Annotated in this window: 50 protein-coding genes and 1 pseudogene (1 of these 51 only partly in view); 24 read left to right on the top strand and 27 right to left on the bottom strand. The window is 60.3% G+C overall.

The window, feature by feature from the left end; translation table 11 throughout:
- The 4 genes and pseudogenes from H9642_RS14090 to ycaC form a co-directional block, all read left to right on the top strand.
- Nucleotides 1-466, top strand: the end of a protein-coding gene (locus tag H9642_RS14090; protein ID WP_251837089.1) for an AraC family transcriptional regulator. It extends 530 nt beyond the left edge of the window; the window shows 466 of its 996 coding nt (coding positions 531-996); its start codon lies off the left edge, out of view; it ends in the stop codon at nt 464-466.
- Nucleotides 467-844: 378 nt separating this feature from the next.
- On the top strand, nt 845-3,136 hold the full coding sequence (betT, locus tag H9642_RS14085; RefSeq protein WP_251837088.1) for a choline BCCT transporter BetT: 2,292 nt from the start codon (nt 845-847) through the stop codon (nt 3,134-3,136).
- 114 nt (nt 3,137-3,250) lie between these two features.
- Nucleotides 3,251-3,430 (top strand): annotated as a pseudogene (locus tag H9642_RS14080) (ankyrin repeat domain-containing protein); the annotation flags it as partial.
- Between the two features lie 198 nt (nt 3,431-3,628).
- The gene (ycaC, locus tag H9642_RS14075) at nt 3,629-4,261 is read left to right on the top strand and encodes an isochorismate family cysteine hydrolase YcaC (protein WP_251837087.1); all 633 of its coding nucleotides are present in this window, start codon (nt 3,629-3,631) and stop codon (nt 4,259-4,261) included.
- A 161-nt stretch (nt 4,262-4,422) separates the two neighbouring features.
- On the opposite strand, the gene H9642_RS14070 is transcribed toward ycaC, so the two are convergent.
- Nucleotides 4,423-5,748: an amidohydrolase gene (locus tag H9642_RS14070; RefSeq protein WP_251837086.1), complete on the bottom strand. Its 1,326-nt coding sequence runs from the start codon at nt 5,746-5,748 to the stop codon at nt 4,423-4,425.
- A 371-nt stretch (nt 5,749-6,119) separates the two neighbouring features.
- Between H9642_RS14070 and H9642_RS14065 the strand changes: the two genes are divergently transcribed.
- Together H9642_RS14065 and H9642_RS14060 are read left to right on the top strand one after the other, a co-directional pair.
- Nucleotides 6,120-6,863 (top strand): class I SAM-dependent DNA methyltransferase, encoded by a 744-nt coding sequence (locus H9642_RS14065; RefSeq protein ID WP_251837085.1) that lies wholly within the window; start codon nt 6,120-6,122, stop codon nt 6,861-6,863.
- Nucleotides 6,864-7,034: 171 nt separating this feature from the next.
- Complete coding sequence (locus H9642_RS14060; RefSeq protein ID WP_251837084.1) at nt 7,035-8,288, top strand: MFS transporter; 1,254 nt, start codon at nt 7,035-7,037, stop codon at nt 8,286-8,288.
- 265 nt (nt 8,289-8,553) lie between these two features.
- Here the strand turns inward: H9642_RS14060 and H9642_RS14055 are convergent, their stop codons facing one another.
- Nucleotides 8,554-9,462 (bottom strand): LysR family transcriptional regulator, encoded by a 909-nt coding sequence (locus tag H9642_RS14055; RefSeq protein WP_251837083.1) that lies wholly within the window; start codon nt 9,460-9,462, stop codon nt 8,554-8,556.
- 129 nt (nt 9,463-9,591) lie between these two features.
- Here H9642_RS14055 and H9642_RS14050 point away from each other — a divergent pair, with 129 nt between their 5' ends.
- The 3 genes from H9642_RS14050 to H9642_RS14040 are packed head-to-tail and all read left to right on the top strand — an operon-like array spanning nt 9,592 to nt 12,193.
- A complete protein-coding gene (locus H9642_RS14050; RefSeq protein WP_251837082.1) occupies nt 9,592-10,290 on the top strand; it encodes a CoA transferase subunit A in 699 nt (232 codons plus the stop codon).
- 50 nt (nt 10,291-10,340) lie between these two features.
- Nucleotides 10,341-11,000, top strand: coding sequence for a CoA transferase subunit B (locus tag H9642_RS14045; RefSeq protein WP_251837081.1), 660 nt, complete (start codon nt 10,341-10,343; stop codon nt 10,998-11,000).
- 14 nt (nt 11,001-11,014) lie between these two features.
- Nucleotides 11,015-12,193, top strand: coding sequence for an acetyl-CoA C-acetyltransferase (locus tag H9642_RS14040; protein WP_251837080.1), 1,179 nt, complete (start codon nt 11,015-11,017; stop codon nt 12,191-12,193).
- Nucleotides 12,194-12,406: 213 nt separating this feature from the next.
- On the opposite strand, the gene H9642_RS14035 is transcribed toward H9642_RS14040, so the two are convergent.
- From H9642_RS14035 to H9642_RS14000, 8 genes are all read right to left on the bottom strand, one after another.
- Nucleotides 12,407-12,880, bottom strand: coding sequence for a MaoC family dehydratase (locus H9642_RS14035; RefSeq protein ID WP_251837079.1), 474 nt, complete (start codon nt 12,878-12,880; stop codon nt 12,407-12,409).
- A gap of 359 nt (nt 12,881-13,239) precedes the next feature.
- Nucleotides 13,240-14,334, bottom strand: a complete 1,095-nt coding sequence (locus H9642_RS14030) for a DUF1513 domain-containing protein (RefSeq protein WP_251837078.1) — start codon at nt 14,332-14,334, stop codon at nt 13,240-13,242.
- A gap of 68 nt (nt 14,335-14,402) precedes the next feature.
- Entirely contained in the window at nt 14,403-15,458 is a 1,056-nt protein-coding gene (locus H9642_RS14025; RefSeq protein WP_251837077.1) for an imelysin family protein, read from the bottom strand.
- Nucleotides 15,459-15,467: 9 nt separating this feature from the next.
- On the bottom strand, nt 15,468-16,886 hold the full coding sequence (locus H9642_RS14020) for a di-heme oxidoreductase family protein (RefSeq protein WP_251837076.1): 1,419 nt from the start codon (nt 16,884-16,886) through the stop codon (nt 15,468-15,470).
- 127 nt (nt 16,887-17,013) lie between these two features.
- On the bottom strand, nt 17,014-18,348 hold the full coding sequence (locus H9642_RS14015) for an imelysin family protein (RefSeq protein ID WP_251837075.1): 1,335 nt from the start codon (nt 18,346-18,348) through the stop codon (nt 17,014-17,016).
- A 575-nt stretch (nt 18,349-18,923) separates the two neighbouring features.
- Complete coding sequence (locus H9642_RS14010; protein WP_251837074.1) at nt 18,924-20,972, bottom strand: putative bifunctional diguanylate cyclase/phosphodiesterase; 2,049 nt, start codon at nt 20,970-20,972, stop codon at nt 18,924-18,926.
- A gap of 341 nt (nt 20,973-21,313) precedes the next feature.
- Nucleotides 21,314-21,895, bottom strand: a complete 582-nt coding sequence (gene sodB, locus H9642_RS14005; protein WP_251837073.1) for a superoxide dismutase [Fe] — start codon at nt 21,893-21,895, stop codon at nt 21,314-21,316.
- 237 nt (nt 21,896-22,132) lie between these two features.
- Complete coding sequence (locus tag H9642_RS14000) at nt 22,133-22,735, bottom strand: LysE/ArgO family amino acid transporter (protein ID WP_251837186.1); 603 nt, start codon at nt 22,733-22,735, stop codon at nt 22,133-22,135.
- Between the two features lie 129 nt (nt 22,736-22,864).
- Here H9642_RS14000 and H9642_RS13995 point away from each other — a divergent pair, with 129 nt between their 5' ends.
- The 4 genes from H9642_RS13995 (at nt 22,865) to H9642_RS13980 (ending at nt 26,388) form a co-directional block, all read left to right on the top strand.
- On the top strand, nt 22,865-23,779 hold the full coding sequence (locus H9642_RS13995) for a LysR family transcriptional regulator ArgP (protein ID WP_251837072.1): 915 nt from the start codon (nt 22,865-22,867) through the stop codon (nt 23,777-23,779).
- A gap of 131 nt (nt 23,780-23,910) precedes the next feature.
- Nucleotides 23,911-24,789 (top strand): ATPase, encoded by an 879-nt coding sequence (locus H9642_RS13990; RefSeq protein WP_251837071.1) that lies wholly within the window; start codon nt 23,911-23,913, stop codon nt 24,787-24,789.
- A 67-nt stretch (nt 24,790-24,856) separates the two neighbouring features.
- Nucleotides 24,857-25,498, top strand: coding sequence for an MBL fold metallo-hydrolase (locus tag H9642_RS13985; protein ID WP_251837070.1), 642 nt, complete (start codon nt 24,857-24,859; stop codon nt 25,496-25,498).
- A 227-nt stretch (nt 25,499-25,725) separates the two neighbouring features.
- Nucleotides 25,726-26,388 (top strand): YiaD family glycine zipper/OmpA-like lipoprotein, encoded by a 663-nt coding sequence (locus H9642_RS13980; protein ID WP_251837069.1) that lies wholly within the window; start codon nt 25,726-25,728, stop codon nt 26,386-26,388.
- Between the two features lie 68 nt (nt 26,389-26,456).
- On the opposite strand, the gene yihG is transcribed toward H9642_RS13980, so the two are convergent.
- The 3 genes from yihG to H9642_RS13965 all read right to left on the bottom strand — a co-directional run bounded on the left by yihG (nt 26,457) and on the right by H9642_RS13965 (nt 28,991).
- Complete coding sequence (gene yihG / locus H9642_RS13975) at nt 26,457-27,371, bottom strand: 1-acylglycerol-3-phosphate O-acyltransferase, YihG family (RefSeq protein ID WP_251837068.1); 915 nt, start codon at nt 27,369-27,371, stop codon at nt 26,457-26,459.
- Nucleotides 27,372-27,516: 145 nt separating this feature from the next.
- Complete coding sequence (locus H9642_RS13970; protein WP_251837067.1) at nt 27,517-28,707, bottom strand: acetate kinase; 1,191 nt, start codon at nt 28,705-28,707, stop codon at nt 27,517-27,519.
- Nucleotides 28,707-28,991 carry a DUF3565 domain-containing protein gene (locus H9642_RS13965; RefSeq protein WP_251837066.1) on the bottom strand — a complete coding sequence of 95 codons (285 nt, stop codon included), beginning with the start codon at nt 28,989-28,991 and terminating at the stop codon, nt 28,707-28,709. Before H9642_RS13965 ends, H9642_RS13970 begins: the two co-directional genes overlap by 1 nt.
- A gap of 13 nt (nt 28,992-29,004) precedes the next feature.
- On the opposite strand from H9642_RS13965, the gene H9642_RS13960 reads away from it, so the two are divergent.
- A complete protein-coding gene (locus H9642_RS13960; protein WP_251837065.1) occupies nt 29,005-29,490 on the top strand; it encodes an FKBP-type peptidyl-prolyl cis-trans isomerase in 486 nt (161 codons plus the stop codon).
- An 89-nt stretch (nt 29,491-29,579) separates the two neighbouring features.
- On the top strand, nt 29,580-30,062 hold the full coding sequence (locus tag H9642_RS13955; protein ID WP_251837064.1) for a glutathione peroxidase: 483 nt from the start codon (nt 29,580-29,582) through the stop codon (nt 30,060-30,062).
- A gap of 73 nt (nt 30,063-30,135) precedes the next feature.
- On the opposite strand, the gene cysZ is transcribed toward H9642_RS13955, so the two are convergent.
- From cysZ to H9642_RS13935, 4 genes are all read right to left on the bottom strand, one after another.
- Nucleotides 30,136-30,888: a sulfate transporter CysZ gene (gene cysZ / locus H9642_RS13950; protein WP_251837063.1), complete on the bottom strand. Its 753-nt coding sequence runs from the start codon at nt 30,886-30,888 to the stop codon at nt 30,136-30,138.
- Nucleotides 30,889-31,167: 279 nt separating this feature from the next.
- Complete coding sequence (locus tag H9642_RS13945; RefSeq protein ID WP_251837062.1) at nt 31,168-31,782, bottom strand: SOS response-associated peptidase; 615 nt, start codon at nt 31,780-31,782, stop codon at nt 31,168-31,170.
- Nucleotides 31,783-31,807: 25 nt separating this feature from the next.
- On the bottom strand, nt 31,808-32,068 hold the full coding sequence (locus H9642_RS13940; RefSeq protein WP_251837061.1) for a putative signal transducing protein: 261 nt from the start codon (nt 32,066-32,068) through the stop codon (nt 31,808-31,810).
- Nucleotides 32,068-32,253, bottom strand: coding sequence for a CPXCG motif-containing cysteine-rich protein (locus H9642_RS13935; RefSeq protein ID WP_433962707.1), 186 nt, complete (start codon nt 32,251-32,253; stop codon nt 32,068-32,070). Before H9642_RS13935 ends, H9642_RS13940 begins: the two co-directional genes overlap by 1 nt.
- Nucleotides 32,254-32,339: 86 nt before the next feature.
- Between H9642_RS13935 and H9642_RS13930 the strand changes: the two genes are divergently transcribed.
- A complete protein-coding gene (locus H9642_RS13930) occupies nt 32,340-33,506 on the top strand; it encodes a 1-acyl-sn-glycerol-3-phosphate acyltransferase (protein ID WP_251837060.1) in 1,167 nt (388 codons plus the stop codon).
- Between the two features lie 59 nt (nt 33,507-33,565).
- On the opposite strand, the gene H9642_RS13925 is transcribed toward H9642_RS13930, so the two are convergent.
- On the bottom strand, nt 33,566-34,150 hold the full coding sequence (locus tag H9642_RS13925) for a YajG family lipoprotein (protein ID WP_251837059.1): 585 nt from the start codon (nt 34,148-34,150) through the stop codon (nt 33,566-33,568).
- 723 nt (nt 34,151-34,873) lie between these two features.
- Between H9642_RS13925 and mqo the strand changes: the two genes are divergently transcribed.
- Nucleotides 34,874-36,376, top strand: coding sequence for a malate dehydrogenase (quinone) (gene mqo / locus H9642_RS13920; protein ID WP_251837058.1), 1,503 nt, complete (start codon nt 34,874-34,876; stop codon nt 36,374-36,376).
- Between the two features lie 77 nt (nt 36,377-36,453).
- Here the strand turns inward: mqo and trmA are convergent, their stop codons facing one another.
- The 3 genes from trmA to H9642_RS13905 form a co-directional block, all read right to left on the bottom strand.
- Entirely contained in the window at nt 36,454-37,539 is a 1,086-nt protein-coding gene (trmA, locus tag H9642_RS13915; RefSeq protein WP_251837057.1) for a tRNA (uridine(54)-C5)-methyltransferase TrmA, read from the bottom strand.
- 90 nt (nt 37,540-37,629) lie between these two features.
- Nucleotides 37,630-38,919 (bottom strand): NCS2 family permease, encoded by a 1,290-nt coding sequence (locus H9642_RS13910; RefSeq protein ID WP_251837056.1) that lies wholly within the window; start codon nt 38,917-38,919, stop codon nt 37,630-37,632.
- 171 nt (nt 38,920-39,090) lie between these two features.
- Nucleotides 39,091-40,218 carry a methyltransferase gene (locus H9642_RS13905; protein ID WP_251837055.1) on the bottom strand — a complete coding sequence of 376 codons (1,128 nt, stop codon included), beginning with the start codon at nt 40,216-40,218 and terminating at the stop codon, nt 39,091-39,093.
- Nucleotides 40,219-40,290: 72 nt separating this feature from the next.
- On the opposite strand from H9642_RS13905, the gene H9642_RS13900 reads away from it, so the two are divergent.
- Nucleotides 40,291-41,067, top strand: coding sequence for a ferredoxin--NADP reductase (locus tag H9642_RS13900; RefSeq protein WP_251837054.1), 777 nt, complete (start codon nt 40,291-40,293; stop codon nt 41,065-41,067).
- A 159-nt stretch (nt 41,068-41,226) separates the two neighbouring features.
- Here H9642_RS13900 and mscL read toward each other — a convergent pair whose 3' ends face one another.
- Nucleotides 41,227-41,634, bottom strand: a complete 408-nt coding sequence (gene mscL, locus H9642_RS13895; RefSeq protein ID WP_251837053.1) for a large-conductance mechanosensitive channel protein MscL — start codon at nt 41,632-41,634, stop codon at nt 41,227-41,229.
- A 373-nt stretch (nt 41,635-42,007) separates the two neighbouring features.
- On the bottom strand, nt 42,008-42,262 hold the full coding sequence (locus H9642_RS13890) for an HP1242/YdcH family protein (RefSeq protein WP_251837052.1): 255 nt from the start codon (nt 42,260-42,262) through the stop codon (nt 42,008-42,010).
- A gap of 137 nt (nt 42,263-42,399) precedes the next feature.
- Between H9642_RS13890 and radA the strand changes: the two genes are divergently transcribed.
- On the top strand, nt 42,400-43,764 hold the full coding sequence (gene radA, locus H9642_RS13885) for a DNA repair protein RadA (protein WP_251837051.1): 1,365 nt from the start codon (nt 42,400-42,402) through the stop codon (nt 43,762-43,764).
- Nucleotides 43,765-44,213: 449 nt separating this feature from the next.
- Here the strand turns inward: radA and H9642_RS13880 are convergent, their stop codons facing one another.
- Nucleotides 44,214-44,576 (bottom strand): PilZ domain-containing protein, encoded by a 363-nt coding sequence (locus H9642_RS13880; RefSeq protein ID WP_251837050.1) that lies wholly within the window; start codon nt 44,574-44,576, stop codon nt 44,214-44,216.
- A gap of 25 nt (nt 44,577-44,601) precedes the next feature.
- Between H9642_RS13880 and H9642_RS13875 the strand changes: the two genes are divergently transcribed.
- From H9642_RS13875 to yjiA, 3 genes are all read left to right on the top strand, one after another.
- Nucleotides 44,602-46,674, top strand: a complete 2,073-nt coding sequence (locus H9642_RS13875; protein WP_251837049.1) for a carbon starvation CstA family protein — start codon at nt 44,602-44,604, stop codon at nt 46,672-46,674.
- A gap of 59 nt (nt 46,675-46,733) precedes the next feature.
- Nucleotides 46,734-46,937, top strand: a complete 204-nt coding sequence (locus tag H9642_RS13870; protein WP_251837048.1) for a YbdD/YjiX family protein — start codon at nt 46,734-46,736, stop codon at nt 46,935-46,937.
- 179 nt (nt 46,938-47,116) lie between these two features.
- Nucleotides 47,117-48,091, top strand: a complete 975-nt coding sequence (yjiA, locus tag H9642_RS13865) for a GTPase (protein ID WP_251837047.1) — start codon at nt 47,117-47,119, stop codon at nt 48,089-48,091.
- Nucleotides 48,092-48,321: 230 nt separating this feature from the next.
- Here the strand turns inward: yjiA and H9642_RS13860 are convergent, their stop codons facing one another.
- From H9642_RS13860 to glyA, 3 genes are all read right to left on the bottom strand, one after another.
- Complete coding sequence (locus H9642_RS13860) at nt 48,322-48,792, bottom strand: RDD family protein (protein ID WP_251837046.1); 471 nt, start codon at nt 48,790-48,792, stop codon at nt 48,322-48,324.
- Nucleotides 48,793-49,251: 459 nt separating this feature from the next.
- Nucleotides 49,252-51,807 (bottom strand): AAA family ATPase, encoded by a 2,556-nt coding sequence (locus H9642_RS13855; RefSeq protein WP_251837045.1) that lies wholly within the window; start codon nt 51,805-51,807, stop codon nt 49,252-49,254.
- 351 nt (nt 51,808-52,158) lie between these two features.
- Entirely contained in the window at nt 52,159-53,412 is a 1,254-nt protein-coding gene (gene glyA / locus H9642_RS13850; protein ID WP_251837044.1) for a serine hydroxymethyltransferase, read from the bottom strand.
- 502 nt (nt 53,413-53,914) lie between these two features.
- Here glyA and ettA point away from each other — a divergent pair.
- Nucleotides 53,915-55,582, top strand: a complete 1,668-nt coding sequence (ettA, locus tag H9642_RS13845) for an energy-dependent translational throttle protein EttA (protein ID WP_251837043.1) — start codon at nt 53,915-53,917, stop codon at nt 55,580-55,582.
- 264 nt (nt 55,583-55,846) lie between these two features.
- Complete coding sequence (gene gdhA, locus H9642_RS13840) at nt 55,847-57,190, top strand: NADP-specific glutamate dehydrogenase (protein ID WP_251837042.1); 1,344 nt, start codon at nt 55,847-55,849, stop codon at nt 57,188-57,190.
- The last annotated feature ends 68 nt before the right edge of the window (nt 57,191-57,258 follow it).

The following is a 57,258-nucleotide window of genomic DNA, read 5'->3' as shown; positions in this document are numbered from 1 at the left end:
TCCCGTGCATTTCTCCGCCGATGGCTGCCGGCTTAGTTTTTCCGCGGATCAACTGACGCTGTCGCAGATTCAGGCCAACAGCGCGTTGCGCGACCATCTGCGCCAACTGGCTGATCAGGTGCTTGCCGAGGTGGGGCGTTTGAGTCTCGTTGGGGAAGTGGAGCGGCTGGTTAGAGCGTATCCGCGAAGGGGGAAGGAGAATATCGCTGCCCAGCTGCAGATCAGCGGCCGACACATGCACCGTCGCTTGGCAGAAGAGGGGCTGTCCTTCAAGAGCTTGCGCGACAGCGTGCTGCAATCAATGGCCTGCCACATGCTGAACAGCGATCAACGTCTCGCGCAGATCGCTGAGCAATTGGGCTTCTCCGATGAGAATGCTTTCACCCGCGCTTTCCGCCGCTGGCAGGGCGTGACTCCGGCACGCTATCGTGATCGGCAAAGGGCTCATCTGCTGCGCGGTGAGTAAGCGCAGCCAGATTAAGCGTTCCTCACGAACTCCGCTTCGATTTACCGCCACCAAGTGCGGATCATCCGGCATCACCGCCGGGCAAATCGCGCGACCCGCTCGTCGCTGCGGTTGATCAAAGCGCTCCTCGCTCAGGCACCGGTCGTCTGCTGCCCGCGAGTACAGCCCTGATTAGCGCAACAACGCCCACCGTCCCCGGCGATGGCTGCGGCCTTCGTGCGCGCCCCGCGATCTCGACAGACCGGCATGGCAATACAGTCGAGAAACAGACTCCCGCATCGCAAAACCCTGCTATTCCTGCACAGGTGGTTGCCGAGTTTCTTCATCGCGTTATCAGCCTCTTGATGAGGCAGTGCGCACCGAGGCAGGAGTTGACCCATGCCGATCGATCCTCCCGACGACGAACGCCCCGAACCCACTCCGCCGAGCCAGCAGGCTCCGAGCGCGCAAGCCGCAAAGCCGCATCCGCCGCTTGAGCGCAGCAAATTCGGCGGTACGCCACGTCGGCACGAGCGACCGGACGAGGACGACACACCGGTCTCACGCAGTGACCTCAGCAAGGGCCCCCAGGAACTGCTTGAGCACCGCACCTCGCGCACCAATTGGCAGGTTCTGCTGATCTCGTCGGTGGTGATTCTGGCCTTCTCGATCTGGGCCATCCTCATGCCTGATGACGCGCGCACGACGATGAAGGCGACCGTCGACTGGATCGCGACGACCCTGGGTTGGTACTACGTGGTGACGATGACACTGGTTATCGGTTTCGTGCTGTGGGTCGCGCTTTCCAAGGAAGGCAACGTGCGGCTCGGTCCGGACCACTCGCGCCCGCAATACCAGCTCACCACCTGGGTCGCGATGCTGTTTGCCGCGGGTGTGGGAATCGACATGCTGTTCTACTCGGTCACCGGCCCTGTCGTGCAGTACCTTTACCCACCCGCCGGCGAGGGCAGCACAGCCGCTGCGATGCAGGATGCGGTGGTTTGGACGATGTTTCACTACGGCATCGCGGGGTGGTCGATGTATGCTCTGCTCGGCATGGCGATGGGCTACTTCGCTTACCGCTGGGGCATGCCGCTGTCGATCCGCGCGGCGCTCTACCCGCTGCTCGGCAAGCGCGTGCGCGGCCCCTTGGGCGATGGCATCAACATTATCGCGCTGGTGGGTACCGTGTTCGGCGTCGCCACCTCGATGGGTATTGGTGTTGTCTTGCTGAGCGTGGGCTTTTCCGTGCTCTTCGGCCTGCAACATGGCCTTGCGTTGCAGATTGCACTGGTCATTGGTGCGGTGGTTTTGACCATTGCGGCCACCACGTCGGGTGTCGACCGTGGCATTCGCTGGATCTCCGAGCTGAACCTGTGGAGCGCCGTGGCGATGATGGTCTACATCCTCTTCACCGGGCAGACGGCGTTCCTGCTGAATGCGCTCACCGAGAACATTGGTCGCTTTCTGCTGACGTTCCCCGCCCGCACGTTGCAGACCTTCGCCTACGAGCCAGGCGGCGCCCAGTGGATGGGCGGCTGGACGCTGTTCTTCTGGGCCTTCTGGCTTGCGTGGGGGCCGTTCGTGGGGGTTTTCCTGGCGCGTATTTCACGCGGGCGCACGCTGCGCGAGTTTGTGATTGCGGCAATCACCGCCCCGGTGCTGTGCGACTTCATTATCGTTTCACTGTTCGGCAATTCGGCCTTGTTCCAAGTGCTGCAGGGCAACATGACGTTCGCCGAGCTGGCGGTCGAGAGCCCGGAGCGCGGCTGGTACGCGCTACTGGGGATGTTCCCGGGGGCGATGTTCCTGATCGGACTGGCGACGCTCTCGGGGCTGCTGTTCTACCTCACTAGCGCCAATTCGGGGGCCATGGTGATGTCGAACTTCTCGGCCTCGATCCCGGATCCGTCCCACGACGGGCCGAAGTGGCTGCGCATCTTCTGGGCCGTGCTCACCGCGGTGCTTACCGTAGCGATGCTGCTCGCCGGTGGTGTGACGACGATGGAGTACGCGACGCTGATCTTCGCGTTGCCGGTGACCATCATTGCCTACCTGGTGATGGCCTCTTTCTACAAGGTGCTGCGCATGGAACGGGCCGAGCGCGAGGGGCAAGTGCTGCGCCGGCCGACCATGGCCCCGATTGGCGGCCATGTTCCAGAACGGTCGTGGAAGCAGCGACTCGAACAACTGCGAGCGTTCCCGTCGCTGCGGCAGGTTACCCAATTCCTAAACCGCACGGTGCGACCGGCGCTGGACGACGTTGCCGCCGAGTTCCGCAACCAGGGTTACGATGTGGTGCGAGACACCATGACCAACGCGAACGGCATTGAAGAGCCGCTGCTGCGGGTGTCCATGGATACCTTTCGCGACTTCCACTACCAGGTCGCCATTGTCGAGGCGCCGGTGCCGATGTTCAGCGGCCGGATGTCCCGTGAGACCGATGTCTACTACCGGCTCGAGGTGTTCACCCAGACCGGCTCGGGCGGCTATGACCTGATGGGCCTCACCAAGCAACAGGTGATTGATGACGTGCTCGAGCGGTACGAGGCGCATCTCGCGTTTCTCACGTTCTCCTCGGAGACCGCGACCCCCTCGGTACTTACACCATCGATTCTGCCCAAGGACCAGCAGTCCGCGGTGCCAAAGGATGCCGGGGACATTCATGACCTTGGCGACAAGAAGGAGTGACGGGCTTTGCAGCAGAGCCCGACTGAATTCACGAAGAACTGAGAAAGAGGCGCGCAATCCGCAATACACCGTCTGGCAAAGGCTGCGGTCCGCCTGCTGGTGAGCGAGTGCAGCCCGAACCAGCGCAACAATGCCGACCAGACGCCAGCCATGTACGCGGCGCTGTTTTAGCGCACGGAAATTCTCGACGCGCTGCGTGAAAAGGGCGCTGACCTCACTGCACAGGATGGCATGGGCAACACCGTCGAAAACCTGTTGCAGGGTGAATTCAAGCAAGGCCCGATTAGCCTCTGAGGCATGAGGGTTCGGCTCTCATGGCCGGTTTTTCGCGTAGAAGCCTCAAGTCTTTGTGTTTTGTCATGCCTTCGGTCCTTCAGTCTGAAGGACGCTGAACTCTGTGCCTGGATATGGGCTTCAATCAATCTGCCATGGCAGGCCGAAGCCCACCGCGGCTTTTAATGGCTAGCCTCCACCCATGCCCAGGAGATGATCATGACGATTCCCTACAAACGCCTCGACAAAAATCAGGCCGCCGTGCTGCTGGTCGACCATCAGGCCGGTCTTCTGTCGCTGGTGCGCGATATCGAGCCAGACAGGTTCAAGAACAACGTGCTGGCCCTGGGCGATCTGGCCAAATACTTCAACCTGCCCACCATTCTCACCACCAGTTTCGAGAACGGCCCCAACGGCCCGTTGGTACCCGAGCTCAAGGCGCAGTTCCCCGAGGCGCCCTATATTGCCCGCCCTGGCCAGATCAACGCCTGGGACAACGAGGAATTCGTTGCGGCGGTGAAGGCGACCGGCAAAAGGCAGCTGATCATTGCCGGCGTGGTCACCGAGGTGTGCGTGGCGTTCCCGGCCCTGTCGGCCATTGAGGAAGGTTTTGAGGTGTTCGTCGTCACCGATGCCTCCGGCACCTTCAACGAACTTACTCGCCATTCGGCGTGGAACCGCATGTCCGTTGCTGGCGCGCAGCTGATGACCTGGTTCGGATTGGCCTGTGAGCTGCATCGCGACTGGCGCAACGATGTTGAGGGCCTGGCCACGTTGTTTTCCAATCACATTCCGGATTATCGGAACTTGATGACGAGTTATGGAGCCTTGACTGCGGGCAGTGCTACCTAAAGGAAGTAGGCTGATTAAGCCGCTGGTGGGCATGCTCGCTCAGTCCAGTAGGGTGGACAACGCTTCACCTGTCCACCGCAGCGGCGTTGTGGTGGATGTAAAAAGCGACATCCCCCTACAGGCGTATCGAGCGATGCGGCACCGTCGCGTAGAAGCTGCTATCAGTCTTCGTTCGAAAGGTAATCCACCACCAGCGTGGCCATGGCTCGGGTCCCCACCACCAGTGCCTTTTCATCCACGAAAAATTCGGGGTTGTGGTTGGGCGCGGCAGTGGCCGGGTCCTGGCCATCCGGGGTAATACCGAGAAACATGTACAGGCCGGGCACCTCCTGGGCGAAGAAGGAGAAGTCTTCGGCAGCGCCCGGTAGGTCGGCGGTGGCCACTTTGCCATCGGCGACGCGTTCCAGCACCGGGGCCATCCGTTCGGTCAGCGTGGCATCATTGATGGTGGTGCTGTACATGGGCTCCACCGAAACGTCTGCCGTTGCGCCGGCGCTTTCGGCGATTTTCTCTGTGCTGAGTTTTATATCCTGGCCGACCTGAGCGCGGACACCCTCGTCATAGGTGCGGATGGTGCCGGTCATTTCCACCGTTTCCGGAACGATATTCGGCCCGCTGCCGCCGTGGATCGTGCCGATGGTGATGACCACGGCGGATCGAGTCAGGTTGGCCCTGCGGCTGACGACGGTTTGTATTCCGTTGATGATCTGCGCCGAGGTGACGATGGGGTCAATGGTATTCCAAGGCATGCCGCCATGGCCCTGGCTGCCGGTAACGCCGATGTTGAGCATGTCACTGGCAGCGGTGGTTGCCCCGCTGCGCCAACTGATCTGTCCCGACGGTCCTGGCATCACGTGCACAGCGAAAATCGCATCGGGCTTGAGCGACTTGAACAGGCCCTCTTCCAGCATCTTTTTGGCCCCCCAGCTGGCATCCGGCCCCGGCAGAACCAGGCTGGAGCCTTCCTCGGCGGGCTGGAAGATGAACATGACCGTGCCTTCGAGTTGATCCTTCATGCCGCTGAGCACTTCGGCAGTCGCCATCAGCATGGCTGTGTGCGCATCGTGACCGCAGGCATGCATCACATCCACCTCGGTGCCGTGGTAGTCGCCTCGAGCCTTGGAGGCGAAGGGCAAGCCTGATGGCTCCTTAACGGGCAGGGCATCCATGTCGGCGCGCAGCGCTACCGTGCGCCCGGGTTTGCCTCCTTTGAGAATGCCGACGACCCCGGTGCGGGCAATGTTGCTTCTAACTTCCATGCCCAGGCGGGTGAGATGGTCGGCGACCAGTTTGGCAGTGCGGGTTTCCTGTTCGCCCAGTTCCGGGTGCTGGTGAATGTCCCGGCGCCACTCAATCAGTTGCGACTCAATCGCGGCGGCATCCTTACGCACTTGCTGCTCCAGTGCGGAGTCGGCATTCGCGCCGAGGCTGAGCAGCAGACCGGCCGCCAGCAGGGCCGAATGAAAGGGGTTGGGCTGTAAAGTCATGGGGGTGCCTATGCAGGTCATGGGTGAAAGGGTATTGCTTCACTCCCCGCAGCAGATGACTGCTCACTGCCACGCATCAATCCCGACTCACTGTCACGTCCAACTCCATGCGGCTCTTCACCCGGATGCTTCAGGACAGAGGCAAACAGGTCCGAACCCTTCACACTGGACATTGGTCGCGATTTGAAGTTTCTGCCCTTCGTTTGCCGGATGCCCAGCGGTTCCAGTAGATTGGCGCGCTTTTGGCTCGGCACGCTTCGTACCTGGCCCGAGGCGCCTTTGCCCGTGTCATTCCGGAGGTTGTGGGGCGGTAGCCTGAGAAGGCTTGTCTGACCCCGGCTACGAATATGCTCGTTAATTATTAGGTGGCTATGTCATTCAACGCTTTATATACCGATCTATCGGGCTATTACGATTTGATGTGTGAGGGCATCAATTACCACGCGCAAAGTAACAGTGCACACAGGCTGCATCAGATATTCGGTAATGCAGGGACGCGCCATCTCGACCTGGCATGCGGTACCGGGCCTCATATTCGGCACTTTATCGACAGTGGCTACAGCAGCAGTGGGCTGGATATCAATCAGCCCATGCTGGATCTTGCCAAGCTTCGCTGTCCGGAAGCACATTTCACGCTGCAGGATATGTGCGACTTCGGCGTTGATGAGCCCTTCGATCTGATCACCTGCTTTTTGTATTCCATTCATTACAACAGTGGAATTCCCAAGCTCAAGGAATGCATTGCCAGTGTTCATGGCGCGCTCAGCGAAAGCGGGGTCTTCTGCTTCAACTCGGTTGACAAGACCAAGATCGATAACGGCACCAGGGCAAGGCATGCCGTCGAGCACCAGGGGAGTCGCTTTGTTTTCAGCTCTGGCTGGAATTACCGCGGCTCTGGTGAAAAACAGTCATTGCAGCTCAGTATTGAAAAGACCACCGGCGAGGTGACGCAGGCATGGCAGGACGAACATCCCATGGTGGCGTTGAGTTTTGCTGAACTCCACGAGCTGTTGCGGCCTTATTTTGATGTTCATGTGTTCGAGCATGACTATGAAAAGATAACGCCTTGGGGGCAGGCTTCGGGAAATGCATTATTTGTCTGTGTAAAAAAGTAATCCGGGGCAGGTTGGCGGGCAGGGCCACAGCTACACTGCCGGGCAAGCCGGCGCTGTAAAGTTCTGCAGCCTCCGTTGCCTGTTGCCAGGCCACTCCAGTAAATTGGCCCGCTTTCGGCCCGGCACGGTTCGCACCTGAATGCCGAGGCGCATTGTTCTTGGATGTTTGCCGTGTCTACTCCCGACGTTTCTGCTTTACCTGCTTCCGTCTACCGCCAACCCGGTTTCCTGCCCTTTCTGATCAGTCGTGTGCTGGCCATGTTCGCCGTGCAGATTCTTGCCGTGGTGGTGGCTTGGCAGGTGTACGACATGACCCGCGATCCGCTGTCGCTGGCCTATGTCGGTCTGGCGCAGTTCATTCCCATGTTGCTGCTGCTGATGCCGGCGGGCGATTTGATCGACCGCTACGACCGCAAGCGCATCCTGAGCCTCAGCTGGGGGCTGGAAGCTGTGTGTGCGGCGGCATTGTTGTGGCTGTCGCTGAGTGGCGGGGCGGTTACCGGCATTTATATCGTGCTGGTGTTCTACGGCTGCGCCCGCGCGTTTACCGGGCCGGCGCTGTCCAGTTTGCTGCCGCAGATCGTACCGCGGGATAAATTGGCCGCAGCGATTGCCGCCAACAGCATGATCGTGCGCGGCTCGACCATTGCCGGGCCGGTGTTCGGTGGTGGCCTTTATGCGCTGGGCGGAGGCGGGCTGACCTATGCGGCCTGTCTGTTGTTCTTCCTGGCCGGCATCCTGCTGCTGCGCTGGGTGCCGGTGCTGTATGCGGAGAAAATGCAGGCGCTGGAGGCGACGGCCTGGCAGCGGTTCACCGCCGGGATTCGTTTTATCCGCTCGCGGCCGATCATCCTCGGCACCATTTCGCTGGATCTGTTCGCTGTGCTGCTCGGCGGGGTGGTGGCGTTGCTACCGATCTACGCACAGGAAGTGCTGAACGTCGGCCCGGCTGGCCTCGGCGCGCTGCGTAGCGCCATGGCTCTTGGTGAGGTGATGGTGGGTTTTTACCTGAGCACCCGGCCATTCAATCGCCATGTCGGCATGACCATGTTCATCGCCGTGGCGATCTTTGGCGTGGCGAACCTGGTGTTTGCGCTGTCCAGCCTGTTCTGGCTGTCCTTTGCGGCGCTGTTCGTGGCCGGTGGAGCGGACATGGTGAGCATGTACATCCGCTCGTCGCTGATCCAGTTCTCCACTCCGGACGCCATGCGCGGGCGGGTCAACGCGGTGAACATGCTGTTCATCGGCTCGTCCAACGAACTGGGCGAATTCCGCGCCGGTTCCAGCGCCGCCTGGTTCGGCACGGTGCCGGCGGCCGTGATCGGTGGGTTGTGCACGCTGGGCGTCACGGGCGGCTGGATGTTGGCGTTCAAAAGCTTGCGCCGGGTGGATCGTTTTGAAGATGCGGCGCCGGCGAAGCTCTGATCGAGCAGGTGGGCGAAAGCTTTTTCTGCATAAACAAAGAGTTTGCATGCTGGGCACCATGCGCACCCTGCTGTGACCTCAGCGCTAGGATGGGTTGAGGACGGGGCAGGGGAACTCAGGATTACCGGTGGCATCGCGCCCGATACCCATCACTGCCAGGGTGCCGCGAAGGGTATCGTTGCGCTCTACGCCATCCTACTCAGCCGCTTGGCGGACAACGCACAACGGTTGTTCGCCCTACAGCTGGGCGCCGTTCAGCCCGTGTCTAGTCCCCAAGCAACTGCAAACTCGGCCAATCGGTCATGTTCACCAATACATCGCACAGCCCCTGGGCGGCGCTGGAGAGGCTGTGATCGGCCAGGCGCAGCAAGCCGATGCGGCGTTCAACCTGCGGCTTGTGCAAGGGCACGCAGCGGGCGCCGAGTTCCTGCATCTGGCGGATGCAGAGTGACGGCACGGCGCTGACGCCCAGACCGTTGGCCACCAGGCGCCCGACCGTAGCCAACTGATGGCTTTCAAACCCCACCACCAGCTTGCGCCGCCGTGCCTCCAGGCTGTCCTCCAGCAGCACACGTACCGCAGAGGGACGTTGCAGGGTAATGAAGGTTTCTTCGAGCAACTCGTTCCAGTCGAGCCGATCGCGCTGGGCCAAGGGCGAGTCGGCAGGTACCACGGCGACGAAACGGTCGGTGTAAAACGAGGTGAACTCCAGCCCGTCCAGGGCCTCCGGCTCGAAGGCAATGCCCAGTTCCACCTGCTGGCTGCGCACCATCTCCACGACGCGCTCGTTGATCAGGTCGTGCACCGCCACGTTGATTTTCGGGTAGCGGCTGCGAAACACCTTGAGCGCTTCAGGCAGCAGATTGCCGGCGAATGAGGGCATGGCGGCAATCGCCACGGTGCCGCGCTGCAGCGTGAAGTGCTGGCGCAGCAGGTCTTCGGCATTGTCCCAATCGGTCAGCAGGCGCCGGGCAATGGGCAGCAGGACTTCGCCTTCAGGCGTCAGGCGCACGCTGCGGGTGCTGCGGATCAGCAAGCGCCCTCCCATTGAATCTTCGAGGCTCTTGATCGCCAGGCTCAACGCCGGCTGCGACAGGTGCAGGCGTTCGCAGGCTTGGGCAAAACTCAGGGTGTGGGCCACGGCGAGAAAGGCGCGCAGTTGCTTGACGGTCATTCATTTGCCTTTCAAATCAATGGATCAGAAAAACAAACTTAACAAATGAATGCTTGCGGGTGAAGCTGGCTGCATCTTCCGGCGGCAACTGCCGGTTACCCAAATAAAACAATAAAGAGGTACAACACCATGGCGGGACTTGATAAACGCGTCAGCACCTACGAAGAGGCTCTGGCAGGGCTCACGGACGGCATGACGGTACTGGCCGGTGGCTTTGGCCTGTGTGGCATTCCTGAAAACCTGATTGCTGAAATCCGCCGTCGCGGCGTCAAGGGCCTGACTATGGTTTCCAACAACTGCGGGGTCGACGGTTTCGGTCTCGGCGTGCTGTTGGAAGACCGCCAGATCCGCAAGATGATCGCCTCTTATGTGGGCGAAAACGCGTTGTTCGAGAAGCAGCTGCTCAGCGGTGAGTTGGAAGTCGAACTCACTCCCCAAGGCACTCTGGCGGAAAAGTTGCGCGCCGGCGGTGCGGGTATTCCGGCGTTCTACACCGCCACCGGTTACGGCACGCCGGTCGCCGAAGGCAAGGAAGTCCGTGAAATCGACGGTCGTCATTACATCCTTGAACACGCCATTCGCGGCGATTTCGCCATCGTCAAAGGCTGGAAGGCCGACCATTTTGGCAACGTGATGTATCGCCATACCGCACAGAACTTCAACCCGTTGGCCGCTACCGCCGGCAAGATCACCGTGGTCGAGGTTGAGGAAATCGTCGAGCCCGGCGAGCTGGAGCCCAGCCAGATCCACACCCCGGGCATCTATGTCGATCGCGTCATTCTCGGCACCTTCGAGAAACGCATCGAACAGCGCACGCTGCGCAGCTAAGCGCAGTTTCCCGATCTGGCTGGCAACTACCTAACAAGAGAAATAATCCCATGGCACTGACTCGCGAACAGATGGCGCAGCGCGTGGCGCGCGAATTGAAAGACGGTTACTACGTGAACCTAGGCATTGGTATTCCCACCCTGGTGGCCAACTATGTGCCGGCCGGCATCGAGGTGATGCTTCAGTCTGAAAACGGCCTGCTGGGCATGGGCGCCTTTCCGACAGAAGCCGAACTGGACGCCGACATGATCAACGCTGGCAAGCAGACCGTCACGGCGCTGCCCGGCGCCGCCATTTTCAACTCGGCCGAATCCTTCGCCATGATCCGCGGCGGCCACGTCGACCTGACTGTGCTGGGCGCCTTCGAAGTGGACGTGGAGGGCAACATCGCCTCCTGGATGATCCCCGGCAAGCTGGTCAAGGGCATGGGCGGCGCGATGGACCTGGTGGCCGGCGCCGACAACATCATCGTCACCATGACCCACGCCTCCAAGAACGGCGAATCCAAGTTGCTGCAGCGCTGCTCGCTGCCGCTGACCGGTGCCGGCTGCATCCGCAAGGTGCTCACCGATCTGGCGTATCTGGAAATCGAAAACGGTACCTTCATCCTGCGCGAGCGTGCACCGGGCGTGAGCGTCGCGGAAATCGCCGAGAAAACCGCCGGGCGTCTGATCGTGCCCGAGTTTGTTCCGGAAATGACCTTCGACTGAACGGAGTAATTGCCATGCAAGACGTCGTCATCGTTGCCGCCACCCGCACCGCGATTGGCAATTTTCAGGGCGCGCTGGCCAGCGTGCCGGCCGTTGACCTCGGCGCCGCCGTGATCCAGCGCCTGCTGGAGCAGACCGGCGTGCCGGGCGCGCAGGTCAATGACGTGATCCTTGGTCATGTGCTCACCGCCGGCGCCGGGCAGAACACCGCACGCCAGGCGGCGATCAAGGCCGGTTTGCCCCACAGCGTGCCGGCCCTGACCCTCAACAAGGTCTGCGGCTCGGGCCTCAAGGCCGTGCAACTGGCCGCCCAGGCGATTCGCTGCGGCGACGCCGAGGTGGTGATCGCCGGCGGCATGGAGAACATGAGCCAGGCGGCCTATGTCATGCCCGGTGCGCGCACCGGCCTGCGCATGGGACATGGCAAGGTTATCGACACCATGATCCAGGACGGGTTGTGGGACGCCTTCAACGACTACCACATGGGCATCACCGCCGAGAACCTGGTGGAGAAATACGGCCTGTCCCGCGCGGAGCAGGACGCCTTCGCCGCCGCCTCGCAGCACAAAGCCGCCGCCGCCATTGAGGCCGGGCGCTTCGCCGACGAGATCACGCCGATTCTGGTGCCCCAGCGCAAGGGCGAACCGCTGGCTTTTGTCCTCGACGAGCAGCCGCGCGCCGGTACCACCGCCGAGTCGCTGGGCACACTCAAACCGGCGTTCAAGCAGGACGGCAGCGTCACCGCCGGCAACGCGTCCAGCCTCAACGACGGCGCCGCCGCCGTGCTGCTGATGAGCGCGGCCAAAGCCAAGGCGCTACGCCTGCCGGTGCTGGCGCGCATTGCCGGCTACGCCAGTGCGGGGGTTGACCCGGCGATCATGGGCATCGGCCCGGTGGACGCCACCCGTCGCGCGCTGTTCAAGGCCGGTTGGGACCTCGAGCAACTCGACCTGATCGAGGCCAACGAAGCCTTCGCCGCGCAGGCGCTGGCGGTGGGCCGGGAGCTGCGCTGGGACGCCGCCAAGGTCAACGTCAACGGCGGGGCGATTGCCCTCGGCCACCCGATCGGCGCCTCCGGCTGTCGGATTCTGGTCACCCTGCTGCATGAACTGATTCGCCGCGACGCCAGCAAGGGGCTGGCCACGCTGTGCATCGGCGGCGGTCAGGGCGTGGCGCTGGCTGTAGAGCACTGAACTACTGTTGAGGGTGCCGTTCGGATGGCTTGGGAGGGTGTGTAGGCGCCAGCTCGCTGGCGATTGGCGACGTTATTGCAACGCATCGCCCAAGCTGGCTCCTACAGAGTGCTCAGTCGACGGCTGCTCAGAAACCAAAACGCCACGTCCTGCGACGTGGCGTTTTTTATTTCTTTTCTGCTGCCCAGTCGGTGCAGCAAGAAAGGCGGAGGGTTAGCGCCCAGTCGGCAGGAAGATATAGCGGCTCAAGGTATCGACCACGCAACCGGGGCGCTCGGAGCCTTCGATCTCGACGGTGACGCGCACGGCGAGTTGCACGCCGTTACCCTCCACCGGCTCGGCCTTTTGGATCACACCATGGCCGCGAACGCGGGCGCCGACCTTGACGGGGGCCGGGAAACGCACCTTGTCGCATCCGTAATTGACGCCCATGAGCAGGTTGTCGACGCGCAGCAACTGCATGATGAATTGGCTGGCCAGTGACTGGGTCAGGTAGCCATGGGCGATGCAGCCGCCAAACGGGGTCTGTGCGGCGCGCACCGGGTCGGTGTGGATCCACTGATGGTCACCGGTCGCCTCGGCGAACAGGTTGACGCGCTCCTGGGTCATTTCCAGCCAGTCGGTATGGCCCAGATCCAGGCCCGCAGCGGCGATCAACTCTTCGGCAGTGGTGAAAATAGCAGTCATGAAAAGGTTTCCTTACGCTTTGACAAAACTGTTAAGAGTCACAGGCTAGACGCTGTTGGCAAAGGTGCAATCCAGGCGCGGTAATTCTTCAGCGGCACACAGCGTAGGAGCGCGTAAGACGGCGTTGAGCGTATCGCGGTGGATAGTGATGGGTATCGGCGCGATGCCAGCGAGCTGCCGCGCCCAAGGCTACCTACGCATCAGGCATGCAAACGGTAGGGGCGAATTCATTCGCCTGGCGCACAACCTACAAGCCACGCAATGGCTGCGACGAACGCCGAAGCTTCAAGCCGCTTGGTTCCTCGCCCCCTCGCAGTATCGGATGGCTCGGTGTTCGGCGAATGAATTCGCCCCTACATTCAGGCCAGACGCAAATGGTTGTCCCAGAGCCCGGCCGGCAGCTGAAGGGGTTCGGTGAGGATTTTCGGTCCCCGGCAATCATAGTGGCGGCAGCGGCCAATGCCGGCGCTGACCACGAAACCATCGCGGCTGGCGGCTACGCCGGCGCAATCGGGCAGGACGGTGTCCAGCAGCAGTTCGCTGCTGTCCAGGTTCCACACATAGAAGCGGTTGCCGCGCGGCGCGGTGATGGCCAGCAGGCGCAGTTCGTCGTGGATCGCGACGCTGGCGGTGTACTGGTTCATCACCTGTCGCTGGAGGTCGCCGAGGGGAAAGGGCTGGAACGGCTGGCCGGGGCGTTTGATGGCCACCAGCGGCACGGCGTGTTCGGGGTCGCCTTCGTACTGCTGGCCGGTGACGAGGGTGCCGTCACCGGCCACGGCCATGTGACGCACGCTGTTCATCTGATGCTCAAGGTGCTCCTTGCTGATCAGTTCGCCGGTGCGCGCCATCAACACCAGGCTGGCTTCCATACTGTCGAGATTGAGCATCTGGCGACTGTCGGCCTCGGTGCGGATGCCGCCGTTGGCCACCGCCAGGGTTTCGCCGTCGGGCATCCACAGCAACTGGTGTGGACCGATACCGTGGGTGGGGTGTTCGGCAACGCGCGTTAACTGGTTGTTCTGCAGGCGATAGACACCCAGCAGGCCACGGCCAGGGTCTGAGGTGTCGTTCTCGGTGCTGTAGAAGAATTCGCCGTCTTTATGGAACACGCCATGACCATAGAAATGGCGCTGCGCCGGGCTGGCCAGGGTCTGCAGCAGACGGCCGTCGCGCAGATCAATCAGGTAGCTTTCACGGCTGGGTCGACGACCGACGAACACCGCCAGAGGCAGGCTGGGATGCACTTCCACGTCGTGGCAGCGCTCGTTGACGCGGGTGGCGAAGGCCTGTGTGCCATCCAGGTAATAGCCGACGGCGTAGTGATTGCCGTCGGCATCGTTGCGGGCGGAGAGCATCAGCGGCTGTGTGCCCTGCTTGACCAGGGTCCAGCCACCGAACGCGCCGGCGGCCAGCAGGGCGCTGCCCAGGCCAAGAAAAGTGCGGCGTTGCATTACATGAGTCCTTGGTGAAACAAACCGGTTAACAGGCGTTGAAGCAGCCTGCGTGGTCACTGCTGTGTTCAGTCACCGTCATGGGCGTTGAAACCCATCTGGATGCCGAGGGCCTTGGCCAGGTCGCCTTCCTGCAGGCGATGCAGACGGTTGAGGCTGTCGTACAAGGCGTTCAGCTCTTCTCGACCGCTTTCGCTGACAAGCAACACACTCAAGGGCTGCTGCAGAGCGGCGAGACGCTGGCGGGTGTCGGTGTAGGCGAAGCTCACACGTTCGGCCAGGTCGTGCTGATGACTGCCCAGCAGGCTGCGCAGGCCGTCCTTGTCGGTGCCGAGCCAGAGCTGTTCGGCGCTGGCCAGGGCGGCGCCGAGGTTGGCCAGGCTGGTATTGCTGCGCCAGCCTTCGGCCTGGAACGGCTGCGGTATGCCCTTGCTCAAGCGGCCCATGGGCGTGCCGAGCTTCTTCTTGAGGCCGTCGATGGCCGAAACCTGGGTGCGCAGCAGGTCGGCGATGGCTTCCTGGGGCTCGGCGTAGCGCTCGTTGGGGAACGTCTTGAACTGCTCGATCAGGCCGGTTTGCCACTGCTCCAGCACGTGGGCACTGAGCGCCTGTTGATGATTGCCGATGGCAACCAGTAGCGGGCAATAACGGGTTTTCTGCGTGGCATCGCTGAGGTCGATGTTCGGGTCGAAGAGCAGGTATTCGTAGGCGGTGAGGCCTTGCACCACCACGCTGCCCTTGTCCAGATCGGTCTGGGTCAGCTGGGGCTTGCTGTTGAGCAGGTTTTCCACCTGACGCGCGACCAGGTTCTTCTTGTCCGGCCAGAACTGCACTTGCCAGGCCAGGTTGCCTTCGGCCAGCGGGCCAAGCTGCAGGGGGTGCAGGGCGGACCAGCTGCTTTGTGCGCTGAGGTAGGCCTGGCGCGCTTGCGCCAGGTCCTGCGTGCCGGCGCAAAAGGCGCTGGCGCTGTCGGCCAGTTGCTGGTCAGCCGTGGCCCAGGCGCTGTAGGCCGGCAACAAGACCTTGTCAGCCAGGGCCTGGCTGGCCTGGGTGTGCGGGTCTTTGCTGCAGGCGCTGAGGGTCAGGCTCAGGCAGATCACGGCAAGCGGGAGAGGACGGAACATGGTGACTCCTTACAGGGAATTCAGGAACGCCAGCAGGGCGGTGCGCTGCTCGGCATCGAAGGTCAGCACGCGCTGGCGGGCTGCCTCGGCTTCGCCGCCATGCCACAGGATGGCTTCGAGCAGGTTGCGCGCGCGGCCGTCATGGAGAAACTGGGTGTGGCCGTTGACCGTTTCGGTGAGGCCAATGCCCCACAGTGGCGCGGTGCGCCATTCGCGGCCGCTGGCCTGGAATTCCGGACGATGGTCGGCCAAGCCCTCGCCCATGTCGTGCAGCAACAAGTCGGTATAGGGACGAATGGTTTGGTTGGCCAATTCCGGCTCGGCGGCGTCAGCGCCCGTCACGAAGCTGGGGACATGGCAACTCTGGCAGCCGGCCTGATGGAACAGTCGTTTGCCGGCCAATACCTGGGGCGCATCGACCGTACGGCGAGCCGGCACGGCGAGGTTGCGGGTGTAGAACAGCACCTGCTTGAAGATGCTGTCGCTGACTTCCGGCTCGCCGCCCTCCGGCGCCGCCAGGCAGTCCTGCTGGGTGGCCGTGCAGGAGGTGCCGGTGAAAATGGAGTTGCTCAGGCCCATGTCGTTGAAAAAGGCATCGGCGTTCTGCTGGGCCAGGCTGGGCTGGCCGGCCTTCCAGCCGAAACGGCCCAGTACGGTCCGGTGGGTGAGCTGGTCGCGCACGCGGTTGGGGCGTCCGGAGATGCCGTCGCCGTTTTTATCTTCCGGATCGGCATGGGCCAGGATCGCCGCTTCGGGAATGGCTTCGAGCAGGCCGAGGCCAATCATCGGTGGCGCAATGCGTGCAGAGAACAGCGTCTGCGGGTGCAGGGGGCCGTAGCCGAGCTGGTCGATATCCAGGCGCGGTTGGCGCAGCTCCACTTCGAAGCCATCGGCGAACTGCACGGGGAAATAGTCGTAGCTGACCCGCACCCGCCCTTCGGGCGTCACGCCGGGAATGGCCATGTCCTGTAATTGCCCACCATAAACAGGCTCAGGCACGACACCGTTTTTTTCCACCACCGCCAGGTGCTCGGCGCCGGCGGGGATCGATAAACGCACCAGCATGGACACCGCATGGCTGGCACCGACAGCTGGCGGGTGACCGCGGCCATCCTTGATGTGGCAGTTCTGACAGGCGTTGGTGTTGAACAGCGGTCCCAGGCCATCGCGGGCGGTGGTGGAGGCTGGGGCGATCACCCAGGGGTTGCGAAAGAAGCTATTGCCGACGCTGAAGTCCAGGCGGCGGCTGGGCGCCAGGTTGGCCGAAGGCAGGGAAAACGCATTCACATCGCTGCGCTGGACGGTGGTCGAGCCTGCGGACAGCGCTTCGCCAGGCTCGGCGCGGGTGAAATCCAGATCTGAGGCGTCCCGGCAGGCGGTCAGGAACAGCGTAAAGAGGAGCAAGAAACCGTGGGGCAGGGCGGACATTTACAGCTCCGGTACAGACTCGGGCAAGAATCAGGCAAAGACGAGCATTTGGATGAGTGCTGAGGGTGTGTTGCGGCCAAAAACCCTGCAGGCCGGAAAGCCCGGCCTGCAGATGAACACGCGACGATCAGAATTGGTGATCAGCGGTGTCCGGGTTGAGGTCGCCGATGCCCAGTTTGGCGGCGGCCTGTTCGATCGAGGTGGTCTGCTTGACCAGGGCGGCGATGGCGTCGCGGATCAGTTGCTGGCCTTCGGTATTGTCAGCGGCGATCAACTGGTCGTAGTGCACGCCGTTGTCGGCGCTGTCCACCAGGGCCTGCAGTTTGGCTTCGGTGGTGGCCAGGTCGGCTTGCAGCGTGGCGTCGGCGGCGGCGTCAGCCATGACCACCAGGGAGGACAGGCTCGGGCCGGACAGGGTGCTGCCGTCGACCTTGCGGTATTCGCCCAGGTAAATGTTGCGGATGCCCTTGCCGTTGTAGAAGTGCGAATTGTGCGTGTTGTCGCTGAAGCAGTCGTGCTCGTCTTCGGTTGAGTTGGCTTCCAGGGAGACCTTCATGCGCTCGCCGGCCAGTTCGCCAAGGGACAGGCTGCCCATGCCGAAGAGCATCTTGCGCAGGCCATTCTCGGCGGATTCGGCTTCCAGGCTGGCGCGGTAATTGTTGGCATCATTGGGTTGCCATTGGGCGGCCATTTCGTCCAGATCAGTGACCAGTAGGTCGGTGGCGGCCTTCAGGTAGGCGCGGCGGCGCTCGTTATTCCCGCCGGTGGCGTCTGCACCGACCATGAAGTCGCTGGCGGGGCGCTGACCTGCGCCGGCATTGGTGCCGTTGAGGTCCTGGCCCCAGAGCAGAAATTCGATGGCGTGGTAACCGGTGGCGACGTTGGCCTCGGAACCGCCCAGTTCATTCAGGCTGGCCAGCAGTTCGCCGGTGATTTCACTGGCATCGAGCTGTTCTTCCCCCACCTGGATCTGGGTGTTGGCAATGATGTTGGCGGTGGCGCCGGGGTTGCCCAGGGCGTGCTGGTAATCCTCGACCACGTAGTCGATCAAGCCTTCATCCAGCGGCCAGGCGTTGACCTGGCCTTCCCAGTCGTCAACGTTGGGGTTGCCGAAGCGGAACACTTCGGTCTGCATGTAGGGCACGCGGGCGGCCACCCAGGCGTCTTTTGCAGCTTGCAGAGTGGCGTCGTTGGGCGTGGCGAGGAAAGCATCGATTGCAGTCTGCAGGGTTTTCGCCGTACTGGCGGCGTCGCTGAAGATCGCGTAGGCCATATCCGCGTAATGGCTGACCACGGCCTTGGCGGTGGCCTGGTCCAGTTGGCTCGTTTGCGCGGGGGCGGATTGTTCAACACTGGCTGCCGGCGTGCTGGCAGTGGTCGTCTCGTTGTTATTGTCGCCGCAGCCTGCCAGGGCGATGGCAAGGGCGAGCAGGCTGGCGGAGGCCAGGGGAGTACGGAGCATGGGCGAAATCCTTTGCGTTCGAGAGAGGAAGCCAGAAGGGGTACAGGCAAACCGACAACATAATGCGAAAGATTTGCATTAAGCGAAAGGGGCGCTGCGATAAAAAACTCGCGAGAGTGGTCAACCCCCCGTTTTGGTGTGCGGCATAGAATCCGCTTCTTTTCTCGTAACGGTTCCAGAGGCTGTATGAATTCGAGTCTGACGGTGGCGATAGCCCTGGTCGTGGCAAAAAAGGATTCGGCGGCCTGCTGCGCCGTTTCGACGGCAATCTCAATGGCCGGCTGGATGACGCGGAGTGGCAACGGGTGCAGATAGCCGCCCAGATGGAGGCCAAGCAGTGATATCGGCAGGCCACCTCGTGTGCTGACTGGCATGGGCTCTACAAACCTGGCGAGGCGCAGCCATTCATTTTGTCCGGCAGCGGCAAGGAAGGGGCGGTTCGGCATCTACGTGGACAGGCGCTCCTGAGTGCCTTGGTGTGCCTGACAGGTGCGTGCGTAAGGCCGTGCTGATCAATCAGGGGCTATAAGCGGTCGCGGGCACGCAGGTGTGTCGCATATGGCTGCTTGCCAGGCTCAGCCGCTGACGAACGCGTGGGGGTTCTTGCCGAGCACGCGGGCCTGGTGCAGAAAGGCGGTCAGATCGGCGGCGGCCAGCGGTTTGCTGTAGAAATAACCCTGCCCTTCATCGCATCCCTGCTCAATGACGTAACGCTCTTGGGCGGACGTTTCCACGCCTTCGGCAATCACCTGCATGCCGAGGTTGCGTGCGAGCTGAATGATCGTGCGGACGATGGTCGCATCGTCTGCGTCCTCGCTCAGGTCCCGTACAAAACTCCGGTCGATCTTGATCTTGTCCAGCGGCAGGCTCTTGAGGTAACTGAGCGATGAATAACCGGTGCCGAAATCGTCGATGGCAATCAACGCACCGGCGCGACGCAGGCTGAGCAGGTTCTGCGTGGCGGTGCCGATGTCTTCCATCAATCCGGTTTCGGTGATTTCGAGTTCCAGACTGCCGGCGGGCAGGCGGTAGTAGCGCAGCAGTTGATCCACTTGGCTCGGCAGGTTGGCATGGTGCAATTGCACGGTGGACAGGTTGACCGCCATGCGTAAATTGTCGAACCCCTGATCGTGCCATTCGCGCAACTGGCGGCAGGCTTCGTCCAGCACCCAGGCGCCGATGCTCAGGATGCAACGGCTCTGTTCGGCGATGGGTATGAAAAAGTCAGGCGCAATGGCGCCATGCACCGGGTGAGTCCAGCGCAACAGGACTTCGACACCACACACGGCCCGGTCGGGATAATTCAGTTGCGGTTGGTAAACCAGGTGCAATTGTCCCAATTCCTGGGCGTTGAGCAGATCCTTGTTCAACTCGCGCCGGTGGCGTATTTCTCGATCGACACTGGCGATATAGAACTGGTAGCGGTTCCGCGAGCGGCGCTTGGCCAAGGTCATGGTCTGTTCGGCTTTTTGCAGCAGTTCTTCGGCGTTGTTGCTGTCGTTGGGGAACAGGGTGATGCCGAAGGTGGCATGCAGCCGAATGGGCTGACCGTCCAGGACGAAAGGGGTGTCGAGCCCATCGAGAATCTTTTGTGCCAATTCAGCTGCTTCATAGGGCTGGCTGATATCGATCTGGATCATGGCGAACTGGTCGCTGCCCAGCCGGGACAGGCAGCCGGGTTGTTGGCAGTAGCCACGCAAATAGTCAGCCAGGGCCAGCAGCAGGCGATCACCGGTCTGATAGCTGAAGCGTTCATTGATCTCGTGAAAATCATCCAGGCCCAGGCAGAGCACGGCAACCATCCGCTGGCGGCGCTTGGCGTCGTTGAGCTGTTGCTGGAGTTCGGTTTGCAGCAACTGCCGATTGGGCAGGCCGGTGAGGTAATCGTAGAGGGCAATGTGGTGCAGGTCGGCTTCACGCCGCAATGGGGTGTGGCGACCGGTCCCGCTGAGCGGGTGCTCGGAGGGGGTTATCCAATGCGCCGGTTGATTGTGCTGATGGTCCTCGAGCATGGTGAGTCGATGCTCCCCGGGATGGTCTCGCTTGATGTGCACCCGATCGCGGAAACTTCGCTGCAGAGGATTGAGCTGCCGGAAAATCACGTAGAGCAGCAACGTCAAACTCAAGGAGCCAAGAACGCCGGACAGGAGGGTCATCAGCGACGCGTGGATGAGCGTGCGCCCATACGAAGCGGTATCCAGCGTCAGGCTCAGGATGCCCTGAGGAGGCTGAACGGGTTCGCTCAGTGGGCTGGCAAAGGAATGCGTGGGCCCGAACAGCCTGTCGGTCAGGGCGCGCTGGGTCGTTTGCTGCAGGGCGCGACTACGTTCGGCCAGCGGCAGTTCTCCGGCCTGGCCCAAGGATGCGAATTGTGTGGCCTCGTCCTGGAACATGCCTTCAATCACCCACTCTGCCATCTCCCTGTCCAAGCTACGCAGCGCTTGCGTGGAGGAGGCGCGGAACATGTCAAGAATGCGGGTGGCATCCTGGTCGATTGCCTGACGGGTCTGGTGGATCTGGTAGAGGATCTGCCCGCAGCTCACCACCAGGCTGACGGTCAATGCGGCTAGCAGCACGACCCAGAGCAGCTTGAGCGACAAGCTGTGTTTGTGTTCCTGCATCAAAAGGCGAATTCCTTGAGCGGCCTGGACAGTCCTGGTTGCCGGTGAGTTGGCCTGTTGAAACAGGTTCCGGCAGGAGCCCAGAACGCGTGCGCTTGAGTAAGGCGTCTTACTGCGTGGCTTCTACTGCTCTGTGTCGGATGGTGAGTCGAAGACTTTAGGAAAATGCCGAAAAGGTCCGGGGAAAGTGTGCGGTTAATCACAGTTGCAAGGGGGCAGGCCCGTGGCGTGAAAAAGCGGCTGATGGTAGCGCCTGGATTTGCATCTTTGGAAACAAAAACGCCCCGCTCTAAGGCGGGGCGTCAATACTGTGCACCAAGTCAGGCTTGATGTACGGCCTGGCTTCAGGCAGCGAAGTTGCTGGCCACGAAGTCCCAGTTGACCAGGTTCCAGAACGACTCGACGTACTTCGGGCGAGCGTTGCGGTAGTCAATGTAGTAAGCGTGTTCCCAGACGTCGCAGGTCAGCAGCGGGGTGTCACCGCTGGTCATCGGGTTGCCTGCGCCGATGGTGCTGGCCAGGGCCAGGGAGCCGTCAGCCTTCTTCACCAGCCAGCCCCAGCCGGAACCGAAGGTGCCGATGGAAACCTTGCTGAACTCTTCCTTGAACTTGTCGAAGGAGCCGAAGGAAGCGTTGATGGCATCGGCCAGAGCGCCAGTCGGCTGACCACCACCGTTGGGCTTCATGCAGTGCCAATAGAAGGTGTGGTTCCACACCTGAGCGGCATTGTTGAAGATCCCACCGGAGGAGGTCTTGATGATCTCTTCCAGGGACTTGCCTTCGAATTCGGTGCCTGGAATCAGGTTGTTCAGGTTCACCACGTAGGTGTTGTGGTGCTTGCCGTAGTGATATTCCAACGTCTCGGCAGAGATGTGCGGCTCGAGGGCGTTCTGTGCGTACGGCAGAGCAGGCAATTCAAAAGCCATGGAAGGTTCTCCTTTGTTTCATCAGGGCAAGGCAGGCGGCCGGCAGTGGATCGCTGGCGGTTGACTGGGAGTTTGTACTCCCTTGCTGCGAAGACGGGATCATAGCACCGCGGCTCAGGCTTAGCCACGCGGCATCCGGCAAGAGGGCCGGTGCCAGAGCCTTTACGAAACGGCGCTGCCTGCGTTTGGCCGGCGCCCGGGCGGTGAGTGAAGTGCATGTCGCGCCGGCTGTGAGTCTCAGGTGTTGAGCAGCAATTGCACGGCTATGGTGTACATCATGATGGCCACTGCCAGGTCGATGAGTCGCCAGGTAAGCGGTCGGGCCAGCCAAGGAGCAAGCCAGGCCGCACCGAGGGCCAAGGTGAAAAACCACAGCAGCGAAGCGCTGGCGGCGCCGACTACATACGCACCCGGCATCGGCTGCTGAGCGCCAAGCGAGCCGATCAGCAGCACGGTATCGAGATAGACGTGGGGATTAAGCAAGGTTACGGCCAGGGCGGCGAGCATTACAGCCTGAAGGGAACGCGGAGCGTTTCCTGTTGTCTGTAGCCCGCCTTGCGGGCGCAAGGCTCGATAAAGGGCCTGGCTGCCATAGAACAGCAGAAAGGCCGCGCCACCCCAGCGAGCGAAACTCAACCAGAGCGGGTTTTGCGTCAGCAGCGTGGCCAGGCCGAATACCCCAGCGGCAACCAGCAAGGCATCGCAGATCACACAAAGCGCCGCCACCGGTAAATGATGCTCGCGCCGCAGACTCTGAGCCAGAACGAAGGCGTTTTGCGCACCGATGGCCATGATCAGCCCTGCGGCAATCAGCAGACCATTGACATAGCTTTGCCACAAAGGAGTGTTCATGGAGATCAACTTTCGGTTGGTAAAGGCTTGGGTAAGCGGAACTTGATGCAGATTCTGACGTTCCGTTTTATATAAGGAAAATGAATCTTGCTGATGGCTCATTAGGAGATCTAATTTTTGTTTGATTATAAATTGTTGGCTGCCTTGGGTGCCGTTGTGGAGCAGGGTGGCTTTGACCGCGCCGCTCAGGTCCTGGGGCTGTCGCAATCGGCCGTGTCGCAGCGCATCAAATTATTAGAGACCCGAGTCGGCCAGCCGGTTCTGATCCGGGCCAATCCCCCCGAACCCACTGAGATGGGACGGCGCCTGCTTAACCATGTGCAGCAAGTCAGGCTGCTGGAAAGTGACCTGGGCGACCTGATTCCCGACCTCGATGAATGCAGTTCGACCCAGCGTTTACGCGTTGCCCTGAATGCCGACAGCCTGGCGACCTGGTGGGCACCGGCCATCGGTGCATTCAGTGCCCAGCAGCCTCTACTCCTGGATTTACTGGTGGAAGATCAGGATGTCGGCCTCAGGCGCATGCGCGCCGGTGAAGTGGCGGCTTGCCTGTGTGCAGTGGAACGGCCTGTTGCCGGAGCGCGAAGCCTGGCGCTGGGCAGCATGCGTTATCGCGCCCTGGCCAGCGCGGACTTTCTCGAGCGGCACTTCCCCAATGGCGTGTCGTTGCGTGCGTTGACCGGCGTGCCGGCTATTGTGTTTGGCCCCGATGACCGCTTGCAGCATCGCTACTTGGCGGCGCTGGGTATCGAGGGTGGCTTTGTCCATCATTTATGTCCGTCCTCGGAGGGCTTCGTACGCCTGATCGAGGCGGGTATAGGCTGGGGGCTGGTGCCCGAGTTGCAGGTGCTTGAATCACTGGCCAGTGGCGCGCTGTGCGAAGTGGTTGCTGACACCCCAGTGGATGTGCCGCTGTATTGGCACCATTGGCGCAACGGTGGTGAATTGCTGAACCGCCTTACCGAGCACCTGGTGCGTACCGTGCCGACCTGGTTGGTCAAAGCCGAACGTAACCTCGCCAGGCGCGGCTGAGTGCGGCCGAGCGGCCTGCTGGACGTTTTTAATGCAATGCGCCTTACTGCACCCTTAGCTGAACTGTTGGCGGACCGGAGAGTGGGTATACTCGCGGGCTCGCAGCTAAACGTGTCTTTTGAAGGATTTTTATGCGTAACGATGCTTTCGATGATCTGGGTGATCTGGGTGATCTGCCGAGCCTGACTGCCGAGCCCCGCGAGCGCCGTAGCAAAGCTCTCGTCGCCGCAGAAACGGAGGCTGGGCAGGAACACAAAGAGCCACGAAAGGCAGCTGCCCCGATCCAGCGCAGCTCCGCCACTGGGCTGTTGTGGACGCTACTGCTGGCGGCGGTGCTTGCCTTGGGTGGGCTGGCTTGGTGGAGCCATCAGCAGATCACGCAAATGGCCCAGCAATTGGTTGCCACCCAGGAAAGTTTCGCCCGCATCAGCGAGGAGGCGGCCGGTCGCATTCAGGACATCACGGGCAAGGTGGTCGCCACGGAAAGCACAGTGGCCTCCGGGACCGAGGCTTTGAAGCTGCAAGTGCGCCAGTTGGATGGCAAACTTGAAGCATTGGGTCGGCAGGTTAAGGTCCAAGCGGCTCAACAGGACAAGCGCATCGAAGCACTGGATAGCCAGTTGAAGGCGCAAGGCGTAGTTGCCGACAAGTTCAATGAGCGCCTCAAGGGATTGGGCGTCGAGCTGGGCACCCTCAAGGGCGCGCTGCCAGGCGAGGTCAAGCGGCTGGAAACCCAGTTGAACGCGCAAGGTGAAGCGCAGAACCAGTTCGGTACGCAGCTCAAGAGTCTGGGCGCCGACCTGCAAGCCCTGAAAAAGCAGAACCCGACGCAATCGATCAAGCTTCTGGAGCAAGAGGTGAAGCTGCTGCGCAACAAGCTGGAGAGCCAGAGCAGCCCTACCGGAGGGACCGCCGCCGAGTTCGACACGTTCCGCGCGCAGATGACCCGCAACATCAATGCCCTGCAAAGCCAGGTGCAGAACCTGCAGCAACAACTCAACGCCCGTTGATAACCGTGGCGCCCTGCGGAGTTGATCCGCACGGGCGTCGTGGTGCGCCATGTCCAGGAGTTTTTCAATGGCCATCTCCAGCACACTGATTCGTGAAACCTTCCCCGTCGGCCCTTTGCAGTGCAACTGCACGATCATTGGCGATTCGTTGACTGGCAACGCCATTGTGGTGGATCCGGGCGGCAACCCCGAGCTGATCCTGGCGCGGCTGGAGGCGCTGGGGCTGAAGGTCATCAGCATCATTCATACCCATGCCCACCTCGATCATTTCCTGGCCTCCGGGCAAATGAAGGAAAAGACCGGCGCGACCTTGCACCTGCACAAGGATGATCAGTTTCTCTGGGACAACCTCGAGCTGCAGTGCCAGATGTTCGGCGTACCTTACGTACCGGTACCGGCGCCGGACCATTGGCTAGCCGACGATGAAGCGCTGGCCTGCGGTTGCGGGGTGGCGCTGCATACTCCAGGTCATACACCGGGCTCGATGAGTTTCTGGTTTCCCCAGGACAAACTGCTGATCGCTGGCGACACGCTGTTTCGCCGTGGCATTGGCCGCACTGATCTGTGGGGAGGTGATTACGCCAGCATCGAGCGCTCCATTCGTGAGCGCCTCTATACCCTGGATGAAGACGCCGTAGTGGTCACCGGGCATGGTCCGGATACTCGCTTGGGGGATGAAATGCGCGAAAACCCCTTCGTGAAAGCCTGAACCCTCGATGGGTTGAGCCGCATTGCGGTTGCCTCAAGGCTCTATTATGGGCTTTCATCCTCGATCGCCGTTAACTAAGCAGTGCCCGCCTGCAGTTAAGGGTTGTGGTTACAGTGTCGCTGTAATAGGCGTCCGGCACTGATAATCTTGCGCGGAACTTCTCTCCTGCCACTGGCTCCAAGGGGCCGGGGCGAGACTCTCAACAGAAAAATCCGAAGGAAGTATCTATGAAGAACTGGCTTAACCTGACCGCTGTTGCCGCCAGCGTCGCACTGCTGGTCGGCTGCACAAACAATCCTTACACCGGTGAGCAGCAAGCCGGCAAGGTGGGTGTTTATGGTGGTCTGGGGGCAGTGGCTGGCGCTGCAATCGGCGCTGCAACGTCGAGCAAGAAGGACCGCACCAAGGGCGCACTGATTGGCGCCGCCGTCGGTGGTGCTGCCGCAGGTGGCTACGGCGCTTATGTGGACAATCAAGAAGCCAAGCTGCGCCAGACCCTGCTGAACTCGGGCGTACAGGTCCAGCGCGACGGCGACAACCTGATCTTGATCATGCCGGGCAACATCACCTTCGCCAGCAGTTCGGCCAATATCACCAGCAGTTTCCACCCGACTCTGGATTCGCTGGTTCTGGTATTCAAAGAGTTCAACAAGAACGGCATCAACATTGTGGGTCACACTGACAACACCGGTTCGCTGCAGCTGAACCAGAACCTGTCCAACCACCGCGCGCTGAGCGTGGCCAACTACCTGACCACCAAGGGCATCGCCGGGTCGCGTATCTCTGCCTACGGCGTGGGTCCGAACCAGCCGATCGCCAGCAATGCCAACGAAGCTGGCCGCGCGCAGAATCGCCGGGTGGAGATCACCCTGCTGCCGCCGCAGCAATAAGAGTCACGTGATAAAAAAACCCGCCAATGGCGGGTTTTTTTGTGGGTGCGTTGTTCTCGAAGGGGGTGCTATTTGCTGCCAGCGACCGGAAAATCGCGGTGCAACTGTTCCAGTTCGGCGTCCTTTTCTGCCCAGAGTTGATTGACCCACTGCTGGAAGCCTTGGCGATAGGTTTCGTCCTGGTCATAGTTCTGGCCGATGAACTCGGCAGGGATTGGACGCTTGTGGATGCGCATGACCACTCGGGTGATGCGACCGCAGAGCAGGTCCCAGAAACTTGGGCGACCATCTGGATAGTGAATGGTCACGTCGATCATTGATTCTAGTTGCTCGCCCATGGCATCCAGTACAAAGGCAATGCCGCCGGCCTTGGGTTTGAGCAGGTGGCGGTAGGGTGACTGCTGCTGGTCATGCTTGGCTGGTGTGAAGCGGGTGCCTTCCAGAAAGTTGAACACCGACACGGGGTTGGTCTTGTAGCGCTCGCATGCCTTGCGCGTAGTAGCCAGGTCCTGGCCCTGCTTGTGAGGGTTCTTGCGCAAGTATTCCTTGCTGTAGCGCTTCATGAACGGGAACTCCAGCGCCCACCAGCACAAGCCAATTACGGGGACCCAAATCAGCTCTTGCTTGAGGAAGAACTTGAGAATGGGCATGCGTCGGTTGAACTGATATTGCAGGACTAGAATGTCCGCCCAGCTCTGATGATTACTGCTGACCAGGTAGGAGTGCCCCAAGTCGACCAGGTTGCGCCCTTGCACGTCCCAGCGGGTCGGCTGCACCAGATCCATCCAGAAGCAGTTGATGCCGATCCAGGTTTCCGCGACCCAATGCATGGCGAAGCGCAGCGCGCGTTGTATCGGCGCAAAGGGCAATAGCAGCTTGAGCAAGGACAAGGCAAATAAAGGCCAACACCAGAACAGCGTGTTCAGGATCAGGATCAGCATGGCGATGACGCCACGCAAAGGGGCAGGCAGAAAGCTCAGCATCGGCGGAATTCTCGGAACGTCGAGTTGAAAATGCCGCCAGAGTAACGATTGTTCACTGAACTGCAAGTGCGGTGGTTGACCGCCCGGTCACGCCTCGAGGCATGTTGGTTCCAGGCAAGCCGAGTGTCCCCGAAGGTCCTCGAGGTCAGCTATTTAGCAGCGTCAGGGTGTCCAGGGCGATCTGCTTTTCCTCGTTGGTCGGGATCACCAGGATGCGAGGGTATGCAGGCGGATTGATCTCACCCGTCACGCCACCGACGCAGCGGGCATTGGCGACTTTGTCCACGCTCAGGCCGAGCAAGGATAAATAGAAGACTGTTTTACCGCGCACCAGGGGTGAGTTTTCACCGATGCCGCCGGTGAAGATCACGCCGTCCATGCGCGGTAGGGCACAGATCAGCGAGGCCAGCGATTTGGCCAGGCGGTAGCAGAACACTTCAATGGCCAGTGTGGCCGCACGATGACCCTGGCTGCGCGCCTGTTCCAGGCTGCGCATGTCGTTTGACAAACCAGACAGGCCGAGCAGGCCGCTTTCATGGTTGAGCAGGCGCTCGATGTCTTCCAGGCTCCAGCCCAGCGTGCGCGCCAGATGGCTGTGCAGGTTGGGGTCGACATCGCCGCTGCGCGTACCCATTACCAGACCTTCCAGCGGCGTAAGGCCCATGCTGGTGTCGCGGCTTTGGCCGTCCACTACGGCGCAGGTGGAGCAGCCATTGCCCAGGTGCGCGGTCAGCCAGCAACTGTCTCCCACCGCCAAGCCGGTAATCTCTGCGGCCCGCTGGCTTACATAGCGGTGGCTGGTGCCGTGAAAACCGTAGCGGCGCACGCCCTGCTCACGGTAGAGCTGCTCTGGGAGGGCGTAACGAAAGGCATGCTCTGGCATGCTCTGGTGAAAAGCGGTGTCGAACACGGCGACCTGGGGCAGTTGTGGATAAAGGTTCAGGGTGGTTTCGATGCCGAGCAGATTTGCCGGATTATGCAGCGGTGCCAGGGTGACGGTGGCGCGAATGGCCTGCAGGGCGGCATCGTCGATCAGGCAGGATTGGGTGAAATGCTCGCCGCCATGCACCACGCGATGGCCGATGCCGTGCAGACGTCCGCCGCAGGCATCGTTGATCATCGGCAATAAATGCTCCAGTGCAATGCGGTGATCGGCACCGGGCAATGCCAGGTGCTCGCGAATGTGACTGCTGCGCCACCAGTGCAGGGTTGCTTCGGGACTGTCCAAGCGTTCGGCCAAGCCGCTGAGCAAGGGCTGGGAGTGCGCCTGGTTTATCAGTGCGAATTTGAGGGAGGAGCTACCGCAGTTGATGACAAGAATATTGCGAGCGCTCATCAGGACTCCTTATCGGTGAGCCGTACCTGCTGACGACACCAACCGCAGTCGAAGGGCTGGCCGAGCTGCTGGCGACGCCGTTCGGCATCCAGCACCCAGGCGCGTGACTGCCAGGGCGGCCGGTGACGTAAATGCTGGGTGTGTCCGCAGGAGAGTAGTGCAATCCAATGGCCGTGCTCATCCTGCTTAAATCCCAGCAGGCGTGGCCATGCCCGCCTGTCTGTGTTCGGGTCGCATTCGGGCTGGGTCACGGGTAAACTTGCGCCCTCCAAATTCTTATGCAAAAGGTCTCACCCCATGCTGATCGCCACTAACAAGGCTGTCTCCATCGACTATACCCTCACCAACGATGCCGGTGAGGTGATTGACAGCTCCGCCGGTGGCGCGCCGCTGGTGTATCTGCACGGTACTGGCAATCTGATCGTCGGCCTGGAAAAAGCCCTGGAGGGCAAGCAGGCCGGTGACGAAGTGAAGGTCGCCATTGAGCCTGAAGAAGCCTACGGCGAATACAGCGCTGAGCTGGTGGCTACTTTGGGTCGTGACATGTTCGAAGGTGTGGAAGAGCTGGAAGTCGGCATGCAGTTCCATGCTTCGGCGCCCGACGGTGGCATGCAGATCGTCACCATCCGCGACATCGATGGCGATAACGTCATCGTCGACGGCAATCACCCGTTGGCCGGACAGCGTCTGCACTTTGATGTGAAGATCGTCGCCGTTCGCGAGGCCAGTCCGGAAGAAATCGCTCACGGTCATATCCACGGCGAGGGTGGCCACCACCACTGAGTTCTACTGCTACGCTGAGACAAGAAAAGGCGTCCAGAGGACGCCTTTTTCATGTCGCGCAATTTGTTGTGTATATAAGGAGTTTTCCCATGAGTGCCTTCCATGACCTTACGTTGCGTGCCTTGGATGGGCAGGAGTTGCCACTCTCTCCTTACAAGGGGCAGGTAATGTTGGTGGTCAATGTCGCCTCCCATTGTGGCCTGACTCCACAGTACGCCGGCCTGGAAACATTGCACCGGCAGTATTGCGAACGGGGATTTTCTGTATTGGGTGTGCCCTGCAATCAATTCGCTGAGCAGGAGCCGGGAAGCGATGAGGAAATCGCTCTTTTTTGCCAACGCAACTATGGGGTCAGTTTCCCCATGAGCAGCAAACTTGAGGTCAACGAGCCGGGTCGGCATCCGTTGTACCGCTTGCTGGCGGGTGAGGGCGCCGAGTTTCCGGGCGACATCACCTGGAATTTCGAGAAGTTTCTCGTCGGGGGCGATGGGCGTGTACTGGCGCGTTTTTCGCCGCGTACCACCCCGGAAGACCCGGCGCTGATCCAGGCGATCGAGAAAGCGCTGGCCTGACGGTATGAGCGCTTGCCAAAAAGGCCGCCGATGCCATTGCATCGGCGGCCTTTTTGGTTGTGGATATCGCGTGTCAGAGAGGCTGTTGCAGCTGGGTTTCCCCACCTTCACGCACCCAGAATACCGTGGCACCGGCCACCGCCGCGGGCATCATCAGGATGTTCAGGCCAGGCACCAGCAGGGCCAGGTAGGTGATGCCGCCAAATCCCAGGCTCTGCCAGCGCTTGGCGCGCAGCCAGGCGAGCATCTCGTTCCAGCCCAGCTTGTTGTTGTCTGCGGGGTAGTCGATGTATTGCACCGCCATCATCCAGACACCGAACAGCAGCCACAGGGGCGCGGCGACCAGGTTCAGGCCGGGGATAAGCGAGAGCACCAGCAACGCCAGGGCGCGTGGCAGAAAATAGGCCAACTTGCGCGCCTCGCGGCCCAGCGTACGGGGCACCATGGCCAGCAGCTCGGCACCGCTAAAGGGCGGGAAGTGGTCCTGGCCGCGCACGACCACTTCGACTTTTTCTGACAAAAAGCCGTTGAATGGCGCGGCGATGACGTTCGCCAGCAGAGTGAACGTGAAGAACACCATCAACAGCACCAGGACCACAAACAACGGCCATAGCAGGTACTCGAGGAAACTGAGCCAGTCCGGCAGGCTGGGCATGAAATAATCAACCCATAGACCGAATTGCTGCAGGGCGAGGCCAATGAGCGCGGCGAACAGCACAAGGTTGATCGTCAGCGGCAACAAAACGAAGAGGCGCAGACCGGGACTGAGCACCAGTTTCAAGCCTTCACGTAAATACTGCGGTCCGCTGAGGGTTGGGGTGGGCATTGAAGACTCCTTGATTGATGGAGCGAGGACCTTACCGATTTTGGCGGGGTGGGAAAAGCAACATGGATAGATAGGCGTTTGCTATGGAAGGCATTGATAAGCAAAATTTTCACAATGGCTGCTCAGGTCTTACTCTGCTCAGCGTTGTCATCCACCGCCTTGGCGCGGTACGGATTGACCAAGTTTTCCAGGAGGCCGCCCTATACCCCAAGCCTTCCCCAAGTGCTTAGGCGGCTTCCTTTTTTCTTTGGCCTTTCAGGCCGCCGTCCCGGTTGATGCTCACGCCGGCGTGAGGCACTCCGGGCCATCCAGTTGCGGATCATTGACGAAGGTTGCCAGTGCGCGCTCGCGTAAAAGAGCGGGTGGCTTGGCCAGTAGCGATTTCAGTGATGCGGCAGGCGTTTGCGTATCCAGCCAGGTCTGCTGCTCGGCCTCATCCAGCAGCAGCGGGCGACGCAGGGTCGCAGCGGCCTGGGTGATCATGGCCAGGCTCAAATACACCTGATCTCCCGCCGGATAGGCTTCCCAGAGCACGGCGCAGTACATCAGACTCGTTTCGTCGCTGACCCAGTAAGGTCGTTTACGCACGCCACGCCATTCGTAGAACCCATTGATGGGCAGTAGGCCGCGCCGCAGGCGAAAGGCCTCGCGAAACATCGGCTGCTCGGCCAGGGTTTCTGCGCGGGCGTGGGCCGGCGTGCGGGACAGATCCGTTAGCCAGGGCGGCGTCAGGCCCCAGCGTGCCAGGGCGGCGTGACGTTCGCCCTGAATATCGCGCAGCAGCAACACCTGGGCGCCCGGGGCGAGATTCCAGTGCGCTTGCAAGGTGGCGGGAAAGCCGGGCAGGGCGGCCAGGGCGGGGGTCCAGCGGAACAGGGCGAAGCGGCCACTCATGGGCTATCGGTACTCGGTCAGGAAATCAGCACAGCAACTCGCCGGGACAACTAGGCGGTTCTTCAACAGGCAGCGGTTGCGCGGCATTGTACGCGGCGATCAGCAGACGGGCTCGTTCGGCCTGCTCATCGCTGACCGACAGCACCAGCAGGCCGGCGGCAGGCAGTTCGCCTATCGCGCCGAGTAGATGTTCGCCACCGATATGCGCGGCAATATTCTCGCTGGCTAGCATGGCCCGCAATACCTGGGCTTCGAGCAGGTCGGCGGGAAGATAGATATGCTGCATTAATCGTCCTCACGATAAAGGTCGAGCTGCCAGTGCTGACCATCGTTGTGCAGCACAAAACGAATCGGTCGGCAGCACACGGGGCAGTCCTCGATGTACTCCTGTTCTTCAACGGAAAGATCCAGCAGGGCTTCAGCCAGCTCGCCACAATACGGGCAACTATACCTGCGTATATCCTGCAGCATGCGCCTCTCCCGTGACTTGTGAGTATAATTGCCGGCTAATTTTCCGCGCTCCGCCGGGGCCGGTCTTACCTGTAACACAAGAGAGCATGATGGGCCCCTTTGACGCCATCCGTCCGTATAACGACCAGGAAGTACCCGCCGTTCTGGCGCGTTTGTGCAGTGATCCTGAACTTCTCGCGATGCTCACACGCTATCGCTTTCCGCAATTGACCAGCCTGTTTGGTTGGATGCTCAAGCCGCTGATTGGCTACCGCTTGCGCCGTGAACTGAAGCCTATCGACAGTGTGGCTGCTTTACAGGAAAAGATTGAGCCCTACGTAGAGCGTGCCATCAGGCGGGCCACCGACGGCATCAGCTATTCCGGCCTGGAGCGGCTGCAGGCCGGAAAAAGCTACCTGTTCATGGCCAATCACCGCGATATCGTCATGGACCCGGCCTTCGTCAACTATGCCGTTTACCATGCCGGACTGCCGACGCCGCGCATCGCCATTGGCGACAATCTGCTGCAGCGCCCGTTTGTGAGCGACCTGATGCGCTTGAACAAGAGCTTTATCGTGCATCGCTCGATCAGTGGGCGGCGCGAGAAGCTGGCGGCGTTCCAATTGCTGTCGGCCTACATCAACCACTCGATTCGGGAGGAGGGCGAGTCGATCTGGATCGCCCAGGCCGAGGGACGTGCCAAGGACGGAGACGACCGTACCGATTCAGCGATCCTGAAGATGTTCCATATGGCTCGCAAGGACGAGCCGTTCGCCGAGGTGATCGGCGGGTTGGGTCTGGTGCCGGTGTCGATCAGCTACGAATACGACCCCTGCGACCAGGCCAAGGCGCGCGAGCTGTACACCCGCGCCACGACGGGCAGCTACACCAAGGCACCCGGTGAAGACGATGCGAGCATCGCCCTGGGCATCACCGGCTACAAGGGTCGCGTGCATATAGCCTTTGGCGAGCAGGTGGATGCGCAGTGGGAGGATGCTAAGCAGGTGGCGCAGGAAATGGACCGGCGAATCCTCGGTGGTTATCGGCTGTTCCCGGTGAATTACCTGGCCTACGCCGTGTGGGAGGGTCGCGAGGCAGAGCTGAATGTGCCTGAAGCACGGCAGCTGTTCGGGGTTGAGGAGTTGGCCAAGGCCGAGGCAGAATGGCAGCGCCGCCTGCACTCCTGCCCGGTTGAGCAGCGGCCTTATCTGATCCTTCAGTACGCCAATCCGGTACGCAATCAGTACCGTATCAAGGCTGAACTGCCTCTGTAACGTGGCAGAGAGATAGAGAGAGGCTGGAAAGCCGTTCTGGCTTTCCAGCCCTGAACCACTTATTCGGCGAGCAGCTGGCCGATGGTCGGGTCCTTGAACAGGCGCGTCAGCGCATCGCTGAGAACGTCGCTAACCAGCTTGGTGTTGGTGGCCTGGTTGGGTGCCATGCCAAAGCGTTGGTTGAGTGTCGCGGTGTAACGACCGTTGTAGCGGCGCGAGCTGTTCTGCACTTCGGCCTTGAGCGTGGCAGCGATGTTGGCCTCGGTGACATACACGCCTTCCTTGGGCGACTGATACTTGAGGCTGTCCAGAATCACCGTCAATTGCGGCGCATTGCTGGCGGCTGGCGAGGGCACGAAGCCAAGCAGGCGAACCGCGGCTTCAGTCTGCGCCTGCAGTTGCGGCAGGATATTCGCGCTGGGCACGCTGACTGCGCTGGTCTCGGCATACAGACCACCGCGAGTGCCGAGATCAGGAGTGGGGCGCTGATCGACAACCCGAACCACGACGGGCTGGCCCTGGCCGACGGCGACCAGTTCAGTCTTGAGTTTGGGTTGAGGGCTGAGTTGCTGCGGGCTAAGGGCGCAACCGGTCAACAGCAGGCTGGCGACTGCAAGCAGCCCCAGCGATAGGCGGTTCAACATAAACGTAAATCTCCAAAACAGGGCGTGATGGCAGTATACCCAGCGTCCTGAGCAGCCAACAGACCGACGGTTGGGTACGGAGTTCCCTTATGCGTCTATGGTCGGATGCTGCGCCAGATCGTTTCGCGAGATACTGCCTAAGCGGTGATTAAAGTCGTGGCAAACGGTCACTTTCACGTTTTCCACCGGTATAATCCCCCGCGATAATTAAGGACGCCTCCTGCATGGGCGCGGCACTTCCATCGAAGAGTATTCGATTGGCAGCCGAGTCCCAGAGAGACGCCTATTTCGTGCTGCCTTTATGCCAGCCACTTGCTCTTGTCAAAGACGCTCAACACGCTCTCGTAGCAATACGGTGTGTCGCAGGTTGTCAGCGAGAAATGTGACTGCGGCAGTCGACCTTTGAGGTTCACGACTCCAAAAGAGCGTGAGAAGACGGTTTTTCACAACTTCACAAGAGTGTGGCGAGCAAATGAAGACTAAGGCATTGATGTACCTGCCCTTTAATCCTGTTTACACACCCTGAACCCGACGATCACGAGCTGACAGCCGCCTACGGGTGACTGTGCGTGCAGACGCCTGGCGTCGCATGCGAACGGATCGGGCATGACACCCTGTCAGGCGCTACGGGACTCCTTTGCAACCTCCCGGCCCTGAATGTGCAATTCGCACCCAGGCGTGACTGCCGTGAATTTTTAGGTGTTGCAGATTGGAGAAGCGTTAATGGCGCGCAACGAAAAAGAAGCCGTGGATGTGGTACTGGTCGGCGCCGGTATCATGAGTGCCACCCTGGCTGTGCTGTTGAAAGAACTCGACCCCAGCCTCAAGCTGGAAATCGTCGAGCTGATGGAATCCGGAGCGGTCGAAAGTTCCAACCCCTGGAACAACGCCGGCACCGGTCACGCTGGCCTCTGTGAGCTGAACTACACCCCGCAGGCGACCGACGGCTCCATCGATATCACGAAAGCCGTGCTGATCAACAGCCAGTTCGAAGTGTCCAAGCAGTTCTGGTCCTATCTGATGGATAAGGGCGGTTTGGGTTCTCCGCGCTCCTTCATCAATCCGGTCCCGCACCTGAGTTTCGTGCGCGGCGCCAAGGATATCGACTTCCTCAAGAAGCGTTTTGATGCGCTGAGCGCGCATCATGCCTTCGCAACCATGGAGTACTCCGAAGATCGCGGCACCCTCAGCGAGTGGATGCCGTTGATGATGCCGGGTCGTCCCGAGGACGAAGCCATTGCCGCCACCCGAGTGGAAAGTGGCACTGACGTCAACTTCGGTGCACTCACCAAAGAGTTGCTCAACTATCTGTCCACGCTGGACGGCGCCAAGGTGACCTACAACCAGAAGGTCAAGGGTGTTGAGCGCAATGGCGAAGGCTGGAGCGTAGAGATCCAGGACACCAAGCAGGGTGGCAGCCGCGAGCTGAGTGCACGCTTCGTGTTCCTCGGCGCCGGCGGTGGCGCACTGCCGTTGCTGCAGATGTCCGGCATTCCCGAAGGCAAGGGCTTTGGCGGTTTCCCGGTCAGCGGCCAGTGGCTGCGCTGCGACAACCCCGAAGTGGTCGCCAAGCACCAGGCCAAGGTGTACAGCCAGGCTGAAGTGGGCGCGCCGCCCATGTCGGTGCCGCACCTGGATACCCGCGTGGTCGATGGCAAGAAATCCCTGCTGTTCGGACCCTATGCCGGCTTCTCCACCAAGTTCCTTAAGAACGGCTCGTTCCTCGATCTGCCGCTGTCGGTGCGCCCGAGCAACATCGGCCCGATGCTTGCCGTGGCGCGCGACAATCTGGACCTGACGCGCTATCTGGTCAAGGAAGTGATGCAGTCCATGGAGCAGCGTCTGGATGCCCTGCGCAAGTTCTACCCGGAACTCGACCCGGCCGATTGGCGCCTGGAAGTCGCCGGTCAGCGCGTGCAGATCATCAAGAAAGACGAGAAGAAGGGCGGCATCCTGCAATTCGGCACCGAGCTGGTGGCCGCTGAGGATGGCACCATTGCGGCCTTGCTGGGCGCTTCGCCGGGCGCTTCGGTGACTGTGTCGATCATGCTTCAGCTGATCGAGCGCTGCTTCCCTGAGCAGGTAGCTTCCGCCGCCTGGATGAGTAAGCTTCAGGAGATGTTCCCGGCCCGGGAAAAAACCCTGCAAGACAATGCCGAGCTGTATCGCGAAATCAGCGCGCGCTGCAACCAGCGCCTGCAGCTGGACGAGCCGGTCAGCGCCTGAGTTGGTCGAAGCTGAAAAAAACCGCCCTTCGGGGCGGTTTTTTATCAGCGTCGAATGCGAGGCAGCTTGACCGAGGCCTAGCGCCGCTCCAGCAACACGCCGCTTTCCATGTGGTGCGTCCAAGGGAACTGGTCGAACAGCGCGCAGCGGGTTATCCGGTGAGTGTCGTGTAGCTGGGCAATGTTGGCGGCCAGGGTCTCGGGGTTGCACGAGATGTACAGGATGCGTTCGAAACGGCGGGTCAGCTCGCAGGTGTCCGGGTCCATGCCGGCCCGTGGCGGGTCGACGAACACGGTGCCGAAGTCGTAGCTGGCCAGGTCGATGCCGGCCAAGCGGCGAAACGGTCGCACGCCATTGAGCGCCTGGGTGAGTTCCTCGGCGGACAAGCGCACCAGCGTCACGTTGTCGATGGCATTGTCGGCCAGGTTGCTCAGGGCGGCATTCACCGACGTCTTGCTGACTTCGGTGGCCAGCACCTTGCGTACACGGGTAGACAGCGGCAGGGTGAAATTGCCGTTGCCGCAGTACAACTCCAGCAGATCGTCGTCGCGCTCGCCGAGGACGTCATAGGCCCAGCCGAGCATTTTCTGGCAGACCACACCGTTGGGCTGGGTGAAGGCGCCTTCTGGCTGGCGGTAACGGAAAGTGCGTCCCGCAACGATCAGCTCCTCGTTGACGAAGTCGCGTCCGATCACGGTGCGCTTGCCCCGCGAACGGCCGACGATGCTCACGCCCAGCGCTGCAGCCAGGGTTTCGGCAGCGGCGTGCCAGGCGGCATCCAGCGGGCGGTGATAGCACAGGGTAATCAGCGCATCGCCACTCAAGGTGCTGAGAAATTCGACTTGGAACAGCTTGAAACCCAGCGCCGGATCGGTCCAGGCGGCCTGCAGTTGCGGCATCAGCTCGTTGATGCGGCGGCTGGCGATGGGAAAGTCAGTGAGCAGAATTGGCTTGCGATTGTCGCCCTGTTCGAACATCGCGTAATGCCGTGCTTCTCCTTCGCGCCACAGACGGAACTCGGCGCGCAGGCGGTAATGCTCGCCAGGCGAGTCGAACACCTGCGGTTCGGGGGCCTCGAAGGGGGCCAGCAGTTCACTCAGGCGTGTTTTTTTGTCGGCGAGTTGGGCGGCGTATACGGCAGGGTCGGTATGCGGGTGGATCATGGGCGACTCATGGTTCGGGCCGAGGCTGTCGGCGTGGAAAAAAACAGGCCGGCACATGGCCGGCCTTGACGCACAGAAGCTGGCGCCGACTTAAAAAAGAGCCAGCTTGATAACGCAGAACACCGCCAGGATCACCAGCATGGCGTTCAGTTCGCGCCAGCGCCCGGACAGCAGCTTGGCGGCGACCCAGGTGATGAAGCCGAAGGCGATGCCGGTCGCAATCGATGCGGTCAGCGGCATAGCCAGGGCGGTGAGCAATACCGGGGCGGCGGTGGTGATGTCGGACCAGTCTATCTCGGCCAGACCCGAGGCCATCAGCACGGCGACGAACAGCAGGGCTGGCGCGGTGGCAAACGCCGGTACGCTGCCGGCCAGCGGCGCGAAGAACAGCGCAAGCAGGAACAACACGGCAACCACGCAGGCCGTCAGACCGGTGCGCCCGCCGGCGCTGACACCCGCGGCGGATTCGATATAGCTGGTGGTGGTCGAGGTGCCAAGCAGCGAGCCGGCCATGGCTGCGGTACTGTCGGCGATCAGGGCGCGGCCCATCTTCGGCATGTAGCCGTCCTTGCGCATTAGGCCGGCTTTCTTGGCCACGGCGATCAGCGTGCCGGAGTTGTCGAACAGGTCGACGAACAGGAAGGCGAAGATCACGCTGATCAGGCCGATGTCCAGGGCGCCGGCGATGTCCAGCTGCAGGAAGGTCGGCGCCAGCGACGGCGGCAGCGACACCACACCACCGAACTCGGAGATGCCAAGGAAGATGCTTGCCACTGTGATGACCAGAATGCCGATCAATACGGCGCCGGTGACGTTCAAGGCAACCAGGCCGACGATCAGGAAGAAGCCGAGAATGGCCAGCACTGCCGAGGGTTGCGACAGGTCACCCATGCCCACCAGGGTGGCCGGATGATCGACCACGACGCCGGCGTTCTGCAGGGCGATCAGCGCCAGGAACAGGCCGATGCCCGCAGCAATGGCCGAGCGCAATTCCAGGGGAATGCTGTTGATGATCCATTCACGGATCTTGAAGATCGACAGCAAAAAGAACAGGCACGCGGACAGGAAGACCGCACCGAGGGCGACCTGCCAGGTATGGCCCATGCCCATTACCACCGTGTAGGTGAAAAAGGCATTCAGGCCCATGCCCGGCGCCAGGGCAATCGGGTAGTTGGCGATCAGGCCCATCACGGCCGAGCCGAAGGCTGCTGCCAGGCAGGTGGCGACAAAGATCGCGCCTTTATCCATGCCGGTCTCGCCGAGAATGCTCGGGTTGACGAACAGGATGTAGGCCATGGTCAGGAAGGTGGTGACTCCGGCGAGAATCTCGGTGCGCACCGTGGTGTTGTGCGCGTGGAGTTGGAACAGCTTTTCCAGCATGGTATAGCTCCCCGTGGCGGTCCGACGCCGTGATTGGAAGGCGAAGCGACAGCGAAAGCAAAGCACGGACAGGCTGTATGCGCCTGCCATTGATGTGGCCTGAAGCGGCGCGAATGATATCAGCTTGCCCAAACAGAGCGCAGCGTCAGATATCCTGCAAGCCCGGTCTGATCAGCTCTTGATTGCGCGCAAGATCACGAATTTAGGCGTTGCCGCCATTTGCTCAACCTTGCCGAACAGTCGCTTGAGCTTGACGTGGTAGCCCAGGTGGCGATTGCCGACGATCCACAACTCGCCGCCTTCGCTCAGGGCCGCCTTGGCCTGCTGGAACATGCGCCAGGCCAGAAAATCGCCGACCACCTGTTGCTGGTGGAACGGCGGGTTGCAGAGCACCACGTCCAGCGAGTCGCTAGGTTGTTCGGCCAGGCCATCGCCGGTGCGAATATCCACCGGGCGTTCGCCCAGCGCCGCCTGCCAGTTTTCCCGCGCCGATTGCACGGCCATGTAGGACTCATCCACCAGCGTCAGGTGCGCCTGAGGGTTGTGCAGGGCATAGACGATGCCCAGTACGCCATTGCCGCAGCCCAGGTCGGCCACGCGCAGCTCGCCCTGGACGCACGGCAAGTGGGGCAGGAAAGCGCGGGTACCGATATCCAGTCCTTCGCGGCAGAACAGGTTGGCGTGATTGATCAGCTCCAGCGCCGGCGCATCCAGCCGGTAGCGGGTGGGGTAGGGCGAGGTCGGTGCCGGTTTATCCTCTGGCGTGACCAACAGCAAGCGTGCCTTTTTCACCGCCAGTGAGGCCTGAACCGGGCCAAGGTATTTCTCCAGCAGATCGCCAGCGGCGCGCGGCAGGTGCTTGATCATCGCGGCGGCCACCACTTGTGCGCCGGGTGCCAACTGACCATGCAGGCGGATCAGTTGTTCCTCCAGCAGCGCCAGGGTTTTGGGCACGCGGATCAGCACCCGGTCGAAAGGCCCATCCAGCGGCTCGCTGGCCGGCACAAACGTCACGCCCGTGCTGGGCAGCTCAGTGCGCAGCAGGTTTTTTTCCAGCGCCAGGTGTGCCAAGTGCGAATCGCCGCTGCTGACCACCCGGCAATGGCGTGCCAGGGCACAGGCCAGCGCGCCGAAGCTGTCGTTGAGGATCAACACCCGCGTATCAGCCATCAGACCCTGTTCATGCAGATGGCTGAGCAGGTACTCATCGGCGGCATCGAAGGCCTGCAGCGGTTCATTGGCCTGCTCGGGTTGGCGAATCAGGTCGAGGCGGGCGAAGGGCGTGTCGAGAATAGGCATGAAAACTGGCGGGTTTCCCGGGAGCAGATAAGGGGTAGAGTGGGGATGATTGGATGACCAAGGGGGCGAAGTATGACGGCCAGCGAAGAGAAGTTCACCCGCCAACGTTTACTTGAGGTGCAGACGCTGACTCCGGGTTTGTTCACATTACGCACCACGCGCGATCCTGGTTTTCGCTTCCAGGCCGGGCAGTTCGCCCGCCTGGGCGTGCGCAAGCCCAGTGGCAGTATCGTTTGGCGCGCCTATTCAATGGTCTCGGCGCCCCACGACGAGTTTCTGGATTTCTTTTCTATCGTTGTGCCGGACGGCGAATTCACCAGTGAGCTGAGCCGCTTGCGCCCGGGTGATGAGCTGCTGGTGGACCGCCAAGCGTTCGGCTTTCTGACCCTGGATCGTTTTCCCGACGGTCGGGATCTGTGGCTGCTGGCCACCGGCACCGGGCTGGCGCCCTTTCTATCGATCCTGCAGGACTTCGAGGTCTGGCAGCGTTTCGAGCGCATCGTGCTGGTCTACAGCGTGCGCGAAGCGCGGGAACTGGCGTACCAGGGGATGATCGAGACCTTGCTGCAACGCGACTACCTGGCAGAGCACGCAGGCAAACTCACCTATCTGCCGACGATTACCCGTGAACATAAGCCCGACGCTCTGCATGGGCGCATCACCACGCTATTGGAAAGTGGCGAGCTGGAGCGCGCGGCTGGCGTGGAACTGAGCCCCGAGCATTCGCGCATCATGCTCTGCGGCAACCCGCAGATGATTGAAGACACCCGTCAACTGCTCAAGGCGCGTGATTTGCAGCTGAGTCTGACCCGCCGGCCGGGTCAGGTGGCGGTGGAGAATTATTGGTAGGCGACGCTAGCCGCAGGAGCCGTAGGATGGCTCGAGGCGCTGGCAGGGAGATTCAGGTTTACCTGTTCGCCTCGCGCCGATGCCCATCAATTGCCCAATATCATGATGGGTATCGCTGCGCTCAACGCCATCCGACGTGGCGAGATCTATGCGGCAGGACTAGAGCCTTTGCTGCTTGAGCAAGTCGCGAATCTCGGTCAGCAACGTTTCTTCCTTGGTCGGCGCCGGAGGGGTTTCCGGGGCGGCGGCTTCTTCACGGCGCATGCGGTTGATCAGTTTGATAGCCATGAAAATGGCGAAAGCGATGATGATGAAGTCGATGATCGACTGGATGAATTTGCCATAGGCCAGCACGACGGCAGGTGCATCGCCCACGGCTTGCTTGAGCACAATGGCCAGGTCGGAAAAATCCACGCCACCGATCAGAACACCCAGGGGCGGCATGATCACGTCGGCCACCAGGGACGAGACGATTTTGCCGAAAGCGGCGCCAATGATGATGCCGACAGCCATATCAACCATGTTGCCTTTGACGGCGAACGCCTTGAATTCGCTGATGAAGCTCATGGGAGGCCACTCCTGAAAGGGGATGCTCTGACTGTAGACGGTGATTTGAAAACAGTCAGGATGTGTGCGGCGCAGCGCAGCATTCCCAGCCGTGCTGGACAGCCTCAGATGTTGGCGGTTTCGTGGGGCTGAGTCCGTGGGGCGGATGTCGATTCTTACATTCACCGAGCCCCGCCTGGTGGATCGATGAAGCGTGATTCACCCTACGGAGCAGCATGAAATCCGCGGCGGCGAAGTTATCCGGGGGAGTTCGGTGCGCTGGCGGTTCGTGATAGACCCGTAGGGTGGATGTCGTTGTTTACATCCACCGGGATTCGCCGAATGGATCGAGCGCGATCACCCTACGGAACGGTAGCGTTTGGGGAATAGTCCGTTAGCCGGACGCCGGGTTGGCTTTTTTCAGGAGCTCGGTGATCTGGTCCTTGAGAATCACGCGTTGATTCTTCAAACCCTGCAAACCCAGGTCGTCCACGGCTTCGCGGCCGTCTTCCACTTCATAAATACGTTTATCCAGCGCCTCGTAGTTCTGTGCCAGCTGAACGAACTGAGGATTGGTGCTGTTCAGTTGCTGGAGCTGTTGGCGGAATTCCGGAAATTCGCGCGACAGGGGATGGTGTTCTAAAGGCATGACGGTCTCTCCTGACAAGACGTGCCTTTTCAGCCTAGCTCTAGTGGCTGTGGATGGCTGCGCGTTATGCTTCTTCGTACTGTAAATCCATCCAGCTGTTTCGTATCATTCCCGCTTCGATTCATGAGGAGTTCGGCATGGCCAAGGCCAAACGCATGTATGGCTGCACCGAGTGCGGCGCCACGTTTCCCAAATGGGCCGGCCAGTGTGGTGAATGCAGCGCCTGGAACACGCTGGTGGAAACCCTGATTGAAAGTACGCCGAGCAGCAGTAGTGGCCGCTCCGGTTGGGCCGGCGAGCGTGCCCAGTTGAAAACCCTGGCCGAAGTCAGTGTCGAGGAAGTGCCGCGCTTTTCTACGGCATCGGGCGAGTTGGATCGCGTGCTCGGCGGCGGTCTGGTGGACGGCTCGGTGGTGCTGATCGGCGGTGATCCCGGCATCGGCAAGTCGACCATCCTGCTGCAGACCCTGTGCAATATCGCCCAGCGCCTGCCAGCCCTGTACGTCACCGGCGAGGAATCCCAGCAGCAGGTGGCGATGCGCGCCCGGCGCCTGGAGTTGCCGCAGGACAAGCTCAAGGTGATGACTGAGACCTGCATCGAAACGATCATTGCCACTGCGCGCTTGGAAAAGCCCAAGGTCATGGTCATCGACTCGATCCAGACAATTTTCACCGAACAGTTGCAGTCCGCGCCCGGCGGTGTGGCTCAGGTGCGTGAGAGCGCGGCGTTGCTGGTGCGTTATGCCAAGCAGAGCGGCACAGCGATTTTCCTGGTCGGCCACGTGACCAAGGAAGGCGCTCTGGCTGGCCCGCGCGTACTGGAACATATGGTGGACACCGTGCTGTATTTCGAGGGCGAATCCGACGGTCGCCTGCGCTTGCTGCGTGCCGTAAAGAACCGCTTTGGCGCGATCAACGAGTTGGGCGTGTTCGGCATGACCGATAAGGGCCTCAAGGAAGTCACCAACCCTTCGGCGATCTTCCTCACCCGCGCGCAGGAAGAAGTGCCGGGCAGTGTGGTCATGGCCACCTGGGAAGGCACCCGGCCGATGCTGGTGGAAGTGCAGGCGCTGGTGGATACCAGCCATACCAACAACCCGCGCCGTGTCACCCTGGGGTTGGATCAGAATCGCCTGGCCATGCTGCTGGCCGTGTTGCACCGCCATGGCGGCATTCCCACCTACGACCAGGACGTGTTCCTCAACGTGGTGGGCGGGGTCAAGGTACTGGAAACCGCCTCCGACCTGGCCTTGATGGCGGCGGTAATTTCCAGCCTGCGCAACAAGCCTCTCCCCAACGACTTGCTAGTGTTCGGCGAGGTCGGTTTGTCGGGTGAGATCCGTCCGGTGCCCAGCGGCCAGGAGCGCCTGAAAGAAGCGGCCAAGCACGGCTTCAAACGCGCCATCGTGCCGCGCGCCAATGCACCCAAGGAGGCGCCAAAAGGGCTGCAAGTCATTGCCGTGACGCGCCTGGAACAAGCGCTGGATGCGTTGTTTGAGTAGGGCGATCTACCGATCAGTACGTCCGTAGGGGGAAGGCGTTTCTCGATCCATCATGGCCTCGCGCGGTGGAGCGCCACCCGGTGGATCGCCACCCGGTGGATCGATACAGCGCGATCCACCCTACGTTCTTCTGCGGCGTTGCGATGGTGTGCCCACGCTCGCGAGTAGAAATGCTGTTGCGGAGTTGATCCGCACTCGTCATTGGCAGACGTAGCGCTTGTAGGAGCCCAGCTTGCTGGTGAGTGGCAGGGGTTATGGAAACGGATTGCTAGCAAGCTGGCTCCTACCCGATTCGGGGAGTCTCCGTAGGGTGGATGTCGTCGTTTACATCCACCACGGCCCCGCACGGTGGATCGCCACCCGGTGGATCGATAAAGCGCGATCCACCCTACGTTGCTACCCAGCCGTGTGTCGTGTTCAAGGCCCTTGCTGGCCGCAGGCCTGTCTTCCTAAGCGCCGCTCAATGCTGCCAGTTCGCGTTGGATCAGGCGCTCGTCGCCCAGGTTGATTTCCACCAGGCGACGCAGGTGACTGATGGATTCCACATCTATATTGAGACAGCTGAAGCCCAGCTGTTGGTTATGGCTGCGCACCAGTTGCACGTCCATACGGATTTGCACGTCGGCACTCAGCGTGAGGCAGGCTTGAAAAGGGTGCTTTTCTATACCGCTCCAGTTGGCCGGAAGTTGGATCAGAAGCCCTTTGAGCGAGATGTCCAGCAGCTGGACCTGCCAGGTGTTGTCGCCTTGCGACAGCTCAGTGGCGGCATCGAATGCGATGCGCTGGAAGCAGCGACGTTCCGTCATGTTCATGGATGACAATTCCTGGAGGTGACATATGAATAAGAATAACAACAGCCTGCTTCGACAGCTGCCCTGGGCAGTATTGGCGATAATAGGTGCCTGTGCTTTGGGAGTCGTGGCCTTGCGCCGTGGCGAAGCCATCAACGCGCTCTGGATCGTGGTCGCCGCCGTGGCCCTGTATCTGGTCGCCTACCGCTACTACAGCCTGTTTATCGCCACCAAGGTGATGCGGCTGGACCCGACGCGCGCCACTCCCGCAGTCCTCAACAACGATGGTCTGGACTTCGTACCGACCAACAAGCACGTGCTGTTTGGTCACCACTTCGCGGCGATTGCCGGCGCAGGTCCGTTGGTGGGCCCGGTGCTGGCCGCGCAAATGGGGTACTTGCCCGGCACGCTATGGCTGATCGCCGGCGTGGTGTTGGCCGGTGCGGTGCAGGATTTCATGGTGCTGTTCATTTCCACGCGCCGTAATGCCCGCTCGCTGGGCGATATGGTGCGCGAGGAAATGGGGCGGATTCCCGGCACCATCGCGCTGTTCGGCTGCTTCCTGATCATGATCATCATCCTGGCGGTGCTCTCGCTGATCGTGGTCAAGGCGCTGGCGGACAGCCCCTGGGGCATGTTCACGGTGATCGCGACCATCCCGATTGCGATGCTCATGGGCATCTACATGCGCTACCTGCGCCCGGGGCGCATCGGCGAGATCTCGCTGGTCGGGGTGGCCCTGCTGCTGGGTTCGATCTGGCTGGGCGGGGCCATTTCCGAGGATCCCTACTGGTCCGGGGTGTTTACCTTCACCGGCGAGCAGATCACCTGGATGCTGGTGGGCTACGGCTTCGTCGCCGCCGTGTTGCCGGTGTGGCTGATTCTTGCGCCGCGCGACTACCTGTCGACCTTCCTGAAGATCGGCACCATCGTCGCCCTGGCCATCGGCATCCTGATTCTCGCGCCTGAGCTGAAAATGCCGGCGCTGACCCAGTTCACCGACGGCACCGGCCCGGTGTGGAAGGGCGCGCTGTTCCCGTTCCTGTTCATCACCATCGCCTGTGGCGCGGTGTCCGGTTTCCATGCGCTGATCTCGTCGGGCACCACGCCGAAGCTGCTGGCCAATGAAACCCACGCCCGTTACATCGGCTATGGCGGCATGTTGATGGAATCCATGGTCGCCATCATGGCCATGGTCGCCGCCTCGATCATCGAGCCGGGCGTGTATTTCGCCATGAACAGCCCGCCGGCAGTGGTGGGCAGCGACGTGGCCAGCGTGGCCGCGATGGTCAGCAGCTGGGGCTTTGCCATTACGCCGGACGCGCTGGAAGCAGTGGCCCGCGACATTGGTGAAAACTCGATCCTCAACCGTGCCGGCGGCGCGCCGACCCTGGCCGTAGGGATCGCGCAGATTCTCCATGCGGTGTTGCCGGGCGCAGGTGGTATGGCGTTTTGGTACCACTTCGCGATTCTGTTCGAGGCGCTGTTCATTCTCACCGCCGTGGACGCCGGGACCCGTGCCGGGCGCTTCATGCTGCAGGACCTGTTCGGCACCTTCGTGCCGGCGCTGCGTCGCACCGAATCCTGGGGTGCCAACGTGCTGGCCACCGCCGGCTGCGTGGCACTGTGGGGGTACCTGCTGTACCAGGGCGTGATCGATCCGCTGGGTGGCATCAACACCTTGTGGCCGCTGTTCGGCATCTCCAACCAGATGCTCGCCGGTATCGCGCTGATGCTGTGCACCGTGGTGCTGATCAAGATGAAACGTCAGCAGTACGTCTGGGTCACCCTGTTCCCCGCGGTCTGGCTGTTGATTTGCACCACCTATGCGAGCCTGATCAAGCTGTTCGACCCGAACCCGGCAGTGGGCTTCCTGGCCTTGGCCGACAAGTACGAAACCGCCCTGGCTGCCGGGCAGATTCTGGCCCCGGCCAAGAGCCTGGCGCAGATGGAGAATGTGATTCTCAACGCCTATACCAACGCGGTGCTCAGCGCTCTGTTCTTGTTCGTGGTGTTCAGCATCCTTTTCTACGCGGTCAAGGTCGGTCGCAAGGCCTGGGTGCACACGGAGCGGACCGATAAGGAAACCCCGTTCCAGAGCATGCCCGACAACGTCTGATGGGATGTACGCCAGCTCCACACGGGAGCTGGCGCTTTTGTTATCAAGGAGTACCCGCCGTGTTCAATGATCTCAGCCGCATGGGCAAGTACCTCGGGCAGGCGGCACGCATGCTGGTCGGCATGCCGGACTACGACACCTACGTGGCACATATGCGCGACAATCACCCGGACCAGCCGGTGATGAGCCATAAGGAATTCTTCCGCGAGCGGCAGGATGCCCGCTATGGTGGCGGGAAGGGTCGCCCCATCCGCTGCTGCTGATCCGAGTGTAGGGTGGACAACCGCCTAGCGTTGTCCACCATCGGTCGCAGAGTGGCGGTGGACAAGCCTGCGGCGCTGTCCACCCTACGCTCGCGACGCCTATCAAGGCAGGTTGTGGTAAATCATTGAATCACGCGCCACGCACCGTCGTGGCGCGTTTCATTTCAGGAGCCTGTTGCATGTCCCAGCCCCCCATTCCCGTCACCGTACTCAGCGGCTTTCTCGGCGCCGGCAAGACCACCTTGCTGCGCTATCTGCTGGAGGCCGACCACGGCCTGAAAATCGCCGTGATCGAGAACGAATACAGCGAGACGCCCATCGACAGCCAACTGCTGGGCAGCGAGCCCGTGCAGGTCGTGACCCTGGCCAATGGCTGCGTGTGCTGCTCCATCCATGTCGAGCTGGAGAAAGCTCTGTTCTTGCTGCTGGACAAGCTGGACAGCGGCGAGCTGGCCTTCGACCGCCTGTTGATCGAATGCACCGGTCTGGCCGATCCCTCGCCGGTGACGCACACCTTCTTCGCCACTGAGGAACTGGCCGAGCGCTACGTGCTCGACGGCGTGCTCACCCTGGTGGACGCGGTGAATGCCGAGCGCCATCTCCAAGAAGCGATCGCCCAGGCCCAGGTGGGTTTCGCCGACCGCATCCTGCTGAGCAAGACCGATCTGGTTGACTCCCCGGCCGTCGAGGCATTGACCCAGCGTCTGCAACGCATCAACCGCCGCGCACCGATCCGCGTTGTGAAACACGGGCGCATCGACCTGGCGGAACTGCTGGATATTCGGGGGTTCAACCTGAACGCCGATTTGGGCCCGGTACTCAGCCTGCGCCCCATGACCCCCGCCAAAAGCCTCGACCGCATTAACACATTAGTGCTGAACACCGAGCTGCCAATCGACCTCGACAAGCTCAGCGCCTTTATGGAACGCCTGCTGGACAGCCACGGCAATGCGCTGCTGCGCTACAAGGGAGTGCTGAATATCGCCGGCAATGATCAGCGTCTGGTGTTCCAAGGCGTATTGCGCCTGTACGCCTTTGATTGGGATTCAGAGTGGAGTCTGGACGAGCAGCGCAACAGCGTGCTGGTACTGATCGGAGACCAATTGCCGGAAGAGGATATTCGCGCAGAGTTTGCCGAGACGGTGCTGGGGTAAAGAACAACACTAAAAGACTGCACGGGTAGGGCGGCCTCGCCTGTTGCAGCTTACGGCCGGGTGAGCAGGCAGTCCGCCGTCTGTAATGCACGGAAAAGAACTCGGAAGCCAACATCGCGCCCGCCTTTAACTATAAAAAGCGGCATTCACTATCGAGAAGCTGATCTGTCGTTTTGAGGTTAAGGGGACGTCTGAAAGCGAGGCTTACGGACGTCCCGAGCGTGGGGTTGTTAGGTGTTCCTGAACTTAACTGGTTCGGGGCCGGTCTTGGTTTTTTTGATGACAACTGTTCCCGCAAGCTTGTCGTGCCACCCTTGTTTGCGCTTGTCGAATGCTACCCAGATAATTCCTAAGCAAAGAGGGATTGCTGAAACGAAGTATGCAAAGTAGCGGCCAATTAGCTGGGCTGTGCTTGCAGGATTGCCAGTTGTGGCATCAACGATTTTTGAGGAGATGGCCATTTTTCCGGGGGTGGCTTGTTTTAGCATCCAGAAAGCAATGACAGCTATTGCGGGAAGCACCCATGAGATTAGAAAATCAGCCGGGCCGGCAATTATCCCATAGCTTTCATCAGTGAAATAAGACCATCCATATACTGTGACGATAATCGGGGTGGTTATTAGTAATAGTAATATGGTGTCAATTATTGTGGCTCCAGCTCTCACCCAAAATCCAGAGTATTCGTATTCATCTGATTCCATTTTTATATCTCCTTGTAGTATAGATCGTGTCTAGCGGTGAAAGGTCGCGGCTTTCTTAAGGCACAGCGTTGAGCGCTGAATAATTACGCCCTGGTAAAATCTTACTGTTAAGTTTTCCTTAGAAATTAATAATTTTAATAAAATCCTAGTCTCCCTTTCCCTAATAAGACGCATACTACCTAAGTGCACGAAATCTTCTGCCAACTAACCCACAAACCATTTTTAGCCGAGGCGAATACTTCGCAACCAAGCTGTCCATCAAAGCATGCAGGAAATAAATCCGCCCCTTTTTCTCTAGTGGCTCCGTCGGCAGCATTTCCCCGAAATAGAGAAGAGCTGTATTTACCAAGAGCGACCCAACACCTTTGCCCTGATATCCGGTTCCGTAGCCGTTTTTACTTGGTTTCCGCCTAAATAACTGGACCTACAGGCTTTCGGTGCAATTTCTTATTCGGTCTTTTATGCAGTACGCTTTGCATATTCTTCACGCCATATTTTTAGTGAAGTCATGTCGGTTAAAAGATCGTCTGGTTTCGGCAGCTCCACAGGTGATTCTGCTGGCTGTGAGTGTTCAAACCCAGAGTATTTGGTCATGAGCGAATCAAGGAGATTGCAATCCTCGTGCTTCAACTTGGCCAGCTCCTTGAGTTTCAACGTATGGACAGGGCGTTGGAATCTTTGAACCACCCCGCACAGCAGATCATTTTCAATAGAGCGCTCCACCAAAGTCCTGAAGTCGCTGCATATCGATTTCAGCAAGATTTCGACATGTTCAAATTCGCCGTTCTCACTTGCCCTCTTTGCATCCTGATACCGCTGGTTCATGAGAGTGTTCAGAGCGGATTTGATGTCACTTTGTGAAAGTGGAATCGGAGCAGGTTCTCCAGTACCCCAGTCAGCAGAGCGAATGCTCACTACATCGGGCTTGATGGCTTTCTTCTCTGCAAAATGCCTGACCGTTCCAACCAAGGATAGGCGGTGAGTAAAAACAATGACCTGCTTATCCTGAGACAGCTCGATCAGCCTTTGAACCACGGCCTCCTCATAGCTTTGGTCAAGTGAGGATATTGGATCGTCGAAGATAAACGGGGCCTGATTGCTCTTGCCGGTGACGTCGGCCAAAAAGGCCGCAATGGAAACGATCCGATTTTCGCCCTCGCTCAGAACATCGGCGAGTCCATTCTGAGAGGCCCCTCGAAGCTGAAGCTTATGAAGGACGCGGCCCTTGGAAACCTTGGATTTAACGAGATCAACCTTCACCTGAAATGCGCCGAGGGCCTTAAGCTCAGCGTTGAATCTTTGCACGAACGCATCTGTGATCAAGTCTTCTGCCAATTCCCCTTTTTTCTGGGATAAGGCTTTGGTGTTGGTCGTTTTTTTTGCTTCCTGGATCTGGTTCAGCAGCTTCAATCGGCTGACTTCTTCATCAATGGCGGAGCGTTGCTCAGACAGCCACTTTCTGGCCTGCAGGCTACTCAACTTTTTCTTGATCTCCTCACGATTGTCGTTTTTGGCGTCTTCGTCATATTTTGCCGCGAGTTCAACAAGCCTTTTCGACTGAGCGTTGGACTCTTCGATCCATTGGGGGGATAGCAGTGGGTCGGGAATGGCTTCTTCGGAATCGATCCCAAGGAGTTGATCTTTCCTTGCCTGCAATTGAGCAAAGAAATCCGTCACTTGGCTGGCGACTTCATCCTGTGGAATTCCTGCCGCATCAATACGTGTCTTCAGCGTTTCCGATGTTGGTAGCGCCTCGATAGTTTGACTAGCGATCTCGTAATCCTTGGCCGCATCCGTTGCGGCTTTCTGCATTTCGCCCTTCACGAAATTTTCGAAAGAGCTCAATTTCTCCTTGGCCTCCTGGGTCAAGGTCTGATGGCACAGGACACAACGGGAACCATCCGAAACATTCGGATACTCGGCTTCTTTGTAGGCATCTGATACGGAATAGTTCCGGGCTGCTTCCCAAAGCTCTTTCCAGACATCAGACCCGATGCCTTCCAAATCGCTTCCAGAGAAAACCTTTTCCGCTGTTGCATCTGCTGCTGTCTTTTTGAGGATCGAGTTCTTTTTAGCAGCAATGATCCGTCGATAATTCTCGTCCGATAATTGCTCCAGATACTTTTGGGCATCTTGAGCCAGACTGTCGATATGAATTATTTGCTTTCTAAGCTGCTTCGCCTTATCCGCCGGCGCCTGTTCGGCAAGGCGTTGCTGCAGTGTTTGGATTTCGGTCTCGTCAGAGCTGCTAAATACGCAATGCTTGTCGATATCCCGGATAGTGGCCTTGGCGCTGATGGATTCGTACCAGATGCCTTCTGGAGTTACCTTCTTATCAGTCGAGATACTCGGCTTTTTTGATTGGTGCCGATTGGTCTCTACGTCTAGGGCAGAGGCGACCTTTTCACATACGACGATGAGCGAGCTGAAAAACGATAATACCGGCGGCTCATAGCTCACCTCGTCTTCGCTGCTGACAAAGACCTTGCCAAAAGAAGTATCGAAAATATCAACGCTACTGAGGTCTTCGCAGATCCCTTGTCCTGACCACATATGACTCTTCGTGACGCCGTCCTGCTCGAACGAAATGCAGGCCTTCTGTAAGGCGGAATCAGGCTTATAAACATTGCGGTGCAGAATTCCCGTCTCGCGGGCACCGCATATATGCTTAAGGAGTCTGACGTAACCGGATTTTCCTGCCCCATTATTGCCATAAATAATCGTGATATTGCCCTTGCCGAACTCAAGTGGCTTTTTTGGAGCGAGGGCGTTTACTCCTTCAACATCACTGATTGAACACAAACGCAAGGTGCCAGAAGCGCCCTGAGAGAATGCGGAAGCGGGAAATGGGTAGGTTGTTTTGGGTAACTTTCCGTCAGCTTCTTGCTGGCACAGAGTTGCGAGTTCAGAGATGTCTTTTTCAGCAAGCTCAGATTGCTCAAGTAGCCGGATAGCCGCAACCTGGAGCCACTGAGGCCGCTCTGCAAACCATTTTGCCAAGACTGTATTATTCATATTATATTTTTCCCTGTCTCGTAATATCAACCAATGAACATATACATCGAGCAGCGATCAGATCGCGCGCTGTTTTAAGCACAACTCTGATCGCTACATAAATCCGCCCCCGCAACACAGCTGTAGTCAAATTCCCCTTTAAAAATCAGTGTGTTAATCAAAATTCCAGCCTCCCTTCCGTAATAAAGACTCATCCCGCCTAACTACACGAAACATTCAGCCGGCTACCTAAAAACCATTAACCAAACCGAAGCTACTATTTCGCCACCGCCTCTGTCCATTCACCCAATTTCCACTAGGCAATAAAAAACCCGGCATCGCTGCCGGGTTTTTTGTGTTTCCGCGTAGGGCTTACTTGCCGTACACCGGCAGCTTGGCGCACACGGCCTTGACCTTCTCACGCACGGCGTCGATCACCGCTTCGTTGTTCAGGTCGGCAAGGATGTCGCAGATCCAGCCCGCCAGTTCGCGGCACTCGGCTTCCTTGAAACCGCGTGTGGTGACGGCTGGAGTACCGATACGCAGACCGGAGGTGACGAACGGGGAGCGCGGGTCGTTCGGTACGCTGTTCTTGTTCACGGTGATGAAGGCGCGGCCCAGGGCGGCGTCGGCATCTTTACCGGTGATGTCTTGCTTGATCAGCGAGAGCAGGAACAGGTGGTTCTCGGTGCCCCCGGAAACCACGTCGAAGCCGCGCTCGATGAACACCTGGGCCATGGTCTGGGCGTTCTTGACGACTTGCTTCTGGTATTCCTTGAATTCCGGCTGCAGGGCTTCCTTGAAGCAGATGGCCTTACCGGCGATCACGTGTTCCAGCGGGCCGCCCTGGGCGCCCGGGAATACGGCGGAGTTCAGCTTCTTCTCGATCTCGGCGTTGGCGCGCGCAAGGATCAGGCCGCCACGCGGGCCGCGCAGGGTCTTGTGGGTGGTGGTGGTGACCACGTCGGCGAACGGAACCGGGTTCGGGTAGATGCCAGCGGCAACCAGACCGGCCACGTGGGCCATGTCGACGAACAGGTAGGCACCGACCTTGTCGGCGATTTCACGGAAGCGCGGGAAGTCGAGGATCTGCGAGTAGGCGGAGAAGCCGGCAACGATCATGCGCGGCTTGTGCTCCAGGGCCAGGCGCTCGACTTCGTCGTAGTCGATCAGGCCTTGGTCGTTGATGCCGTACTGCACGGCGTTGTACAGCTTACCGGAGCTGGAAACGCTGGCGCCGTGGGTCAGGTGGCCGCCGTGGGCCAGGCTCATGCCCAGGATGGTGTCGCCAGCGTTGAGCAGGGCCAGGTAAACGGCGCTGTTGGCTTGCGAGCCGGCGTGCGGCTGGACGTTGGCGTAGTCGGCGCCGAACAGTTCTTTGGCGCGGTCGATGGCCAGTTGCTCGACCACGTCGACGTATTCGCAACCGCCGTAGTAACGCTTGCCCGGGTAGCCTTCGGCGTACTTGTTGGTCAGCACGCTGCCCTGGGCTTCCATCACAGCCGGGCTGGTGTAGTTTTCCGAGGCGATCAGCTCGATATGTTCTTCCTGACGCTGAGCTTCTTGCTCCATGGCGGCATAAAGGTCGGCGTCGAAACGGGCGATAGTCAAATCACGGCTGAACATGGCGGTCCCCTGGAAATCAGCTGGCGGAGGAAAGTAAGCCGCGCATTCTACCCTATCCTCGGATTCACGGCATATGCAGGCACATTCATATGCAGCGCGAATGCGCTTCACGTTGATGCCTGCTATCAGGGTCTGTTCCCGTTTCGGCGCGAGCCGCGCAACCCGAAGGGACGGGCCAGTTTTTGCGCGATACAGCGTTTCTCGTCGCTTATTTGGAACGACCAAACTTCGCGACTCGTGCCTTGTCTCGCGCAAAAACTGGCTCCGTCGCGGCACGTGCGTGAAACGGGAGCAGACCCTAGCCTAGCGTCGTAAAAGCGCTCCGGCAGCCGCGGTCGGTTTGCCCTGTACGGCGCATTCCGGTAGCTTTACCGGATGCGCGCGGCAGTCCTGTCGGTTCTTGCGCAATCCCCCGCATGCGCGACACCGAAAGGGTGCATATCAGGCTATCTGCCTCCTCGCGCTTGCCGATATCCCTGAATTTTTGAATCCAAGGTCAGTCATGGCTCAGTACGTTTACAGCATGCATCGGGTTAGCAAGGTCGTTCCGCCGAAGCGTGAAATTCTCAAGGATATTTCCCTGTCGTTCTTCCCCGGCGCCAAGATCGGCGTGCTCGGCCTCAACGGCTCGGGTAAGTCGACTCTGTTGCGCATCATGGCCGGTGTCGACACCGAGATCGACGGTGAAGCCCGCCCGATGCCGGGCATCAATGTCGGCTACCTGCCCCAGGAGCCGCAGCTCGATCCGCAGAAAACCGTGCGCGACATCGTTGAAGAAGCCGTAGGCGAGATCAAGCAGGCCCAGGCCCGCCTCGACGAGGTTTACGCCGCTTACGCCGAACCGGACGCCGACTTCGATGCCCTGGCCTCCGAGCAGGCCAAGCTGGAAGCCATCATCCAGGCTTCCGACGGTCACAACCTGGAGCGTCAGCTGGAAGTCGCCGCCGACGCGCTGCGCCTGCCGCCGTGGGACGCGAAGATCGAACACCTGTCGGGCGGTGAAAAACGCCGCGTAGCCCTGTGCCGCTTGCTGCTCTCGGCGCCGGACATGCTGCTGCTCGACGAACCGACCAACCACCTGGATGCCGACTCGGTGGCCTGGCTGGAGCGCTTCCTGCACGATTTCCCGGGCACTGTGGTGGCAATCACCCACGACCGTTACTTCCTGGACAACGTCGCCGGCTGGATTCTCGAGCTGGACCGTGGCCATGGCATTCCTTATGAAGGCAACTACTCCGGCTGGCTGGAATCCAAGGCCGCGCGCCTGAGCCAGGAAGCCAAGCAAGAAGCCTCCCATGCCAAGGCCATGAAGGCCGAGCTGGAGTGGGTGCGCCAAGGCGCCAAGGCGCGTCAGTCGAAGTCGAAGGCTCGCTTGCAGCGTTTCGAGGAAATGCAGTCGCAGGAATTCCAGAAGCGCAGCGAAACCAACGAGATCTACATCCCGGCCGGTCCGCGTCTGGGTGATAAGGTCATCGAGTTCAATAATGTGTCGAAGGGCTATGGCGACCGCCTGCTGATCGACAACCTGAACTTCAGCGTGCCGAAGGGCGCCATCGTCGGCGTGATCGGCGGCAACGGCGCGGGCAAGTCCACCCTGTTCCGCATGATCCTCGGCAAGGAACAGCCGGATTCCGGCAGCATCGAGATCGGCGATACCGTGCAGCTGGCCAGCGTCGACCAGAGCCGCGACAGCCTGGACGGCAACAAGACCGTCTGGGAGCAGGTGTCGGACGGCCTGGACATGATCAAGGTGGGCAACTACGAAGTGGCGTCGCGCGGCTATGTCGGGCGCTTCAACTTTAAGGGCGCCGACCAGCAGAAGTTCGTCAAGGACCTCTCTGGCGGTGAGCGTGGTCGTTTGCACATGGCGCTGACCTTGAAGCAAGGCGGCAACGTGCTGCTGCTGGACGAACCGTCCAACGACCTCGACGTGGAAACCTTGCGTGCGCTGGAAGATGCCCTGTTGGACTTCCCGGGCTCGGCCATCGTCATTTCCCACGACCGTTGGTTCCTCGACCGTATCGCCACGCACATCCTTTCTTATGAGGATGATGGCAAGGTGGTGTTCTTCGAGGGCAACTACACCGAGTTCGAAGCTGATCGCAAGAAGCGTCTGGGCGACGCCGCGGCACAGCCGCATCGGGTGCGCTACAAGAAGCTTACCCAGTAAGCGGTACTTCGGATGGGATTCAAAATGGGGCCTGCTTGGCCCCATTTTGTTGTGTCAGTTTTAATGCTGTGCGCTTTTGTCGCACCTGCGCGCCTATGCAGCACGACCTCGATTGTTGACTAGGCTTTTGCGGAGGCGATTTACAAGTTCGCACCATAAAGTTTCATAAAAACGACATTTTGCACTTCCGTGGTGACTTCTTGCTTGATAAAGTCTCGCCCCTAAATTTTTCAAGCCTATGGCAAATTTCACTGGAAGCAGCACATGAGCATCTCAGTAGATTCCTTCCTAGACCGTCTGAAGCGTCGTGATCCGGACCAGCCTGAATTCCACCAGGCGGTCGAAGAAGTGCTGCGCAGCTTGTGGCCCTTCCTGGAAGCCAACCCGCATTACCTCGAAGCCGGCATCATCGAACGCATCGTCGAGCCGGAGCGCGCCATCCTGTTCCGCGTACCGTGGCAGGACGATCAGGGGCGTACCCGCGTCAACCGTGGCTTCCGCATTCAGATGAGCAGCGCCATTGGCCCGTACAAGGGTGGCCTGCGCTTTCACCCGTCGGTCAATCTGGGCGTGCTCAAGTTCCTGGCCTTCGAACAGGTGTTCAAGAACTCCCTGACCACGCTGCCCATGGGCGGCGGCAAAGGCGGCTCCGACTTCGATCCGAAGGGCAAGAGCAACGCTGAAGTCATGCGCTTCTGTCAGTCGTTCATGACCGAGCTGTACCGTCACATTGGTGCGGATTGCGACGTCCCGGCCGGTGATATCGGCGTCGGTGCCCGTGAAATCGGTTACATGTACGGGCAGTACAAGCGTCTGGCGAACAACTTCACCTCGGTCTTCACCGGCAAGGGCATCTCCTACGGCGGCAGCTTGATCCGTCCGGAAGCCACCGGCTATGGCTGTGTGTACTTCGCCGAAGAAATGCTCAAGGACCGCCGCAAGGGCGGCATCGACGGCAAGCGCGTGGCCATCTCCGGCTCCGGCAACGTTGCTCAATACGCGGCCCGCAAGGTCATGGACATGGGCGGTATCGTGGTATCGCTGTCCGACTCGGAAGGTACGCTGTTTGCCGAAACCGGTCTGACCGATGAGCAGTGGGATTACCTGATGGACCTGAAAAACGTCCGTCGTGGTCGCATCCGCGAGATGACTGAGCACTTTGGTCTGCAGTTCCTCGAAGGCCAGCGTCCCTGGACTCTCGCGTGCGACATCGCACTGCCATGCGCCACCCAGAACGAACTGGACGCCAACGACGCCCGCACGCTGTTGAAGAACGGCTGCTTCTGCGTGGCCGAAGGCGCCAACATGCCTTCGACGCTGGACGCGGTGGACCTGTTCATCGACGCCGGCATTCTGTACGCGCCGGGCAAGGCATCCAACGCCGGCGGCGTAGCTACCAGCGGCCTGGAAATGAGCCAGAACGCCATGCGCCTGTCCTGGACCGCCGGTGAAGTGGACGAGCGTCTGCACGCCATCATGCAGTCGATCCACCACGCTTGCGTGAGCTATGGCCGCGAAGAAAACGGTTTCGTGAACTACGTGAAAGGCGCCAACATCGCCGGCTTCGTCAAAGTCGCCGACGCCATGCTGGCCCAGGGCATCGTTTAAGCCCGTCGTTCAGTGATCCACAAAAACCCGGCCATGTGCCGGGTTTTTTGTTGGCGAAGGGATCACTT

The sequence above is a fragment of the Serpens gallinarum genome (assembly GCF_014836765.1).
In the GTDB taxonomy this organism is placed as follows: Bacteria; Pseudomonadota; Gammaproteobacteria; order Pseudomonadales; family Pseudomonadaceae; genus Serpens; species Serpens gallinarum.
Note: the sequence above shows the minus strand (reverse complement) of the source record. Positions and strands in the feature narration are given on the sequence as shown.

Bases quoted from the DNA above. Each gene is read 5' to 3' on its own strand.
- mqo (WP_251837058.1), top strand. From the start codon at position 34,874: ATGGCGCGCAACGAAAAAGAAGCCGTGGATGTGGTACTGGTCGGCGCC.
- H9642_RS13985 (WP_251837070.1), top strand. From the start codon at position 24,857: ATGGCCATCTCCAGCACACTGATTCGTGAAACCTTCCCCGTCGGCCCT.
- yjiA (WP_251837047.1), top strand. From the start codon at position 47,117: ATGTCCCAGCCCCCCATTCCCGTCACCGTACTCAGCGGCTTTCTCGGC.
- H9642_RS14015 (WP_251837075.1), bottom strand. From the start codon at position 18,348: ATGCTCCGTACTCCCCTGGCCTCCGCCAGCCTGCTCGCCCTTGCCATC.
- H9642_RS13860 (WP_251837046.1), bottom strand. From the start codon at position 48,792: ATGGAATCAGATGAATACGAATACTCTGGATTTTGGGTGAGAGCTGGA.
- H9642_RS13935 (WP_433962707.1), bottom strand. From the start codon at position 32,253: ATGCTGCAGGATATACGCAGGTATAGTTGCCCGTATTGTGGCGAGCTG.
- H9642_RS13990 (WP_251837071.1), top strand. From the start codon at position 23,911: ATGCGTAACGATGCTTTCGATGATCTGGGTGATCTGGGTGATCTGCCG.
- H9642_RS13880 (WP_251837050.1), bottom strand. From the start codon at position 44,576: ATGAACATGACGGAACGTCGCTGCTTCCAGCGCATCGCATTCGATGCC.
- H9642_RS13955 (WP_251837064.1), top strand. From the start codon at position 29,580: ATGAGTGCCTTCCATGACCTTACGTTGCGTGCCTTGGATGGGCAGGAG.
- gdhA (WP_251837042.1), top strand. From the start codon at position 55,847: ATGAGCATCTCAGTAGATTCCTTCCTAGACCGTCTGAAGCGTCGTGAT.
- H9642_RS14070 (WP_251837086.1), bottom strand. From the start codon at position 5,748: ATGACTTTACAGCCCAACCCCTTTCATTCGGCCCTGCTGGCGGCCGGT.
- cysZ (WP_251837063.1), bottom strand. From the start codon at position 30,888: ATGCCCACCCCAACCCTCAGCGGACCGCAGTATTTACGTGAAGGCTTG.
- mscL (WP_251837053.1), bottom strand. From the start codon at position 41,634: ATGAGCTTCATCAGCGAATTCAAGGCGTTCGCCGTCAAAGGCAACATG.
- H9642_RS14020 (WP_251837076.1), bottom strand. From the start codon at position 16,886: ATGTCCGCCCTGCCCCACGGTTTCTTGCTCCTCTTTACGCTGTTCCTG.
- H9642_RS14035 (WP_251837079.1), bottom strand. From the start codon at position 12,880: ATGACTGCTATTTTCACCACTGCCGAAGAGTTGATCGCCGCTGCGGGC.
- H9642_RS13945 (WP_251837062.1), bottom strand. From the start codon at position 31,782: ATGAGTGGCCGCTTCGCCCTGTTCCGCTGGACCCCCGCCCTGGCCGCC.
- betT (WP_251837088.1), top strand. From the start codon at position 845: ATGCCGATCGATCCTCCCGACGACGAACGCCCCGAACCCACTCCGCCG.
- sodB (WP_251837073.1), bottom strand. From the start codon at position 21,895: ATGGCTTTTGAATTGCCTGCTCTGCCGTACGCACAGAACGCCCTCGAG.
- H9642_RS14065 (WP_251837085.1), top strand. From the start codon at position 6,120: ATGTCATTCAACGCTTTATATACCGATCTATCGGGCTATTACGATTTG.
- yihG (WP_251837068.1), bottom strand. From the start codon at position 27,371: ATGCTGAGCTTTCTGCCTGCCCCTTTGCGTGGCGTCATCGCCATGCTG.
- H9642_RS13905 (WP_251837055.1), bottom strand. From the start codon at position 40,218: ATGCCTATTCTCGACACGCCCTTCGCCCGCCTCGACCTGATTCGCCAA.
- H9642_RS13930 (WP_251837060.1), top strand. From the start codon at position 32,340: ATGATGGGCCCCTTTGACGCCATCCGTCCGTATAACGACCAGGAAGTA.
- H9642_RS13980 (WP_251837069.1), top strand. From the start codon at position 25,726: ATGAAGAACTGGCTTAACCTGACCGCTGTTGCCGCCAGCGTCGCACTG.
- H9642_RS14055 (WP_251837083.1), bottom strand. From the start codon at position 9,462: ATGACCGTCAAGCAACTGCGCGCCTTTCTCGCCGTGGCCCACACCCTG.
- H9642_RS13900 (WP_251837054.1), top strand. From the start codon at position 40,291: ATGACGGCCAGCGAAGAGAAGTTCACCCGCCAACGTTTACTTGAGGTG.
- glyA (WP_251837044.1), bottom strand. From the start codon at position 53,412: ATGTTCAGCCGTGATTTGACTATCGCCCGTTTCGACGCCGACCTTTAT.
- H9642_RS14045 (WP_251837081.1), top strand. From the start codon at position 10,341: ATGGCACTGACTCGCGAACAGATGGCGCAGCGCGTGGCGCGCGAATTG.
- H9642_RS13910 (WP_251837056.1), bottom strand. From the start codon at position 38,919: ATGCTGGAAAAGCTGTTCCAACTCCACGCGCACAACACCACGGTGCGC.
- H9642_RS13960 (WP_251837065.1), top strand. From the start codon at position 29,005: ATGCTGATCGCCACTAACAAGGCTGTCTCCATCGACTATACCCTCACC.
- H9642_RS14040 (WP_251837080.1), top strand. From the start codon at position 11,015: ATGCAAGACGTCGTCATCGTTGCCGCCACCCGCACCGCGATTGGCAAT.
- H9642_RS13970 (WP_251837067.1), bottom strand. From the start codon at position 28,707: ATGAGCGCTCGCAATATTCTTGTCATCAACTGCGGTAGCTCCTCCCTC.
- ettA (WP_251837043.1), top strand. From the start codon at position 53,915: ATGGCTCAGTACGTTTACAGCATGCATCGGGTTAGCAAGGTCGTTCCG.
- H9642_RS14030 (WP_251837078.1), bottom strand. From the start codon at position 14,334: ATGCAACGCCGCACTTTTCTTGGCCTGGGCAGCGCCCTGCTGGCCGCC.
- H9642_RS14050 (WP_251837082.1), top strand. From the start codon at position 9,592: ATGGCGGGACTTGATAAACGCGTCAGCACCTACGAAGAGGCTCTGGCA.
- H9642_RS14025 (WP_251837077.1), bottom strand. From the start codon at position 15,458: ATGTTCCGTCCTCTCCCGCTTGCCGTGATCTGCCTGAGCCTGACCCTC.
- ycaC (WP_251837087.1), top strand. From the start codon at position 3,629: ATGACGATTCCCTACAAACGCCTCGACAAAAATCAGGCCGCCGTGCTG.
- H9642_RS13875 (WP_251837049.1), top strand. From the start codon at position 44,602: ATGAATAAGAATAACAACAGCCTGCTTCGACAGCTGCCCTGGGCAGTA.
- H9642_RS13925 (WP_251837059.1), bottom strand. From the start codon at position 34,150: ATGTTGAACCGCCTATCGCTGGGGCTGCTTGCAGTCGCCAGCCTGCTG.
- H9642_RS13940 (WP_251837061.1), bottom strand. From the start codon at position 32,068: ATGCAGCATATCTATCTTCCCGCCGACCTGCTCGAAGCCCAGGTATTG.
- H9642_RS13855 (WP_251837045.1), bottom strand. From the start codon at position 51,807: ATGAATAATACAGTCTTGGCAAAATGGTTTGCAGAGCGGCCTCAGTGG.
- radA (WP_251837051.1), top strand. From the start codon at position 42,400: ATGGCCAAGGCCAAACGCATGTATGGCTGCACCGAGTGCGGCGCCACG.
- H9642_RS13890 (WP_251837052.1), bottom strand. From the start codon at position 42,262: ATGCCTTTAGAACACCATCCCCTGTCGCGCGAATTTCCGGAATTCCGC.
- trmA (WP_251837057.1), bottom strand. From the start codon at position 37,539: ATGATCCACCCGCATACCGACCCTGCCGTATACGCCGCCCAACTCGCC.